The sequence below is a fragment of the Blautia massiliensis (ex Durand et al. 2017) genome (assembly GCF_051861785.1).
Lineage (GTDB): Bacteria > Bacillota > Clostridia > Lachnospirales > Lachnospiraceae > Blautia_A > Blautia_A luti_A.
In genome coordinates, this window is record NZ_CP146725.1 from 2,845,068 (window position 1) to 2,902,738 (window position 57,671).

A 57,671-nucleotide genomic window follows, 5' to 3' on the forward strand; every position below is an offset into this window, starting at 1 on the left:
GGAAGCGGTGTCAATATCGATGTGGACGATCTGTGCATGTGGGGCAAATTCATGGAGCTTGCCTGTGATACGGTCGTTAAAACGGGTTCCGATGGAAAACAGAAGATCGCATTCATTCACGGCCATATTTGCGGCATAAGCGCCGTGCATACCGAGATTTCCGATAAACAGAGGGTTCTTTGTGGAAATGGCGCCACGTCCCATGACGGTTGTGACAACCGGGATCTGAGTTTTCTCAACAACCTGGGTAAAAATCTCCTGTGCGCGGGAAATGATCACACCGCCGCCAGCAAGAAACAGAGGTTTTTTGGCCTTCTGCAGCATTTTGAGGGCACGCTTCAGCTGTCCGATATGCACGCTGGTGTTAGGCTTGTAGCCACGGATATTGACGGTCTTCGGATACTCAGCACTTCCCAGCTCGGCCATTACATCCTTTGGAAGGTCGATGAGAACCGGGCCTGGGCGTCCGGTGCGTGCAATATAGAAGGCTTCCTTGATGATACGTCCAAGATCCTCACGGTTGCGGACGGTAACACCGTATTTTGTGATGCTTCTGGTGATTCCGACAATATCAACCTCCTGGAACGCATCGTTTCCGATGAGGTGACGGGCAACCTGTCCGGTAAAGCATACAAGCGGAACGCTGTCATAGTTGGCAGTTGCAAGACCTGTAACAAGGTTGGTAGCTCCGGGACCGCTGGTAACGAGACATACGCCAACCTTTCCGGTAGTTCTGGCATAGGCATCTGCTTCGTGTACAAGGGCCTGCTCGTGACGTGGCAGGATGATGTCAATGCCGCTCTGTTTATATAATTCATCGCTGATATCGATGGTGCAGGCACCAGGATAGCCGAACAGAACATCAACGCCTTCTTCTTTTAAGGCTTTTACAAGCAATTTGTTTCCGGAAATCTGTTTCATGAATTGGTTCCCTCCTTTGATGATGTGAAAAGTTAAGCAGATAAGGGCTGCCGCGAGAAATTTTTCCAATAAAAAAGTCCCGGCATATCGGATAAAATATGCTCAGGACGGATGATTCCGCGGTACCACCTGTTTTCAGAGGTAAAACTCTGCTCTCTGCCAGTACAAAATTATACTGCCTCCCTGTAACGTGGGAATGACGATGAAGCCTATTGCATGAAGATCCATGGTTCAGTCCACTGCTCGAGGGCTACTTCCACAGTTCAGTCACGAAGATTCTCACCGGCCATCTTCTCTCTGTGCATCCGGAGACTGTGTACTACTCCCTGTCATTGCATTTAGTAAATATGGGTAAAAATTTTCTATCATTATAATATAAAATATCGGAACTGTCAATCAAAAATCCTGATGACTCAACGGGGGAGCCGGGATTCCGATAACAGTTCCGATATGAATGATATTAAGTATTAAATATTTTTTCGGTACATCAGCTGTTTCTTGTTACGGAGCTGGAGCCTGCTTACTCAGGATTCGGTATTTTCCGGTGTTTCAGGATCTTTTTCCGGAAGGTAGACATGCACTTTCTCGATACGGTTTTTATCCAGCTTTTCTACGATCAGACGGATTCCGTCCTCTGTGATCACTTCGTCACCGGCAACAGGCAGACGATCCAGATGTTCGATGATAAATCCACCCAGGGAATCATAATCCTCGGAATCCAGTTCCGTATCCAGATGATCATTTACGTCATCCAGATGCATGGAACCTTCGATGATATATTCCCGGTCGGAAATCTTCTGGACAAGCTCGTCCTCCTTCTCATCGTATTCGTCATGGATCTCACCCACGATCTCCTCCAGGATATCCTCCAGTGTGATCAGTCCGGCCATATCACCGTATTCATCCAGTACAATGGCAATGTTGAAGGTGGAGTCCTTCATTTCCACAAGAAGATCGGAAATGCTTTTTGTTTCGTAAGTGAAATGCGGCTTCCGGAGGAAATGATCGATAACAAATTCCTCATTTTTGTCGTAAAGAAGAAGATCCTTCATGTTGATGATTCCCACAATGTTGTTCTGGCTGTCCTTATAAACCGGCAGACGCGTGAACTTATCCTCGCGGAAAATATCGATCAGTTCATCATAGGTGGATTCCACATCCGCAAAGGTAACATGTACTCTTGGAACCATGATATCCTTGGCTGTGGCATCTCCAAGATCAAACACATTGTAGATCATTTCTTTTTCGTCGGATTCAATGACACCGTCTTCATGGCTGACGTCCACGATAGTACGAAGCTCCTCCTCGGTCATGGCCTTGCTGGCTGCATCCGGATCCACACGCATCAGGCGCATCACACCTCTTGAAAAGAGATTGATGATGAAGATCACCGGTGTCATGATGGTCATAAGAAATTTAAAGACCGGGATATAGCGGAGGGTGATCTTTTCAGAGTTAATGGTTGCGTAGTTCTTGGGGGTGATCTCACCGAAGATCAGGATCAGAACCGTCAGGATCACCGTCACGATGCTGACCATATAGCCGCCAAAGCTGTATGCAAGTGTGGTTGCAAGGGAAGAAGCCGAAATGTTCACAATGTTGTTTCCGATGAGAATCGCACTGAGAAGCTTGGGTGTCTGGTTCTCCAGGATATCGAGAGCCATGGAGGCACGCTTGTTTCCTTCGTCTGCAAGAGAGCGGAGACGGATCTTGTTTACCGACATCAGCGCGGTTTCGTTAGATGAGAAAAAGGCTGACAATGCCAGCAGAATAAGTAATATGATTATCTGGTAAGTGTCGCTGGGGTCCACTTTCAATATTCACTCCTTTAAAAATAAGATTATTTGGTTAAAAATATACAGATACTCCCACATTATATACGTTTTGACGGCTTTTGGCAAGAGCCGGACCGGTACAGCGCATATAGATATATGGAAAAAATACGAAAATAAGTCTGCTTCTTGACAAAAGAGTAAGTCCAGACTAACATATATGTGTATTCATATATAAAGAAGAAATGTATAGGAATGGAAGGAGAGGTTTATGTTTCTGGAGATAAAAGGAATCAAAAAATCCTTCGGGGCAGGAGAGAGCCATGTAGATGTTCTGAAGGGGATCGATCTTGAGATTGAAAAGGGAGAATTTTGTGTGCTTCTGGGGCCGTCCGGTTCCGGGAAATCCACGCTGCTAAACATTATTGGCGGCATTGACGGAGCAGATGCAGGAAGCATTACCATTCAGGGAGAACAGCTGGAGGATATGAATGAAAAGAAGCTTTCCCTCTACCGCAGAAAACATCTGGGATATATTTTTCAGATGTATAATCTGATCCCCAATCTGACTGTGAGGGAGAATATTGAAGTTGGTGCTTATTTAAGTGACAGACCGATGGATGTGGATGAACTGCTGGAGACACTGGGACTTTATGAACATCAGCGGAAGCTTCCGAACCAGCTTTCGGGAGGTCAGCAGCAGAGAACTGCTATTGGACGTGCCATTGTAAAAAATCCGGATATCCTGCTTTGTGATGAGCCTACCGGCGCTCTGGACTACAACACCTCCAAGGAAATCCTGAAGCTGATCGAAACAGTCAATCACAAATACGGAAATACTATAGTCATGGTTACTCATAACGATGCCATCAAGGATATGGCAGACCGTGTGGTAAAGCTTCGTGACGGGATGATCCGCAGAAACTATCAGAATGAGCAGAAGATTCCGGCTGCTGACTTGGAATGGTAAGGGGGCATGATGAAGAATCCTTTACGTAAACGTATCCCCAGGGAACTGAAGGGGGAATTTGGAAAATATCTGGTGGTTTTCCTGCTGATGGTACTGACCATCGGGTTTGTGTCCGGCTTTCTGGTAGCCGATGGAAGTATGCTGAAGGCTTATAATGGGAGCTTTGATAAATATAACATCGAAAACGGAAATTTCCGTACTGCGGAAAAGATTTACAGTTCTCAGTGGAAGGATATTGAAGCTGCCGGTGTTAAGCTTTATGAGAACTACTATATAGAAGAAGATCTGGATAACGGAAGCACCATGCGTTTTTTTAAAAACCGTGAGAAGGTGAATAAGGTCTGCCTGATGAAGGGAGAAATGCCGTCAGGGCAGGGTGAGATCGCCATTGACCGTATGTATGCGGATAACAACAGTCTTAAGGTAGGAGATACCCTGATCAGAGGTGAAAAATCCTGGAAGATCACAGGTCTGGTGGCACTTTCGGATTACAGTGCCCTGTTTCAGAATAATAATGATTCCATGTTTGATTCTGTAAAGTTTGGTGTGGCGATCGTAACTCCGGAGGAATTTGAAAACCTGGATCAGGAAAAGCTCCGGTACAATTATGCATGGATATATGATCATCAGCCAAAGAACGAAAAAGAGGAGAAGAAGGTTTCCGAAAATCTCATGGAAGACATTGGCAAAGTGGCAGCTCTGGAAACCTTTGTCCCACGTTATCTTAACCAGGCGATCATTTTCACCGGTGATGATATGGGCGGAGACAGGGCAATGGTCATCACGCTTCTTTATATTGTGATCGTGATCATGGCTTTTGTGTTTGGAATTACCATCAGCAATACGATCCGGAAGGAAGCCGGTGTTATCGGTACGTTACGTGCATCCGGTTATACCAGACGGGAGCTGATCCTTCATTATATGACGCTTCCGGTTCTGGTCACGCTGGCCGGTGCCCTGATCGGAAATATTCTTGGATATACCGTATTTAAGGGTGTATGTGCAGACATGTATTACGGGAGCTATAGTCTGCCGACTTATGTGACCGTATGGAATGCAGATGCCTTTCTTCTGACAACCGTAGTTCCGGTCATTATTATGATACTGATCGATCATGCGGTGCTCAGGTACCGCCTGCAGCTTTCGCCTCTGAAGCTCCTGCGAAGGGATTTTTCCGGTAAAAAACAGAAACGTGCAGTGTATTTAAGCCCGAAGATAGGAATTTTTTCCAGGTTTCGCCTCCGGGTGATCTTTCAGAATGTCAGCAGTTATCTGGTGCTGTTTGTGGGAGTTGTTTTCGCAAATCTGCTGCTGTTTTTCGGAATGCTTCTTCCGTCTGCGCTGGATCATTATCAGCTTGAGATCCAGGAAAATATGCTGGCGAAATATCAGTACATGCTTTCGGTTCCGGCAAGTGCCTATTCAGGAAATAAAGCGGATGCCATGAGTTCTCTTATGGAATATTATATGGATACCAGAACAGATAATAAGGATGCGGAAAAATTTTCTACATATTCCCTGAATACCATGCCTGGTAAATATAAAAGTGAGGAGATCACTCTCTATGGTGTGGAGCCGGATAGCAAGTATATCCGTGCAGATCTTTCGGGAGAGGGTGTTTATATTTCCAGTGCTTATGCAGATAAATTCCGGATCAAGGAGGGCGATACCATAACTTTGAAGGAAAAATACGAGAAGGATGAGTATTCCTTTAAAGTAGATGGAATCTATGATTATGCGGCAAGCCTTTGTGTATTTATGGAAAGAGATAAACTGAATGAGGCGTTTGATCTTGGAGATGATTATTTTGGAGGATATTTCTCTGATACAGAGATCAGGGATATCCCTTCAAAATATATCGGCTCTGTCATTGATCTGGAAGCTCTTACAAAAATATCCAGGCAGCTGGATGTCTCCATGGGAGATATGATGGGAATGATGTATGGATTTTCTGTGATCATTTTCCTGGTGGTGATCTATCTGCTTTCCAAGGTCATCATCGAAAAAAATGCCCAGTCGATTTCCATGACCAAGATCCTGGGCTATACAAATGGTGAGATCAGCCGTTTGTATATACTTTCCACATCACTTGTGGTGGTGTTCTGCCTGCTGTTAAGCCTTCCGGTTGAACGGCAGATCATGGAAGTGCTGTTCCGCGAGATGATGCTTTCCAGTATTTCGGGATGGATCACCATGTGGGTGGATCCCATGATCTATGTGAAAATGACAGCGATCGGAATCGCGGCCTATGCAGTGGTAGCAGTGCTGGAATTCCGGAGAATCCGTCATGTGCCCATGGATGAAGCACTGAAAAATGTGGAATAATATGTGACATCTGTATATATATCCGGAAAAATAATTCAGGATATCCGGAAATTTTACAGAATATGCAACAGGATCAGGAGTATGTGTGGTTTAACTGAATGCGGATGCTTTTATCCGCTTGAACAGTTGTCCGTGAATAACCACATATACTCCTTAAATATTCATAAATTTTCCGGAATACTGGAAATATTACTACAAACTTGTTATAATAATCCCATACTTCCCGTTGGCGGGAATAATTCAAACAGGAAATCAGGTGAGGAACATGGCAGGCAGAAAGAAGGATCCGCTGTATAAAAGCTTCGGATATGCGTTTCAGGGGATTTTTACCTGCATCCACAAGGAAAGAAATATGAAGATCCACTGTATGGTGGCAGCGCTTGTGGTGATCGCAGGACTGATCCTTGGGATTTCCGTGACAGAGTGGTGCATCTGCCTGGGGCTGTTCGGAATGGTGATGGCGCTGGAGCTGGTGAATACGGCAGTGGAAGCTGTTGTGGATCTGGTCACAGAGGAACGTCACCCACTGGCAAAGATCGCCAAGGACACAGCGGCCGGAGCAGTACTGATCGCAGCAATCATGGCAGCGATCGTCGGACTGATCATTTTTGTTCCCAAGGGACTTGCTTTTCTGGGAATATGACAGGAACAGGAAGCTTTTGTTTCAGGATAGGGTCTGGTGTCGGACTGTGGTGTGATGGTCCGGCAGCTGCCGGTTTCAGGAAAGGAGAAAATATTATGGAATTAGGTGAAGGACTGAAGAAAATTTTACTTGTAGGTATTGGTACAGCAGCAGTGACAGCAGAGAAATCCAAAGAAATCCTGGATGAACTGGTAAAAAAGGGTGAGCTTACGGTTGAACAGGGTAAGGTTCTTAATCAGGAGCTGAAGCATAACATCAAATCAACGGTTAAGACAGCTGCTGATTCTGTAAAGGAATCTGCAGCCAGAAAGAATGATCAGGAAGAACTGAAGGCAACGATTTCCAGGCTGACACCGGAGCAACTGGCTGCTGTGAAGGCGCAGATCGAGCGCATGCAGGCCGAGGCTGCTGAGGAGAAAGCCGAGACAGCAGAAGAACCGGCAGAGGAAGCTGTACAGGAAGCTTCTGCGGAAACAGAAAATGCAGAAGATACCGGGAGCGAAGAACAGGCAGCAGAGTAACCGACTGCGGATCGCAAATATCCGTCTGACTAAACGACAACGCAGACGAAGCAGTAAATGGAGAAGTTTATGGGCAGAGAAGAAAAGGAGAAAAAAGAGAAAGGCGGATATGGAGAGCGGCTGAGAGAGATTACAGTCGTTTTGAAAAAGCATGCCATTACCCGTGGTGTTTCTCCTGAGAAGCTCCGGCTCATACTGGAAGATCTGGGCCCAACTTATATTAAGTTGGGCCAGATCATGTCTTTGCGTTCCGATATTCTGCCGAAACGATACTGCGATGAGCTGATGAAACTCTGCTCGGATGTGCCGCCAATGCCGTTTTCCCAGGTGATCGAGGTTCTTGAGGAATCCATGGGATGTCCATGGCAGGAGGAATTTCAGCATATTGAGCAGAAACCTCTGGGAGCAGCATCGATTGCCCAGGTGCATCGGGCCACGCTGAAAACAGGTGAAGAGGTTGTGATCAAGGTTCAGCGAAAGGGAATCTATGAGACCATGGCCAGGGATATCGGCCTGATGCATAAAGCAGTGCGCCTGATGCCGCCGGTGAGCATTAAGGGCATGGTGGATCTGAACATGGTTTTAAGTGAACTGTGGACTGTGACCCAGGAGGAGATGAATTTCCTGACGGAAGCTGCAAATATGGCGAAATTTGCAAAAAAGAACAAAGATGTGGCTTTCGTTAAAGTACCGATCCTCTACCGTGAGTATATTTCGCCGCATGTTCTTGTGATGGAATATATTGACGGTTTTGCGGTCAATGACAAGGCGGATCTTCTGGCCAATGGTTATGATCTTAATGAGGTCGGAACGAAATATGTGGATAATTTCATCAAACAGGTGATGGAGGATGGCTTTTTCCATGCGGATCCCCATCCGGGAAACGTGCGGATCCAGGATGGAAAGATTGTCTGGATCGATATGGGAATGATGGGGCGGCTTACAGAGCACGATCGTCAGCTGATTGCAGAAGCTATTGAAGGGGTTGCCATGAACAACATCGGCAAGATCCAGGATGCAGTTCTGGCTCTTGGGGAGTTTAAAGGCAAACCGGATTCCAGCAAGCTTTATGAGGATATCCGCGGACTTATGGAGAAATATGGTACTGCGGATATGGGGAACATTGATGTGGCAGAAGTTATGGTGGATCTGATGGAAGTCATGAAGGAGAATAAGATCATGATGCCTCACGGACTGACTATGCTTGCAAGAGGACTGACCCATGTGGAGGGGGTTCTGGCTGAGATCTGTCCGGACATCAATATGACACAGATTGCTGCGGCAAGGCTCAAGGAGCAGCTGTTCAGCAATGGGAACTGGAAGCGTGAGATCAAAAAAGAAGGAAAAAATCTTGCCTGGTCCCTGAAACGTGCAGTGGATATTCCTTCTCTGGCGGCGGATTTCCTTCAGGGCTGTATGAAGGGGCAGACAAAGATCAATCTGGATCTTCATGCCTCGGATGATCTGGCGTGGCTTTTACGGCGGCTGGTGCGGAATATTGTGATGGGGCTGTGGGTGATGGCGCTTCTGATCAGTTCCAGTATTATCTGTACTACAGATATGAAGCCGAAGCTGTGGGGGATTCCGGCTCTGGGGGCTTTTGGCTATGTGTTTGCTTTTATTATTGTTTTGTATGTGTTTATCAAGCATTTCTTTTCAGGAAAAAAATAAAAGACGGAGATCGTTTGCAAAGTCTGCGGGATGGTTTCCGTCTTTTTTGGCTGTTATGGAATTGTTTCGGTCTGCTGTTATAACTGCGATTAGGAGCTATCATCTTCCGACCGGCTGGTAAAGGACGGAGTGCGGGTGTCTGGTCAGGGGTAGATGGTTCCGCTGTAGGCTTTGCGGAATTCCTTTGGGGTGTAGCCGGTTCCCTGGCGGAAGTAGTTGCAGAAGGAGGGAGCGTCCCGGAAGCCGCAGGAGAGAGCTGCTTCTGTGATGGTGCAGGAGGAGGAGCAGAGAAGCTGGGTTGCCATCTGGAGGCGGTGTTTCAGGAGATATTGTTTTGGGGAGGTGTTTTCATGTTCCATGAAGATTCGGTAAAGATAGGAACGGTCGATTCCTACGTAGTGTGCCACGTCTGAGATCTGGATGGGGTAGGCATAGTTGTTTCTGATGTATTCGGAGGCTTTCTGAAAGTACAGGTTTGAGATGTCGGTCCTGCTTTCGGAGGGCTTTTTTTGCATGTCGGATAGTATCAGGAGGAGGTTTCCTGTGGAGGCAAGGTCGTTTCCGTTGTTTTCGGAAAAGGTGTCAAGTAGGCTTTGCATGTGGGTGAGGAGGCTGTTTTGCCGGGAGGGTGTTTCCGGGGTGAAGATGGGGGTGTCGGAAAATACGGTTTGTTTCAGGATTTCTTTGCAGGCGGAGCCGTCAAAGCCCGCCCAGGCATAGCTCCAGGGGTAGGATGTGTCGGCGCGGTAGTAGATGGAGTCCATGGGGCGGATGAGAAAGGCATCGCCTGCTTTCAGATGGTAGGTGTGGCCGCTGCACTGGTAGATGCCTTTGCCGTGGAAGATCACGTGGAGAAGGTAGTGTGGGCGCATGGCCGGGCCGAAGGAGTGGTTCGGGCCGCAGTCTTCCTGGCCGCAGAAGTAGACGGAGAGGGTGTGTTGGGTTTTGGGTTCCTGGTGTGTGTTTTTCATTTAGGTGGGCCTCCTGGTTTCTTGGGTTATGCAACAAAAACGCAATTTTGGGTCACAAAATGGGGTGGGATGTTGTATGAGGTGATTATACAATATGGGGGTGGGAAGGGCAAGGGCTGAAGTGGAAGGGATTCGGAGAGGGTGGGGTGGATATGCGGACGCTGGCAAGGCGTGTGCTGTCTGACGCCGAGGCTTCGTCGGGGGCTGGCTTCTAAGCCGCTGAAAATCTGCTAAAAGCGTTTTCCAAAAGTCCGAACTCGCTGCGCTCAAACAGCGAACTTTTGAAAAACAACGCAGATTTCCACCAGCCAAGAATCAGCACCCCTCCTGCAGAGCCGTCGTCAGACAGCACACGCCTTGCCAGCTGTTACTTCCAGCCGGAAGGAGTAAGCAATTGACCGGAAGGAAGTTACAGGTAATAAGAACAAATCGTCTCAACGTTACATCACCAACACCGTAGAATCCATCGCCCCACCAGTACACAAACACATTCCCACAACGTACAACAACTGCGTGCCCGGAAAGGGGGAGCGCGAGGGGGAAAAACGGGCTTCGCTAACTCCGAGTGCTTTCCCCCTCGCAATTTCCTTAGCTTCGAAAAGCTAATAAATTTACATCAATACAAAAAAAATAACCTTAACATTTAAACAAAAAAACATAAATTCATATATAGCAGAAAGGAGTTTTGATATGAAAACAACTATATTAAAAAACGAATTCTGGTATGGCGGCGCAGTCTACGAAGGCTACCGCCAGCCCGTAGGCGCAGACGACATTGTGGACTGGGATTTCCGCGAAAACCCAACCCACAATCAGATCATGCCATTATTCCTTTCCTCGAAAGGCCGTTACATCTGGAGCAACGCAGGTTTTCATATCTCTTTTCAAAAAGGTGAGATCCTGGCGGAAGGTCCGGAATCTATCGTTCTGGAAAACGGCTTCAATGATCTGAGAGGTGCATACCTGGCAGCCATGAAAGCGCATTTTCCATTTCATGAGATCAAACTTTCAGACAGATTTTTCAAAGCATCGGTATATAATTCCTGGATTGAACTTACCTATTATCAGACCCAGGAGAATATCCTGAAATATGCAAAAGGTATTCTGGAAAATGGTTTTCCATCAGGTGTTCTGATGATCGATGATGGCTGGTCTCCTTATTATGGAAGGTGGCAGTTCAGGGGAGATAATTTCAAGGATGCGAAGGCGATGATCAAAGAATTGCATGAGATGGGCTTTTCTGTGATGTTGTGGATCTGTCCGTTTGTTACTCCGGATACGCTGGAGTTTCGGAAGGCCAGGGATAAGCATTTTCTGATTGAGACTCCGGAGGGGAAACCTCGTATCCTGGAGTGGTGGAACGGGTATTCTGCGGCTCTGGATCTGACGAATCCGGATGCTTTGAAGTGGCTGAAGGATCAGCTGGATGTTCTGATGGATATGGGGGTGGATGGTTTTAAACTGGATACTGGGGATCCGTGTTATTATCATGCCGGGGATAAGCTGTTCCGGGATGCTTCTACGGATGAGCTGTCCAGGCTTTGGGCTGAGTTTGGGGAACAGTTTGTGTTTAATGAGCTGAGGGTATGTTTCAGGGCCGGTGGTTATTCTCTGATGCAGAGGCTTTGTGATAAGCAGACGAAGTGGGATGAGAGTGGTATTGCGGGATTGATTCCGGATACGTTGATACAGGGGCTTACGGGGCATCCTTTTGGCAGCCCGGATATGATCGGTGGTGGTGAGTATACCTGTTTTTTGAATGGAAATGAGAATGCGTGTACGCCGGAGATGTTTGTGCGGTATGCGCAGATTGCGGCTTTGATGCCGGTGATGCAGTTTTCGGCTTCTCCTTGGAGAGTGCTGCCTGAGGCGGATTTTCAGAAGGTTAAGGATGCACTGGCTCTCAGAGAGAAGTGTCTGCCGGAGATTTTGAAGGCTGTAGAGTGTGCGAAAGTTACTGGTGAGCCGATCGTTCGTTCCATGGAGTTTGTTTTCCCTGGACAGGGGATGGAGAGGGTGATGGATCAGTTTATGGTTGGCGAGGATTTGCTGGTGGCGCCTGTTTGGAAGCAGGGGGAGGTTGCCAGAAGTGTGCGTTTGCCTGAGGGGCAGTGGAGGTGTGTTGGCCTTGGTGAGACTGAGGGTGATGTGCTGAATGGTGGCCGGGATGTGATTCTTGGTGAGAATGAGGGATTGGTTGTTTTGAAAAGAGTGTAGATGAAATGGACGCCCGCAAGGTGTATGCTGTCTGTCGCCGGGGCTTCGTCGGGGGCTGGTAGGAAGGGGAATCAGATGGGGAGAAGTGGTGGGGTGTGAATTCGGTTCAGAGTGAGAAGCAGAGTGGTTTCCCGGGAGTTGGATGGGTCATCAGCGCTGCGCTGGATGACTGGGACGAAAGGCTGAGTTTCCCTGTGGCCTGCAGGGAAAGAATGGGTCGAGGCGCTTCGCCGTCGACTTGGAGGTGAGTTGTTGTGGCGAGATATAGATACAGAGGAATGCATCAGAGCAGGGTTGAGATATCAATACATTGACAATACATCGGCATAGCGCAGCATTATCAATACCGTAGAATACATCGCCGTGCCAATACACTAACACATTCCCACAGCGTACGACAATATAGCGTGCCCGGAAAGGGGGAGCGCGAGGGGGAAAAACGGGCTTCGCTAACTCCGAGTGCTTTCCTCCTCGCAGATTTCCTCCGCTTTGAAAAGCGAAAATACTATATCTAAAAATACTATATCTAAATAAATAACAATTTTCCCAAGCTTTTCATCACAAAAGCGAAATATCCTCCTCCGGAGGAAGCAGCTTCTTAAAAAATCGATACAACAGCATCGAATTTATAAAAGCTACAAGTCCAAATCCAAAGAAAAACCAGCAGCATGCGTAAAGTGGCTGCAGCTTTGCATCGAGATATGTCATATACAATGGAAAGATCGTGATCACCGCAATGGCGATCGTTGTGGGGAAATGCATAAATGCCAGCAGAAATGCATTTCTGCAAAGTGCCCCCAGTGTATTGGCGAAGGTTGCGATCACCGGGAATATGTATAAAGTAAAAATTATCAGCAGAGTCAGAATCCCCACAGAAAGATAAAACAGCATATGTGCAGCGCTTCCTTCTGCATGGAGCAGAAAGCGGATATTCAGGATGATCATGGTTCCGGCAGCAAGGATCAGCAGCCATATGATCAGTGACTGTTTGAAGTTTTCCTTGAAAGCTCTGAAAAATGTTTTCGTTGTGCCGTTGTTATTCCCTTTTACTGTACGCATCATGCAGTGATAAATGGCAGTCAGTGATGGCCCGATGGTGATCACGGGGATGCAGCAGAGAATAAAAAGAAGATTGGCGATCACGATGTCACCCAGTTTGTTGAGGAATACATGAACGACATTATCTTCATTTAAAAGATTCATAAAGAAATACCTCCTTATATAGAAATATAGAAATGAAAAACGGACCATATGGGAAAAGTCCGATACAGCTAATCTTAGCACAGTTTTTGATTGTGTGTAAAGAGAGGGAACGCAGATAAGTATCAGCACGGTTTATGGGACTGTATAAAAAAACATGGAATTTTGCGTGCACATGTAAAAATGATGGCACGCATGGAATTATGTTAGGGGAGGGAAAGTGTATTTTTCGGAAAATGACATTTATACATGTGCTAAGTTAGTAAAAACATACAAAAACAGATATGTAAAAATGTTGGTTTTGCTATAAGGAAATAAATGAGTGCCAAAATATGCTCATAAATAGTGAAAAATATGAAAAAATATGTAAGAAATACAAGAAAACATGTAAAAATGACGAATAATTAACGAAGTATAAATAAAAAATGGATAAAATGAATAAAAAACAACATTTTTCCATGTTAAAATTACAATAATCCATTTATCATTTTTCCATGTGCAATTATAATAATATCAACGGTCAGGGACGTGAAAAAATATAAAAACTGACCAAAGAAAGAGGGAAAATAAGAAAGCTTTAAAAGGAGGAAGAAGTTATGAATTTTAAAAGAGTAGCAGCTTTATTATTAACAGGTGCCATGGTAATGACAGCAGTTCCGGTATATGCAAAAGGTGACGATGTTACACTTTCCGTATCCATCTGGGACACCAACCAGGAGCCGGGAATCAAAGAAATTCTCGCAGACTTCACAGAGAAGACAGGAATCAAGACAGAGATCTCCGTTGTTAAATGGGATGAGTACTGGACAATGCTTGAGGCCGGTGCACAGGGTGGTTCCCTTCCGGACGTATTCTGGATGCACTCCAATGAGAGTGAGAGATACATGTCCAACGATATGCTTCTTGATCTGACCGACAAGATCAAAGACAGCGATCTGATCGATCCGGAGAACTATCCGGAGGATATCTGGGGCCTGTATACATACGATGACAAATATTATGCAGTACCGAAGGACGTAGATACCATCGCTCTCTGGTACAACAAGACATTATTTGATGAGGCAGGACTTGATTATCCGACAGCTGACTGGACATGGGATGATGTTACAGAGGCAGCTAAGAAGCTTACTAAGGATGACGGTTCCCAGTATGGTCTCGGAATGAGAAATGATAACAACCAGGCTGGATACTACAACCTGATCTATGATAACGGCGGACACATCATCAGTGATGACAAGACAAAATCCGGCTGGGATGATGAGAAAACGATCGCAGCTATGCAGACACTGGAAGGATGGATCAAGGATGGCGTGATCCCGTCTCTTGAGACAATGTCCGAGAACAACGAGGACGTACTTTTCGAGGCTGGTAAGATCGCTATGACATGCCAGGGCTCTTGGATGATTTCAGCATTTAAAGAGAATGAGTACACAGCAGCGAACTGTGATTGTGTAGAGCTTCCTAAGAACGCTGAGACAGGCAGAAGAGCTTCCGTATACAACGGACTTGGATGGGCAGCATCTGCTTCCGGTGAGCACACAGACGAAGCTTGGCAGCTGATCGAGTACCTCGGATCCAAAGAGGCTCAGGAGAAACAGGCTGAGCTTGGTGTTACAATGAGTGCATACAAAGATACATCTGATGCATGGGCTAAATCCGCAGACTTCAACCTTCAGGCTTATCTGAACATGATGGATGACATGGAGATCCGTCCATACTCCAAATCTACTGTAACATGGGAGAACGAGGACAACGAGATCCTTAAGGGCGTATACACAGGCGACATCACAATGGAAGAGGCTTGCAAGCAGATGGCTGATCAGATGAACGAGAAGCTGGCTGAGGAGTAAGCATTAAGAAACACCGATAATTAAGTGCAGTAATGAGAGGGGCCGCCGCACTCAGGTGCAGCGGCCTCATACATAGAAGGAATAGAAGGAGTGATTCTTATGGCTAAAACTACCAAGTCACAGGCACGGACAAAGAGAGAGCGCAGTGAGTTCCTCTGGGGCTGGCTGTTTATTCTCCCAACAACCATCGGATTGATCGTATTGAACATCATTCCGATCTTCCAGACTATTTACCAGAGCTTTTTCAAAACAGGAGATTTTGGTAAAGGAAATATCTTTATCGGCTTACAGAACTATCAGAAGGTTTTTGCAGATAAAGAGATCTGGCAGGCACTGATCAACACATTCAAATATGCGATCGTGGAGGTTCCTTTTTCCATTGCTATCGCACTTGTTCTTGCAGTACTTCTTAATAGAAAGATGAAGGGCCGTTCTGTTTACAGAACCATCATCTTCCTCCCGATGGTAGCAGCTCCGGCAGCGGTAGCCATGGTATGGAGATGGCTGTTCAACTCTGATTATGGTCTTATCAATAACGTTTTCCATGTTCATGTAAACTGGGTTTCTGATCCGAAAATTGCAGTATTTTCCGTTGCGATCATCGGTGTATGGTCTATCATCGGTTACAATATGGTTCTTTTTCTGGCAGGACTTCAGGAAATTCCGAGAGATTATTATGAAGCGGCAGAGATTGACGGAGCTACAGGTGTGAATGCATTCTTCAGCATTACGATTCCGCTTCTGTCGCCAACTATTTTCTTTGTACTTGTTACACGTGTAATTGGATCCCTGCAGGTATTCGACCTGATCTATATGGTTATTGACAAGTCAAACCCGGCACTTACCAAGACTCAGTCACTGGTTTATCTGTTCTATAAATATGCATTTATCAATAAGAACATGGGATACGGCGCTACGATCGTAGTAGTACTTCTTATTATCACCATGATCCTGACAGTATTCCAGATGATCGGTCAGAAGAAATGGGTATTCTACAACTAAAAAGGGGGATTAACCATGGATAGTATGGAAACAAAAAAGAAATTAACCACTATTTTAATACATGTCATACTGATCATTGTGTCCATAACGATGCTTGTGCCATTTATCTGGATGATCCTGACAGCTTTTAAAACTGTAACGGAAGCAACATCTGTAGATCCTTTCACCATTTTCCCGAAAATATGGAGAAAAGACGCATTTATTTCTGTTATCAATAACATGAACTTCCTGCTTCTGTACAAGAATACACTGCTTCTGATCTTCTTCCGAGTAGTGTGTGCGGTTCTTACAGCAACTATGGCAGGCTATGCATTTGGACGACTGAACTTCAAGGGCCGTGATCTCTGCTTCAGTCTTGTACTGTTCCAGATGATGGTTCCGGTACAGATCTTCATCATCCCGCAGTACCTGATGGTCAGCAAGATGGGTATGCTGAATACGATCTTTGCCCTTGTATTCCCAGGTATTGTCACTGCGTTCGGTACTTTCCTTCTGAGACAGGGATACATGGGACTGCCGAAGGATCTGGAGGAGGCTGCCAGACTTGACGGATGTAACATCGGGCAGACCTTCCTTTACATCATGGCACCACTTACAAGATCCAGTATGGTCGCACTTGGAATTTTCACAGCTGTATTCGCATTCAAAGACCTGATGTGGCCGATGATCGTTAATACGGATAAGAATATGCTGGTACTTTCTTCCGCACTTGCAAAGATGCAGGGCCAGTATGTATCCAAATTCCCGGAACTGATGGCTGCATCTCTGATCGCCTGCATTCCGATGATCGTGATCTACATGATCTTCCAGAAACAGTTTATCGAAGGTATTGCTACCAGCGGTGGAAAACTGTAATCAGAAATATTACATAAGGTAATACAAGACCGCTGACAATGTATATAACTGAGGATTTGGTTATTGAGGTTGTCAGCGGTATTTTTATCGAAGCAAATGCCAAAATGCACAGTTATTTGATGATTCTTAAGGAAAGAGGCGGATATTTTTATCCGCAGTAAACGAAAAAAGGAGAAAATTATGCCGATCAAATTTCACGAGGGATCAAAGACATTCCATATTTACAACAAACATTTAAGCTATATCATCTGCATCATGGAAAATGGCCAGATGGAGAATCTGTACTATGGAAAAGCTATCCGCGATAAAGAGGATTTCAGTTATCTTCACGAGGAGATCATGCGTTCCCTGATGGCTGTATGTGTTCCGGAACCGGGACTTCTTTCCATGCAGTATACCAAACAGGAGTATCCTGTTTACGGAACCGGTGATTTCAGAAGTCCTGCCCTTACTGTTCGCCAGGAGAACGGAAGCGAGATCGTAGATTTCAAATATGTTTCTCATGAGATCTATGGCGGCAAGAAGAAGCTTGCCGGTCTTCCGGCAACCTACACAGAGAACGAGGAAGAGGCAACATCTCTGGACATTACACTTCATGATCCTGTGATGGACACAGACCTTGTTCTTACCTATTCCGTATATGAGGATTACCCGGTGATCACAAGAAGTGCACGCCTTGTTCAGAAAGGGGATCAGAAGATCCGTCTTGAGAATGTCATGAGCGCGGCAGTAGAATTCCCGGACATGGATTATGAGATGATCCATCTTTCCGGTGCGTGGGCACGTGAGCGTTATGTAAAAACACGCAAACTTGAGATGGGGACACAGGCTGTACAGAGCCTTGCAGGAACCGGTTCCAGCTCTGAGCAGAATCCGTTTATCGCACTGAAGCGTCCTCATACAACCGAAGACACAGGCGAGGTTTTCGGCTTCAGCTTTGTGTACAGCGGCAACTTCCTTGCACAGGTCGAGGTTTCCACCTACGAGATGACACGAGTTATGATGGGAATCAATCCACAGGGATTTTCCTGGGAGCTTTCCAGAGATGAGGAATTCCAGACTCCGGAGGTCGTTATGGTATACAGCGATAAGGGCTTAAATGGAATGAGCCAGGCTTACCACAGACTGTACCGTGACCGTCTGATGCGTGGAAAATGGAGAAATCATGCACGCCCGATCCTCCTCAATAACTGGGAGGCAACCTATTTTGATTTTAATGAGGAAAAAATCCTCAATATTGCAAAAAAAGCCAAAGAGGTTGGGGTAGAGCTGTTCGTTCTGGATGACGGATGGTTCGGAACCAGAAACGATGATTACCAGGGCCTTGGCGACTGGTTTGTAAATAAGAACAAGCTTCCGAACGGAATTTCCGGACTTTCCCGTAAGATCGAGGAGATGGGACTGAAATTCGGTCTCTGGGTAGAGCTTGAGATGGTAAACAAGAACAGTGACTGCTACAGAGCACATCCGGACTGGCTCATCGGAGCACCGGACCGTTTTGAGTCCCATTCAAGACATCAGCATGTTCTTGATTTTTCCAGACCTGAGGTTGTGGATTTCATTTATGATTCCATCTCCAAGGTTATTGAGGAATCTTCCATTTCCTACATTAAATGGGATATGAACCGTTACATGTCCGAGCCTTTCAGCCGTGGCGCATCTGCAGCAGATCAGGGCAAGACCATGCATAAATATATCCTTGGCGTTTATGAGCTGTATACAAGACTGACAGAGAGATTCCCTGACATTCTCTTTGAATCCTGCGCAAGCGGCGGAGCAAGATTTGATCCGGGAATGCTGTATTTTGCACCGCAGACATGGACCAGTGATGACACCGATGCAGCTGAGAGAGAAAAGATCCAGTACGGTACCTCTTTTGTTTATCCGATCGTCAGCATGGGATCTCATGTATCAGCAGTACCAAACCATCAGCTGCACCGTACCACACCGCTTTCCACAAGAGCAAACGTGGCATATTTCGGAACCTTTGGCTATGAGCTGGATCTGAACCTTTTAAGTGCCAAAGAGATCGAAGAGGTAAAGGCACAGGTGGAATTCATGAAGGAACATCGTGACCTGATCCAGGTGGAGGGTGATTTCTACCGTATCTTAAGCCCGTTCGAAGGAAATGATACTGCATGGATGGTTGTTTCCAGAGACAAAAAACAGGCAGTTGCCGGATACTATGAGAGACTGAACAAGGTCAATACTTCCTGGATGCGTCTGCGCTTCAAGGGTCTTGACGAGGATCAGCTTTACAGAGTAAAATGGGAAGATAAGTGCCTGAAAGCTTACGGAAATGAGCTGATGTATGCAGGAATCCCGGTTGATCGTGACTACTGCAATAAGACAAACGGTGATTTCCATTCTGTATTGTATACAATTGAAGCAGAGGACTGATTTCTGTAAATGATGGAATAAAAGCTGTCAGCGAAAAAACATCCGCCTGACCAGAAAAAATAACAGGCCGCCGGATATGGCGGCCTGTTATTGGGTGGCGAAGTAGCTCACGGGCGGAAACATAATATATGACATCAGGGAGGTGACAAGTTGCTTCATACAGTTGGTTTTACAAACTCAGACAGCTATAAATGTCTGGAGAATTTAAAGAAAGGTGCGGTGGATCTCTGTCTTACTTACTGTGGGTGGGAAAGCTGTGATCCGGGACATCGATTTGGACCAAATAAAAGGATCTCTCATGTGCTTCATATCGTGGAATCCGGGACCGGGGTTTTTGAGATGGATGGACACCAGTATCATCTGACCGGTGGAGAAGCATTTCTGATCCCATCCAGTGTGGAGGCCTGGTATGAGGCAGACATGGATAATCCCTGGACGTACCGCTGGGTAGGATTTGAGGGAATGACTGCAGAGGAAGTGATCCATGTAAGTGGCTTCAGCCGGGAAAATCCGGTCCGAAGGATCCACTGCATGGAAAATGCTGCGAAGTATATTGATGCAATGGTACGGACCAACAAGCTTGTTTTTGAAAATGAGCTGAAACGGAACGGACTTCTGATGCTTCTTTTTTCTGACCTGATCACGGATAACCGGGATGCATGTCTGAGAGAAGGCAAGCTTCTCCCATCCCACAGATATCCAAATTCCGTTTATGTGGAGCATGCAGTGGATTACATTGCAGCCAATTTTGACAAGCGGCTTAAGATCAATGAACTGGCAGACCGCATTGGAGTAAACCGGAGCTATCTTACCAGCTCGTTTAAAAAAAGCCTCGGATGCTCGCCACAGGAATATCTTATGAATCTTCGCATCGAGAAGGCAAAGACTCTTCTGAAAAACGGAGATATTCAGGTCAGTGAAGTTGCTGCAAGAGTAGGGTATGGAGATCCCCTGGCTTTTTCCAAGGTATTCAAGGCAAGAACAGGAAGAAGTCCGAGAGAATACAAGGAAGAAAAGAGAAGACTTGTAGTGAATGGAAAGAAGGGCGATTATACGGAATCTGAGGCCTGATCCTGTGATATATTTCACGAAGAAAAAGAACTCTCTGTCTGGTCCGGAATATATAAAATTCTGGTATCGGGCAGAGAGCTTTTTATGTCATAAGAAATGTTATAGAAAATTACTTCTAGGTATCTCATGCAACAAAACAACAATTATTAACATCAAAGTACATATTTTAAACAAGTTTCCGGTAGTATGATAAGCTCACAAGGAAAACGAAGCGGGACTGCACCGCAAAAATAGCAGAAAATCAGGAATTTCAAAGAAAAATACAAGAATTCCGGATAAGAGATCCAACAAAGAGAACAGGAGGAAACGAACATGATCAAAATTACATTTATGGGAGCTGGAAGCACGGTTTTCGCAAGAAATGTACTTGGAGACTGTATGTGCACACCGGCACTTCGCGAGAGCGAGATCGCACTTTATGATATTGACGAGAAGAGACTGGAGGATTCCAGAATTATCTTAAGTGCCATCAATCACAACGTAAACGAGGACCGCGCAGTGATCAAAACCTATCTTGGCGCCGAGAACCGTAAAGATGCGCTTCGCGATGCGGATTTCGTAGTTAATGCCATTCAGGTAGGCGGTTATGAGCCATGTACAGTAACAGATTTTGAGATCCCGAAGAAATACGGCATCAAACAGACAATCGCAGATACTCTGGGAATCGGTGGAATCATGCGTGCACTTCGTACCATTCCGGTTCTGGAAGAGTTTGCCCGGGACATGGAAGAGGTCTGCCCGAACACTCTGTTCCTGAACTATTCCAATCCGATGGCAATGCTTACCGGTTATATGCAGCGTTTCACAAAGATCCGTACCGTAGGCCTCTGCCACAGCGTTCAGGTCTGCTCCCAGAAGCTTCTTGAGGGAATGGGAATGGAAGACAAGATTGAGGGACGTACTGAGCTGATTGCGGGTATCAACCACATGGCATGGCTCCTTGAAATCCACGACAAAGACGGAAATGATCTGTATCCGGAGATCCGCAGAATTGCTGAGGAGAAGAATACCTCCGGTGAGAAGCATGAGGACATGGTGCGTTATGAGTATATCCGTCATCTTGGATACTATTGTACAGAGTCCAGTGAGCACAATGCAGAGTATAATCCGTTCTTCATTAAATCCAAATATCCGGAGATGATCGAGGAGTTCAATATTCCGCTTGACGAATATCCGAGAAGATGTATCAAACAGATCGAGGGCTGGGAAAAAGAGCGCGAGGATATCCTCAAGGATGGCAAGATCGGCCATGAGAGAAGTAAAGAGTATGCTTCTTATATCATGGAGGCTGTTGTTACAAACACACCGTACAAGATCGGTGGAAATGTTCTTAACAACGGTTACATCGATAACCTTCCGTCGGATGCCTGCGTAGAGGTTCCATGCTATATCGACGGAACCGGTGTACATCCGGTAAAGGTGGGCAAGCTTCCTACACAGCTGGCAGCTATGAACTCATCCAATGTCAGCCCGCAGCTCCTTGCTATTGAGGCAGCAGTGACCAAAGACCGCCAGAAAATCTATCAGGCAGCCATGATGGATCCTCACACAGGTGCAGAGCTGAATATCAAAGATATCCAGGCAATGTGTGATGAGCTGATCGAGGCACATGGAGATTATATGAAGATGTACCGCTAAATGAAAGGTATGTCAGGGGACTCCCGAGCAGTTTTCTGAATAGACAGGCCGGATCATTAAAATGGATGTTCCGGCCTTTTTATGATGTAAAATGTTGATGTTTTTTCACAGGAATATTATAATTGGGATATGTATTTCAGCAAATAATACGGGAGGATTTTTACAATGGGAGCAAATGAGGCAAAAACAGCAATTCTTGAGAATCGCACGGCTCTTGGTATTGAGTTTGGTTCCACAAGGATCAAGGCAGTTCTGGTGGACGATAAGAACCAGCCCATCGCATCCGGAGCCTATGAATGGGAGAACCAGTATGTGGATGGTATCTGGACATACAGCCTGGAGGAGATCTGGAAAGGTCTCCAGGGCAGTTACCAGGATATGGCAGAAGATGTTCAGGAAAAATATGGAGTGGAGCTTACAAGCGTAGGTGCGTTTGGTGTCAGTGCCATGATGCATGGCTATATGCCGTTTAATAAAGAGGGAGAGCTGATGGTCCCGTTCCGTACCTGGAGAAACAACATCACAGGAGAAGCCTCTGAGAAGCTGGCAGAGCTTTTCCATTACAATATCCCTCAGAGATGGAGCATCGCACACCTGTATCAGGCGATCCTTAACGGTGAGGAGCATGTAAAAGATATCGATTATATCACCACTCTGGAAGCCTATGTGCACTGGAAACTCACCGGAAAAAGAGTTCTTGGTATCGGTGATGCGGCAGGTATGTTCCCGATCGACAGTGAAACGAAGGACTATAACGAGGAGATGGTTCAGAAGTTCGATGAACTGGTTGCGCCTTATGGTTTCCCATGGAAGCTTCGCGATATTATGCCGAAAGCTCTGGTGGCAGGTCAGGATGCAGGAGTTCTTACTGAGGAAGGCGCAAAGCTTCTGGATGTAAGTGGAAAGCTGAAAGCTGGAATCCCGATGTGTCCGCCTGAGGGAGACGCAGGAACCGGTATGGTTGCCACAAACAGTGTCCGCCGGCGTACCGGAAATGTTTCTGCGGGAACCTCTGTATTTGCCATGATCGTCCTGGAGAAGGCACTTTCCAAACCGTATAAAGAAATCGACATGGTTACCACTCCGGCAGGAGATCCGGTTGCCATGGCACATTCCAACAACTGTACTTCGGATCTGAACGCATGGGTAAACGTGTTTAAGGAATTTGCAGAAGCTATGGGCATGGAAGTAGATATGAACAAACTGTTCGGAACTCTTTATAACAAAGCCATGGAAGGCGACCCGGACTGTGGCGGACTTCTTTCCTACTGCTATTTCTCCGGCGAGCATATGACCGGTTTTGAAGAGGGACGTCCATTGTTTGTACGTTCTCCTGAGAGCAAATTTACACTGGCAAACTTTATGCGAAATAATCTTTACACCTGCCTCGGCGCCATGCGTGTAGGTCTGGATATCCTTCTGAATCAGGAGCATGTAAAGATCGATAAGCTTCTGGGTCACGGCGGCCTCTTTAAGACAAAGGGTGTCGGCCAGCAGATTCTTGCAGATGCGGTAGATGCACCGGTATCTGTAATGTCCACAGCAGGAGAAGGCGGAGCCTGGGGAATCGCACTTCTGGCTTCCTATCTGCTCAACAGGAGAGAAGGCGAAGCCCTTGCGGATTTCCTGGATGAAGATGTCTTCAAAGGAAACGAAGGCAGCACACTGGCGCCGGAAGCAGAAGGTGTGAAGGGCTTCAATGCTTTTATGGACCGGTATATGAAAGGCATTGGCATTGAGCGTGCAGCTGTAGAGTCGGAGGTCTGGTAGGCTTACAGGCTGGCTGCCAGCTTCCTGATATCTTCAAGCTTTGGACAGGCTTTCATGCTGCCTTTATCCAGCATATTCGGGACGGTGATGATTCCTTTATCCTCCCACTTGAGATAAGCGGTCATTCCCTTGTACTGTGCAATGGCCGCGTCAAAAACATGATCAGCGCCTGCGTCAAGAAGAAGTGCAGTTTTGTTAAAATGGAATCCTGTGCTTCCGCAGGCGTACAGACGGTCAATAACGGTCTTAAGCTGTGCGGTCATATCGAACCAGTAGACCGGTGATGCAAAAACAACCATATCGGTGTCGGAAAGCTCTGCGAGAACGTTTTCCATATCGTCATCCTGGACGCACTTTCCGCCGTGGGAGTAGCAGTATTTGCATCCGAGACATCCGCGGATGTTCATATTTGCGATATTAAGGATATTTACGGTGTGACCGTTTTCTCTGGCAGTTTCTGAAAAAGTATCTGCCATGATCTGTGTGTTACCGTTGTGGCGTGGACTGCCGTTTAAGATTGTGATTTTCATTTTGAATTCCTCCGTTTATTATGTATAGCCGAAGCAAATGCAGAAAAAAATCTGCATTTGCTTCGGCTATATTGTAACACAAAAATATAAAAGGAATAAAAAAATTTGGGTATAAGCTGGTTATTATATAATAAATAACCGTATATTGACACTTGCATCAGTGTGGTAATATAATCATTTTATAGATGACTAAAAATGTCAGAAATGGTCAAAAAAAGGAGGAAGCAGATATGAAAAAGTATTTGACAAAGATCAGTGCGGCATTACTGATCATGGCTATGTGCATTATAGGATTTGGTGTAGTTTCGGTACAGGCCTCTATGAACAGTGAATCTATAGACTACAGACTGGGAGAAACCTGTAAGGGAAAACATCATTCAAATGCATATTACAAATTTGTACTTAAACAGAAATCGCATGTCTCATTAAAAGCGACGACATTAGATGGGGAAGTATTGTTTTCAATATATAATTCTTCAGGTAAAGCAGTTATGGTGCCTGGTAATGTAACATTCAAGCAGAATAATGCGACTGGAAAAGGTAGTGCGAGGGTATCCAAAACTTTAAATGCAGGTACGTATTATCTGGAGGTATATGCCTGGGATGATGTTTATAGTGACCGGGAATACTATTTCAAAATCCAGGCAGAACCGTTGATCACTCTTTCACGTGGAAGTATTACATCGCTTAAAAGTAAAAAAGCCGGACAGGCAACGGTTGTCTGCAAAGCAGCATCCAATGCGATTGGATATAGAATTCAGTATTCTACGGATTACCGCTTCCGCAAAAGCGTAAAAACAATATATTCTCCCACAAGAACCAAAACCCTTACCAAACTGGCAAAAGGAAAAAGATATTATGTAAAAGTTTGCCCGTTTACCGTATATGATGATGGTGAATATGTTTTTGGGATGAATTCTTATGTGAAAGCAATATACGTAAGAAAAAAATAAATTTTATTGAAAATAATTCTCCGTAATGATATCATGAGACACGAAAAACACAGAAAAAATAAGAGAAACCGTACATATACAGGAGGAGAAAAAACAATGAAATTAACCATGCTTGGAACCGGAAATGCTCTGGTAACTGAGTGTTACAATACCTGCTTTGTGCTCAGCGATGAGTATGGACATTTTCTGGTTGACGGAGGCGGCGGAAATACCGTGCTTTCCCAGCTGAAAAAAGCAGGCATTGATCTGATGGATGTTCATGAGATCTTTGTTACACATAAGCATGTGGATCATATCATGGGAATCGTGTGGGTGATCCGTATCATCTGTCAGAACATGAAGAAAGGTACTTACCAGGGTGAGGCGAATATTTACGCTCATGACGAAGTGATCGGACTTCTGAAGGACATGGCATTCAAGCTTCTTAATAAAAAAGAGACTCAGTACATCGGTGACAGACTCCACCTCATTGAGGTAAAAGACGGCGAGGAGAGAACCATCCTTAATAAAAAAGTGACATTCTTTGATATCGGTTCCACAAAGGCGAAACAGTTCGGCTTCCAGATGATCTATGGAGACAACAAGGTGCTGACCTGCTGTGGAGATGAGCCGTACAACGAATGTGAGGAGAAATATGCTAAAGGCAGCGACTGGATGTTCCACGAAGCATTCTGTCTGTATGGACAGCGTGATATCTTCAATCCATATGAGAAACATCACTCCACAGTTAAGGATGCCAGTGAGCTGGCTGAGAACCTTGGAGTTAAGAATCTTGTCCTGTATCACACAGAGGATAAAAACATTAAGAAACGTAAAGAGCTTTACGGAGCAGAGGGCAGAGAGTATTATCACGGAAATCTGTTTGTTCCGGATGATCTTGATGTGATCGAGATGTAATAACAGAGCCTACAAGAGGCTGGAAGTACCCTTTTGCAGGTATTTCCGGCCTCTTTTATATACTTCTGTTACTCTAAGAGGAGTGTCAGATCCAATGATCCATTAAAAGAAACTCCCGGATGTTTTTATGCTTAATACCATTCTGGCTCATATCAATTTCATCCATGGAAACAACATATTTGGGAAAATTATCGCGTATGGAATCATAAACACCAAATTCCCGTTGTATCGTTGCTTCAGAAGCAAGCAGGTAAGTGACCTGGATGTAAAGCTTCTGATTCTGTATCTGACATACAAAGTCTATTTCTTTTGTCCCGGATTTTCCAACTGTAACAGAATATCCACGGCGGAGCAATTCCATAAAAACGATATTTTCCAGAATAAGATTGATATCTTTCATATTTCCACCGAATACAGCCTCGCGTAAGCCGTGATCTGCCATATAATATTTTTCATTGGTAGCCAGAATCTGTTTTCCCTGCAGATTCTGACGTTTTACCTGGTAAAAAAGGTAGGCGTTTGTGCAGTAATTGATATAGTTCAGAACTGTTTCCGGTGAGACCTTACGCTGTTCATTTTTCATAAATTTTACAATGGAAGAAGAGGAAAATGTAGAGCCAATGTTTCCAATCACATAAGAGACAATACGGGAAAGCATATCTACATCTCGTATTTTGTTACGTTTTACAACATCTGTAAGGACTACAGAATGGTAAATATCAATCAGATACTGTCTTGCGGGTTCTTCCATAAATCTGAGATTAGCCAGATAGGGCATACCACCTAAGAGCAGATATTTTTGAAAAATGGCGGGGGCAGAAGAATCAGGAAAAACAGAAAGATACAGTTCACGAAATTCAGAAAAGGAGAATGGATATATCGTGAATTCCACATAACGGCCACCTAATACAGTTGCAAGTTCTCCGGAGAGAAGTTTGGCATTGGAACCGGTGATATAGATATCACAATCCAGTTCCAGACGGAATGAGTTGATACATTTTTCCCAGTGTTCCACTTCTTGGATTTCGTCAAAAAAAAGATATATTTTTTCGGAAAAATTCTGTGTACGATGTATTACCTCATCATGGAGAGCCTGGGCCGTACATAAATGAGAATTTCTCATATCTTCAAAATTGAAGGATAAAAACTGCGAAGCGTTGATACCGATACTTTTCAGTTCTTCTTTGATAAGCTCAAGCATAACAGATTTTCCGCAACGGCGGATACCGGTCATAACTTTTACAAGATCCGTGTTGATAAAAGGACGAATACGTTGCATGTACATTTCGCGTTTGATCATGATAAGCACCTCCTTACATATAGTATATCAAAGATACAATGAAAAATTCAAATAAAAATAAAAAGTTTTTCAGTTATAATTGAAAAAAAGAAAAACAATAATTTTATAAGATACAATAAAAAATAATGATTATAAATTCATTAGAAGTGGCGATATGGAAGAAAACACTTGTGCGTGTCAAATTCATAGTTTACAATGTACACGTAACAACGCAGAAATTTCTATAGCGATAAAATAATTTTCAGGAGTACTATAGATTACAAGTATAAAAATATGAGGTGACAGGACATATGACAGGAACAGACAAGATCACTCTTGAGAAAAAATATGAAAAACTTCAGGAGATCCTCCGCTCATTCGGAAGTGTGGCGGTAGCGTTTTCAGGTGGGGTGGATTCCACATTTCTTCTGAAAGTGGCACAGGAGACACTTGGCGATAAGGCCATAGCCATCACTGCATGCCCCTGCTCCTTTACAGAAAGAGAGCGGAAAGAAACCGAGGATTTCTGCAGGGAAAATCACATTCATCAGGAGATATGCAAGCTTAATGAATTTGAGATTCCGGGATTTCGCCAGAATCCTCCGGATCGCTGCTACATCTGCAAAAAAGGCATTTTTACCAGATTATGGGAAGTAGCGAAAGAGAACAACATCAATGTGCTTACGGAAGGTTCCAACATGGATGATCTGGGCGACTACCGTCCGGGAAAAAGGGCTATCCAGGAGCTTGGGGTCCGCAGTCCGCTCCAGGAAGCAGGCCTCTATAAAGAAGAGATCCGGAAGCTGTCAAAAGACATGAATCTTCCAACCTGGAACAAGCCATCCTTTGCCTGTCTTGCTTCCAGATTTGTATACGGCGAGACCATTACCGAGGAGAAGCTTCACATGGTAGATCAGGCCGAGCAGTTTCTGATGGATCTGGGATTCCATCAGTTCCGTGTTCGCATCCACGGTACCATGGCAAGGATCGAGGTTCCGGAAGAAGAGATCCTGAAAATTGCAGATAATGAAACAAGAACAAAGATCACAGAGAAATTTCGCACATTGGGATTTTCTTACGTGACTCTGGATCTTCAGGGCTTCCGTTCCGGAAGTATGAATGAAACACTGGGAAAATAAGTATCAGAAAATAAAATAATCCCCCGGAAATACCGCGCGAGAAGTATTTCCGGGGGATTGCTGCACGAATAGAACCGGAGGCTCTGTTACTGTGTTCAAATCTTAATTTTCGGATTGAGAATATCTGCCTGGCAGGCTGTATATCTTACATATAGTCCTTCAGAACATTATGATCCCGCAGTACTTTCTCAACCACAGTTCCCTTCACAACATTCAGAAGAGGCTTCTTCAGTGCATTCAGAGGTCCAGGGAGCTGGATCTCAAGAGGAGATTTTCCATCCATCAGTTTCACGGAGCTATCAAGAAGCTCACGGATATCGTAAACACTTCCCCATACTTCCGGAACACCACGGTCTACACCTGTGAGGCCATATACAGCCTCCATTGCAGTACGTACGGAATATTCTGTAGTGAAAATAGTATCACGTGGAGTTTCGGCAAACTGTCCGAGGAATGCGAAGTTCACACAGCCATCCGGGATAACATCCGGGCGGTCACCCTTGGCACGCGGCATGAAGAAGGCGGTGATGTACGGCATCATGGTCGGAACGCAGACAGCGCTGTTTTCTGCCATATCGTCGATCTGATCTACCGGAACACCCAGGTGGTACAGCCACTCGGCGGTAATTTCCTTACCGGTACAATCCTTCATCGGCTTCTTGATATAATCACCGGGAACATCTGTGAAAAGTCCGTAAACCCATACGCAGACTTTATCAGGATCCTGCTCCTTGAACTGTCCCTGACGGTTGATGGTCCAGCTTAAGAGCCATTTGGAATCCTGGCAGCTTACGATACCACCGGTAACGACCTTGCCGGTACGTGGATCACGCTGGCAGATGTTGGTGATATAAGGGATGATACGGTCATCCAGTGTGGTGACGGTAGCAGATTCCCAGTTGGTCTTGGCAATGTCCGAGCAGAATTTCTCCGGATGTCCGAAAGACGGATCCTGAGCTGCGATATTTTTCCACAGGGACCATACTCCGCTGGTACGTACCTCTGCATCACCATTCGGTGCATGGTTCTGATCACCGTAGATCGTGCCCTCTGTACAACTTCCGTTTGTGACAAAAACAAGATCATTTTCTGTGAGAAGGATACCCTGCTCAACGCCTTTTACCTTGCACTCAATAGCAGAAGCGATCTTTTTGCCATCCTTGAAATCAAAGATAACATTTGTGACTTCTGTGTTGAACTGGAAGTCAACACCTGCGTCCTCCAGATATTTTTTCATAGGAAGAATCAGAGATTCGTACTGATTATATTTCGTGAATTTCAGGGCACTGAAATCCGGAAGTCCTGCGATATGATGGATAAAACGCTGGAAGTAAAGCTTCATCTCAAGTGCACTGTGCCAGTTTTCAAAAGCAAACATAGTGCGCCAGTACAGCCAGAAGGTGGAATTAAACACCTCATCGTCAAATACATCTTCAATAGTCTTATCGTAAAGATCCTCATCTTTGGTCATGAACAGCTTCATGATTTCCATACAGCCTTTCTGGCTCAGATTGAACTTGCCGTCTGTATGTGCATCCTGTCCACGGTTCACAGTTGCACGGCAGAGAGAGTAGTTCGGATCATGCTTATTCAGCCAGTAGAATTCATCCAGAACGGAAGCACCCGGTTTCTCAAGGGAAGGAATACTGTGGAAAAGATCCCACAGACATTCGAAATGGTTCTCCATCTCACGGCCGCCGCGCATAATGTAGCCTCTTGACGGATCATAGATTCCGTCGCAGGCACCGCCGGCGATATCCATGGCTTCCAGAATGTGGATGTGTTCACCAGGCATCTGTGCATCTCTTACAAGGAAGCAGGCAGCCGCAAGGGAAGCAAGACCGCTTCCTACGATATAGGCATGTTTATCATCAATGCCTTCCGGTTTCTCAGGGCGGGCAAAAGCTTCGTAGTTACCGTTGGAGTAATAAATTCCTTTACTGTTTTTGGCATATTTTCCGCGTTCTGTATTGCGGTAATTTTCGGTAGTTTCCTTTACATGTAAAGTTTCCTCTTCATTGATCTCTTTTGTTTTTTTCATCAGCATGGCTGCGCCGGCTCCGGCTGCTGCAAGTGCTGCAAGTCCCATGAATCCTTTTTTATCTGACATATGACATCCACCTTTCGTAAATGAGATACCTGTTTGTATCGGATTAACTGTTCTTTGTTGCTGTTGAGGCTATGATAGCCCATCCTGAAAAAAGATTCTATTTACAAAATACCGAAAGTGTTCAGTTTTTTATCATTATGTCTGTTTTGATAAGTTTTTATTCTGTATGCATTTCTGCTGTTTTGTTTCTGGCGGCAAAATTACGGATGGCGTTGTCGATGCTTCCGTACAGTGCGGTTGCGGTATCATCTGCGATTTTGCGATAATCTTCACGCATGCCGTTTTTGATCCAGTCCAGCATGATCCCTACAAAGCTGTATTTATACAGATCTGCGATAAAAATTTTCTGTTCATCCGTGATGGGGATGTCTTTTGATTTTTCTGCTGCCACGCCCATAAGAAGATCGCAGGTAAGCTGGAACAGATAATTCTCAATCTGTTCCCGCCCCACGCAGCGGTATACATTTAAGATAAACGGCTTGTTTTCCATCACGGCATCAAAGATCTGCAGAAGCCCTTCGTGCCAGGTGGAAGAGGTTTTTTTGCCCTGAAGAGCAATTCTGGCATCTTCCAGACAGCACCACTCCACAAGATCATAGATATCCTTGAAATGATAGTAAAAAGTCATGCGGCTGATCCCGCAGTCCGTAGTCAGGTCGTTGATGGTGATCTTATCTAAAGGCTTCTTAAGAAGCAGATGTTTCAGGGATTCTTCCAGGGCAAGCTTGGTTGCGTTTGTCATGTCTTACGGCCTCCTTTGGCAATGTTATAGTTACTAATATAACATGAAAGTGCACAGAAAATCCATGCTAAACAGTGACTTTTCTGTGAAATTATGATAAACTGAACCTGGAATATTTTGCGAAACAGAACGGAGCGTACTATGAAGAGAAAATCAGTTTGCATCCTGCTGATCTTTGCTGCCGTGATAGTACTTACTTATGTGACAGGAGAATCCTATTACAGAGGAATCAGTGAAAAAGCAGGGTTGGATAAACAGGAAGAGAAAATATATAAATACCAGTACGACATGATCGTGGACAGCCCCGATTCCCAGTTCTGGCAGGCAGTATATGACAGTGCGAAGAAAAAAGCAGCTCCCAATAATGTACTGATTGAGATCATGGGGCCGGACAGAGAAACATCCTATGATAAACTTGATTATATGAATATGAGCATTGCGGCCAAGGCGGATGGGATTATCCTGCAGTATAATGGAGAAGCCGGTCTGGAAGAAGCAATCAATACTGCAGTAAGAAACGGAATACCGGTGGTTACAGTCATGAGTGATGCGGTGCACAGCCGCCGCCAGAGCTTTGTGGGAGTCAGCGATTATCAGCTTGGCATGGCTTACGGGGAAATTGTTGCCAAATACGTGGATGAGAACACGAAGAAGATCCTGATCCTGCAGAAACGGGACATTGATGATATGAACGAAAGTCAGATATACACTCAGATCAGCAATGCGGTGAAGGTGGCAGCTGGTTCTGAGGATATTGAGATCAAGGGAAGGAATCTTCTGTCAACAGGAACCTTTGAAACAGAGGAGGCAGTTACTGACATTTTTCAGCAGAAGCGGAATGTTCCGGATATCCTTGTGTGTATGGATGAGGAGACAACGGAGTGTGCAAGACAGGCAATTCTGGATTTCAACCTTGCAGGAAAAGTGAAGATCATTGGTTATTATACATCTGAGGATATTCTGGCGGCAGTTGAAAAAGGTGTTATTTCCGTTACCTGTGATGTGGACACGACCCAGCTGGGACAGTACAGTGTGGAGGCAGTTACCAGCTATATAGAAGATGGAAGAACCAATTCTTTCTACAACGTAGACATTAATTTTCTTGACAGAACAGCAGTGGAGAAGATGAGGAGGGAGGCAGTCACAGATGAAAAAGATCCGTTGGAGTGACTTTTCTCTTGTAAGCAAGATCATGATCGAGGTTGGCGTGCTGGCAGTTTTACTGTTCAGCATCAACATGCTGTTTTATGCGCGGATCAACAACTCCATGCAGGAGATGGATGATGTGTATGCCAGCAATGCCCAGATCACAGAGCTTGGGCAGGTTTTTGACGATGTGCATGACAGTATGTACCAGTATCTGAAGGTAAAAAGCTCCCAGGCACTGATGGATTATTATCAGAATGAGGCGAAATACAGGCAGGAGCTGGAGAAGTTAAATGAACGGAATATTGATGATTCCGTAAAACTTCTGGAGAAGAAGATACGTAAGATGTCGGAATCATATCTTTCCTGTACCGCAGGAACTGTAGCTGCCAAGAGAGGCAGGAATGTGGAGAAATATAAGCAGGAATATGATGAAAGTCTGGAGCTTTACAGTTATATCCAGAGTTCTATGGATGAGCTGAACAAGCAGCTTTTTAAAGAAAATTCCCAGACTTATGCAGCTCTCCGGGCGGTTATGAGATATCTGGAGATCAGTAATATGATGATCATGCTTCTGGTGGTGATCTGTGGAATGTTCCTTCTGATCATGGCAACAAGGGAGATGTTCCTGCCGCTGACTAATATGGCAGAAACTGCACAGCTGGTAGGTCAGGGGAATTTTAATGTAAAGATGCCCCCAGCAGATTCCAGGGATGAGCTTGGAACGGTAACAAGAGCCTTTAATACCATGGTGGATAATCTTGGTCTTTACATTGCCAGGACAAAAGCCAGCATGGAAAAAGAACAGCAGATGATAGAGAGGGAGCTTTTGATGGAAACACATCTCAAGGAGGCGCAGCTTAAGTATCACCAGTCTCAGATCAACCCGCATTTCCTTTTTAATTCCCTGAATGCAGGAGTACAGCTTGCAATGATGGAGGATGCAGAAAAAACCAGTATCTTTGTGGAAAAGATGGCAGATTTTTTTCGCTACAATGTAAAGAAGGGTGAGGAAGATGCCACACTGGAGGAAGAACTGGAGGCTGTGGACAATTACATTTATATTCTGAATGTACGGTTTGCCGGGGACATCCATTTTTCAAAAAAAGTGGAATGTGATGTGGAAAATGTACGTGTTCCCAGTATGATCCTGCAGCCGGTTGTGGAAAACGCAGTCAATCATGGAATCCGGAATATAGATTGGGAAGGCCATATTGATCTCAGTGTGGAGAAATGGAACGACCATATTGAGATCAGTGTTCGGGATAACGGACTGGGCATGACCGGAGAACAGATACAAAGAGTACTGTCAAAAAAAGTCCACAGCAGTTCAGGAGAGGGTGATTCCACGGGAATCGGAATGAATAATGTGATCAGCCGTCTGGAACTGTATTATGAGCGGGACGGATTAATGGAAATATACAGTGAAGGTGAAGGAATGGGAACAGAGGTAGTGATCAATATTCCTCTGGAGAGGAGCGAAAAAAATGTACAGAATCCTGATTGCTGATGATGAGGGGATCATGCTGGAATCCCTGAAAAATATTATAAGTTCCAACTATGGAAATGAATGTGAGATCCATACAGCCAAGACAGGCCGTGTGGTTGTGGAGGAGGCGGAGAAATATCCGCCGGATATCTGCTTTATGGACATTCAGATGCCGGGCTTAAGTGGGATCCAGGCAATCCGGGAAATTCAGAAATTTAACAGATCTGTGGTCTTTGTGATCATTACAGCCTATGATAAATTTAATTATGCCAAGGAAGCGGTAAATCTTGGCGTTATGGAATTTCTTACCAAGCCGGTAAACAAAAAGGTGATTCTGGAAATATGCTCCAAAGCTATGGAAAAGGTAGATTCCACAAGACAGAAGCGAAGCGATGATCTCCGTATCCGTGAAAAGCTGGAGACAGTTGTGCCCATGATCGAGAGCGGATATATCAATAATATTCTTCTGCAGGATGATTTTCAGACATATCAGGATAATTACAGGGAGCTTCTGGATATCCGGGAAGAATATGGATATATGATCGTGGCTGAATTCGGGGATTCCACGGAAAATGGCGTTCTTACCAATGCGGTGGGGGCCAGTGTGAAGGCAAACAAATTTTATTCCACATTCCGGGAAATCGCTCAGGGATTTTTTGAATGTCTGGTAGGACCCATTATGGGAAACCGTATTGTACTGCTTGTTCCGTACCGTAATTCCAGGGAGTCCTATGAGGAACGTGTGGAGGTTGTAACAAGAACCAGAAACATGGTACATAAGCTGGAAAGCAGGATCGACAGTAAATTTCGCTGTGGTATCGGCCGGGTGAAGGAGATGGGAAGCACCATGAAAGAATCCTTCAAGGAGGCCATGATCGCACTTCGGGAAAGCACCAGCCATGTGATACATATTGAGGATGTTCCGGCTGCACAGAAATATGACGGCGAATATCCAAGAGATCTGGAACGTCGCTATGAAAAGCGGGTGATGGATAAGGATGTGGCAGGAGCTTTAAGCTGTGCCGAGGAATTTATCAGGTGGATGGAGAAGCAGCCGGGAGTAGATCTGGAGGACATGCGCATCAAGATCCTGGAGCTTGTGATGGGAGTGGAAAAAAAGGCCTTTTTTGCAGGTACCGTGAAATATGCGATCAGCTGCCGCAGAAATTATATTCATGAGATCCAGGAATATACAGATATAGAAGGAATGAAAAAATGGTTCCTGGGCAAAACATCAGAAATCTGCAGTAACATGGAAAGTGCAAGGGAAAAAGAAGCGGTTTCTATTATCGAAAAAGCAAAGTCCTATATCCGGGACAATTACAAAAAAGATATTTCACTGGATGAGGTGTCACGGGAGGTGGATATCAGCCCTTATTATTTCAGCAAGCTTTTTAAGCAGGAGACCGGAGGAAATTTTATCGAGTATCTTACAGAAGTGCGGCTTCGGAATGCAAGAGAACTTCTCAAAGATTCAGGGCTTTCCATCAAGGAGATCTGTGCGGAATCCGGATACAGCGACCCCAATTATTTCAGCAGGATATTCAAAAAATACGAAGGCGTGACACCAAGTGAATTCAGAGAGAGGTTGAGGTAGACAATATGAGCGGGGGGAAAATGATCAGGAAGCTGTTGATCTTGCTGTGTCTGTTGACATTGATGCTGAATGGCTGCGCTTCCGAAAAAACAAAGCAGACAGCTGCACAGGAAAACGATACAGAGGAAGACAGTGGTGAAAAGAAAATTCAGATTGGTCTTACAGTGGATTCCTTTGTTATTGAGAGGTGGATTCGTGACAGGGATGTATTCGTGGCAACCGCAAGGGAATTGGGAGCGGAAGTGAATGTTCAGGATGCGGGAGCAGATACAAAAGAGCAGATCAGCCAGATCGACTATTTTATCAAAAAGCATATGGATGTGATCGTGATCATTGCCAGAGACTGCAAGGCATTATCTGAGGCTGTGGAGCGTGCCCACAATGCAGGGATCAGGGTGATCTCCTATGACCGTATGGTAAATGATGCGGATACAGACATGTATATTTCCTTTGATAACCGGAAAGTCGGAGAGGTCATGGCACAGTCCATGATGGAAGCGATCCCTGATGGCGGAAAGATTTTTATGGTCCAGGGATCTGCTTCAGATAACAATGTGGACATGGTAAAAGAGGGATTTGAAGACACTCTGAAAAACAGTGATCTGAAGGTGGTTTACGAAGCCAACTGTGAGGGCTGGATCGCGGAGCTGGCAGCAGATTATGTGGAGGAGGCACTGGAAGAGTACCCCGATGTAAAGGGAATCATGTGTGGAAATGATGATATTGCCAGCCAGGTGATACAGGTTCTTGCGGAAAACCAGCTTGCCGGACAGGTGATCGTGGTAGGCCAGGATGGCGATCTGGCTGCATGTCAGCGTATTGTAGAAGGAACCCAGTACATGACAGCATTTAAATCTATCGAAGATCTGGCATGCCAGGCAGCTGAATATGCGGTGAAGATGGCAGAAGAGGGAAAGCTTCCGTCAGATGTGACAGATACCATGAACGATGGAAGCTATGATATCCCGGCGAAGGTGCTGGAACCGGTTGCCGTTACAAGGGATAATATTGATGAGGTGATCATTGACGGCGGTTTCCACAGAAGGGATGAAGTATATCTCAATACAGATTATGATACAGAGTAATGCAGAACAGATTGCATACCGGCATATATGTGGTGGTGAAATTCTGCAAGTAATGTGGCAGTGTAGCCATATGTGCAATAATACACAATTATGACAAAAATCAATAGCAGATTTTTGGTACAAAAATGTCTTGCCTGATGCAGGGCATTTTTCTTTTGCAAAAAAATGTCTCTGTCATTGCCAACTATGTCCAGACAGTCCTGTGCTATAGTAACATCATCGAAGGAAACGTGATTCCAAAAACAAATAATGAAACGGAGGATTTTACAATGAAAAGAAAAATGGTATCTGCACTTCTTTGCGCAACAATGGTAGCTGGTATGGTGGTAGTTCCGGCAGCAACAGCACAGGCAGCAGACAAGAAACTGATCGGTGTTACCATGCCGACCAAGGATCTACAGAGATGGAACCAGGATGGCGAGAACATGAAGAAAGAGCTGGAGGCAGCAGGATATGAAGTAGACCTTCAGTATGCATCCAACGACGTAAGCACACAGGTTTCCCAGCTTGAGAACCAGGTAGCAAACGGATGCGACCTTCTGGTTGTGGCATCCATCGACGGAAGCAGCCTTGGCGAGCCACTGAAACAGGCCAAAGAAAAAGGAATTCCGGTGATCTCCTATGACCGTCTTCTTATGAATTCCGACGCAGTAACCTATTATGCAACATTCGATAACTACAAAGTAGGTCAGAAACAGGGCGAGTACCTGGTAGATGCACTGGATCTTGACAATCAGGACGGACCATTCAACATCGAGCTGTTCACAGGAGATCCTGGTGATAATAACTGTAACTTCTTCTTCGGTGGTGCAATGGATGTTCTCCAGAAATACATTGATGACGGAAAGCTGGTAGTAAAATCCGGTCAGACAGAGTTCGAGCAGGTTGCCACAGCTAACTGGGACAGCGCAAAAGCACAGGACAGAATGGATACCATTATCGCTGGTAACTACTCTGACGGAACAAATCTTGATGCAGTTCTCTGCTCCAATGATTCCACTGCACTTGGTGTTGAGAATGCACTGGCAGCTTCCTACACAGGAAAATATCCGATCATCACCGGTCAGGACTGTGACACACCAAACGTTAAGAACCTTGTAGCAGGAAAACAGGCAATGTCCGTATTCAAAGATACAAGAGCTCTTGCATCTGCAGTAGTAAAAATGGTTGACTCTGTCATGAAAGGTGAGGAGCCGGAAGTAAACGATACAAAATCCTATGACAACGGAACAGGTGTCATCCCGACATACCTTTGCGACCCGGTTGTTGTTACAACAGATAATTACAAAGAGATCCTGATCGATTCCGGATACTACACAGAGGATCAGATCAAATAAGTGGATTTTTAAGAACAGAACTTTATCATATGCAGGCGGGGATCATAACCGCCTGCATGAACAGTGGAAAGGGAGGGAAATTAAGTTGGCTAAGATACTTCTGGAAATGAAAAATATCACCAAAACTTTCCCAGGTGTAAAGGCACTGGACAACGTTAATCTCCAGGTTGAGGAAGGCGAGATCCACGCACTGGTAGGTGAGAACGGTGCCGGTAAATCTACATTAATGAATGTATTAAGTGGTATATATCCGTACGGTTCGTATGAAGGAAATATTATTTACGATGGTGAGATCTGTAAATTTAACACCATCAAAGACAGTGAACATAAAGGAATTGTGATCATTCACCAGGAACTGGCACTGATCCCGTATATGACTATCGGTGAAAACATGTACCTGGGCAATGAAAGAGGAAGGAGCTTTTCCATTAACTGGAATGAAACTTATGGGGAAGCAGATAAATATTTGAAAATAGTGGGACTGGAGGAATCCTCCAGAACTTTGATCAAGGATATCGGTGTAGGTAAACAGCAGCTGGTTGAGATCGCAAAGGCACTTGCAAAGAATGCAAAGCTGCTCATTCTGGATGAGCCTACCGCATCACTGAACGAAGATGACTCCAAAGCTCTTCTGGATCTTCTTCTGAAATTCAAGAAGCAGGGAATGACCTCTATCATCATTTCCCATAAATTAAATGAGATCTCCTATGTGGCAGATAAGATCACAGTTATCCGAGATGGATCTACCATTGAAACACTGGATAAAAAGAAAGACGATTTTTCTGAGCAGAGGATCATTCAGGGAATGGTTGGACGTGAGATGACAGACCGGTTCCCGAAACGTCCAAATGTAAAGATCGGCGATGTTTCCATGGAAGTTAAGAACTGGAATGTTTATCATCCGCTGTATACAGAACGTAAGGTGGTAAATAACGTATCCTTTAAAGTACATAAAGGTGAGGTTGTCGGTATTTCGGGACTGATGGGAGCAGGACGTACAGAACTGGCTATGAGTATTTTTGGCAAGAGCTATGGAACTAAAATTTCCGGACAGGTGTTCATGAACGGAAAAGAAGTGAAGCTGAATACAGTTCAGGAAGCCATCGACAACAAGCTTGCCTATGTTACAGAGGATCGAAAAGGAAACGGACTGATCCTTTCCAAGTCCATAAAGATGAACACTACGCTTGCAAACATGTCCGGTATCAGTAATGGAAAAGTGATCGATACGGATAAAGAATACGCAGTTGCTGAGGAATACAGGAAGAAACTGAAAACCAAGTGTCCGACAGTTGAGCAGAATGTCGGAAACCTGAGCGGTGGTAATCAGCAGAAAGTCCTTCTTGCAAAATGGATGTTTGCAGAGCCGGATATTCTGATTTTGGATGAACCTACAAGAGGTATTGACGTAGGTGCCAAATATGAAATCTACTGTATCATCAATGACCTGGTCGCAGCAGGAAAATCTGTGATCATGATCTCTTCTGAGCTTCCGGAAGTGCTTGGAATGTCAGACAGAATCTATATCATGAACGAGGGCAGATTCGTAGGTGAGGTAAGTGGTGAGGAAGCTACATCTGAGCTGATCATGTCCAGAATCGTGAAGTCAGGTAAAGGAGAGTAAGAAGATGGAGAAAAAGATTAGTTTTTCAGAAATATTAAAAAAATATACCATGGTCATTGTTCTGGTATTTGTTGTGATCATGTTTTCTGTGAACACAAAGGGCGTTATGCTTCTTCCGCAGAATGTAAATAACCTGGTAGCCCAGAATGCATATGTATTTATTCTTGCAACCGGTATGCTGTTCTGTATTTTAACAGGTGGTAACATCGATCTGTCAGTTGGTTCTGTTGTATGCTTTGTTGCTGCTGTCGGTGGTAAGATGATGGTTCTCAACAGTATGAACCCGTATCTCACTATGATCGTGATGCTTCTTGTGGGTATTGCCATTGGTGCATGGCAGGGCTTCTGGATCGCTTATGTACGAATTCCTCCATTTATTGTTACTCTGGCAGGTATGCTTGCTTTTCGTGGCCTTTCCAACGTAGTTCTGGAAGGACAGACCCTGGCCCCGATGCCGGATGCTTATCTGGCTCTGTTCAATAACTATATTCCGGACTTCCTTGGTGGAGGTGAAGGATTTAACAGAACATGTTTTGTAGTTGGCATTATTGTCTGCATCGTCTATGTTGCACTTGTTATGAAAAACCGTGCAGACCGTGCAAAAAAAGGCTACAGTGTTGAGTCTTTCGGTGGTGTTGCAGTGAAGATGGTTCTGATCTGTGTAGTTGTTCTTGCATTCATGTTCAGACTTGCTCAGTACAAAGGTATCCCGAATTCCCTTCTCTGGGTTGCAGTGATCATCGCAATCTATACATACATTGCTTCCAGGACTACAACAGGTCGTTATTTTTATGCAGTTGGCGGTAATGAGAAGGCAACAAAGCTTTCCGGTATTGACACAAACAAGGTTTATTTCCTTGCTTACCTGAACATGGGCCTTCTGGCAGCTATTGCAGGTATGGTGACAATGGCCAGACTGAACTCATCCAACCCACAGGCAGGTACAAACTTCGAGATGGATGCGATCGGTGCATGTTTCATCGGTGGTGCTTCTGCTTATGGTGGTACCGGTACAGTTCCCGGTGTTATCATCGGTGCTCTCCTTATGGGTGTTCTGAATCTTGGTATGAGTATCATGGGTATTGACCAGAATATCCAGAAGGTTGTCAAAGGTATGGTTCTTCTTGCAGCCGTTATCTTTGATGTTGTAAATAAGAGAAAATCCTTTATCGTAAAATAATAAAAATGAATGAAGTTTAGCAGCAGGCTTTCGGAATGATCTGAAGCCTGCTGCTTTTTGTATAGGAAATTATTCTGCAACAAGATTCTTCTTTTTGCTGTTGTTTTATGTGAGAGTTTTTTGTCAGATTTTGTGGTTTTATGGGGGATATGCTTGTTTTTGGGGGAGCGTTATATTATAATAAGGGAAAGTTAGTGATTTACGATTTTGTGTTGTCGGGAGGCTGTGATGGGAAATACAGTGACGATTTGTTTTGCGAATAATAAGGGCGGCAGCGGGAAGTCTACCAGCTGTTCCAATGTAGGTGCGGCACTGGCCGGTATGGGGAAGAAGGTTCTTCTTGTGGACGGCGATATGCAGCTGAATCTTTCCCTTTCATTTTTTGATGAAGAAGAAGTTCTGAAAATGGCTGCCGGGGAAAAAAATCTCTACTATGCCATTGGTCATCAGTCGGATCTCAGCGATTTTATCGTGCATACGAAGTATGAGAATCTGGATCTGGTTCCGTCGTCTACACTGATGAGCTCCGTGGAATATGAGCTTTTTACGAAATGGCAGAGAGAATTTATCCTGCGGAAATGCCTGCAGAAGATCAAGGATTCCGGGGTGTATGATTACATTCTCATCGATGCACCGCCGACTCTTGGCGGCTGGGTGATGAATATCCTGTGTGCATCGGATTACGTTCTGGTTCCAGTGGAGGCCAGCCCGTGGGGCATGTTTGGGCTTGCAAATATGTTTGATTTTCTGAATGAGGTCCGTGAGATCGCTCCGGCGCTTCAGGTTCTGGGAATCGTGGTGACCAAGGCAGATGCCAGAAAGAATTATTTCAAACAGACCATGGAGACTTTGAAAGAGATGGAAGGAATCTATCTTTTCGAATCCTTTATCCGTGTGGACAGCTCTATCGAATGGTCACAGGACAGCAGCGAGCCGGTTGTGGAATTCAAAAAAAGCAGCCGCAGCGCAAAAGAATACATAGCATTGGCAGAGGAGGTAATGGATCGTGTCAGTAGGTAAAGCAAGCATTGTAAGAGCAGTAAATGCAGAGAAAACAGCAAAGACAGAAGAGAGAGTTACAGAGGTAAAAGTGACAGAAAAGCCGACAGAAGTAAAGACAGAAACAGGAGAGAAAGCTGCTGAAAAAACAGTCGAAAAGAAAACCACAGCGAAAGCTCCGGCAAAGAAGACCACAGCAAGGAAAGCAGCCACAACAAAAACAACAGCAAAGAAAACCACCACCAGAAAGACGACAACACGAAAAACTGCAGCTAAGAAAACAGCCGCCGCAGAAACCACAACAGGAACCGTAGCTCAGAATGTGATCAGTGGAGGAAACGCCGATGAACTTCAGGCCAAGTTCCTCACCCCAAAGAAAGACGAGCCGGACAACAACCAGCCGGTAGGAATCAAGGATGAGCTTCCGGTTTATCTGCTGTAATATTTACTGAATTTTTTGGAAAATAAGTAACAAACAAAAAAGACTGCCATATATCCACATCATTCTTGATAAGATATACAGCAGTCTTTTATTTTTATCCCATAATAATCCAGTGGGACAGCGAAGCGCCTCCCACGTCCGTCTGCAATCAGTCAACATTCAACCCGTTCCGGCATGAAACACCAAGCGTGCCCAAGAGGGTGGGAGCTCGAGGGAGGGTCTTCGGGCTTCGCAACTATGAGATGACCCTCCCTCGTATCTTTTTACATATTGCAATACGCAGCATACAATCCATTCTTCTCAAGCAGCTCAGCATGTGTACCGCGTTCAGCGATACCATCCTCTGTGATCACAATGATCTCATCCGCATCACGGATCGTAGAAAGCCGGTGCGCGATCGTAATGGTAGTACGATTTTTTGAAAGCTCCTCCAGACTCTTCTGGATCCAACGTTCGCTTTCGTTATCCAGAGCGCTGGTGGCCTCATCCAGGATCAGGATCGGAGGATTCTTAAGGAATACACGTGCAATGGAGATCCGCTGCTTCTGTCCGCCGGAAAGGCGTGTGCCACGTTCTCCGACATACGTGTCGTATTTATCCGGAAGCTCCATGATAAAGTCATGGATACTCGCACATTTGGCGGCTTTGATGATCTCTTCATCGGAAGCTCCGGGCTTTCCGTAGGCAATATTATCCTTGATGGTTCCATCAAAAAGATAGACATCCTGCTGTACCATACCGATCTGGCTTCGAAGGCTCTTAAGAGTCAGCCCGCGGATATCCTTTCCGTCTACAGTAATGGAACCGCCGGTCACATCATAAAATCTGGGCAGGAGAGAGCAGATCGTGGTTTTTCCGCTTCCGGAAGGTCCCACCAGGGCAATGGATTTTCCTGCCGGGATATCAATAGAGATATCGGAAAGCACAGGAGTTTCATCATCGCTGTAATGAAAAGAAACATGGTCGTAACGCACATGTCCTTTCACATCCGTAAGCCCAACAGCGTTGTCTGCATCCCTGATCTCGGATTCTGTTTCCATCACATCCAGGAAACGGCGGAAACCGGAAAGACCCTTCTGCATCATTTCCACAAGCTCTACCAGAATCTGGATGGGGCTGATAAAGATTCCGATATACAGGGCATACATGGCAAGATCTGAAGTCTGCATTTCACCCTGAGCGATCAGATAGCCGCCGTAAACAAGAGTTACCAGGTACATCATGCCCTGGAAGAAAAGATTGGAACTCATGAAGCTTCCCATGCAGTGATAATTATCTCTTTTGGAAACAAGGAACGCTTCATTGCTTTTCTTAAATTTGGCACGTTCGATGTCCTCGTTTGCGAAGGACTGCACCACGCGGATTCCGGAAAGTGTATCCTGAAGACTGGCATTTACATCTCCGATCTTACGACGGTTTTCCATGAAGGTTTCCTGCATTTTGGCATTCTGACGAAAAGAAAAAACAAACATCACGATCACCAGGAGGATCAGCGGCAGTGCAAGCTTCCTGTTGATAAAGAACAGGAAGATAAAAGCACCGACAATCTTTACCAGAGAGATAAAAAGATTCTCAGGACCATGATGTGCAAACTCGGAAATATCAAAAAGATCACTGACCAGCTTGCTCATCATCTGACCGGAATTATTCCTGCTGTAATAGGAAAAAGACAGCTCCTGGTAATGGTCAAAAAGCTCCCGGCGCATATCACGCTCCATCTTTGCGCCCATCATATGTCCCTGACAGGTTACATAATATTTGCAGAGACTCTGCACAATGTACATAACAAAAAGAGAAGCTGCAATCACAGGGAGGGCATGAAGAATCATATCCTTATCCTGTGTAAAGAGAGTTTTTGTCATAGTACGAAGAATCTGGGGATAAGTAAGATCTACCAGACTGATAACGGCTGCACAGATCAGGTCAATAAAAAAGACCGCTTTGTACGGGCCGTAGTAGTGGATGAATTTCTTGATGGCATTCATCGGAAAAGTACCTCCGTTTTTATGAAATGTATAGTGTTGTCTGGGCAAAAAACATTGCTGCCGGACATTCTGTGTTCATCTTATCATAAGTAAGAATAAAGTCAAGATAAGTGAATTTCCAGTCTGTTTCGTTTCTGCATACTTTCTGAGAATAGAAGCTATATGACTGCTGTTTACAGGTAATATTCCGCGAGGGATTGCTGGCAACGGAGCGGATCGCAATACGAAGAGATATCTTTTTTGGAAAAAATCAATTTACTCCTTGACACAGAAGAACAAACCCCGTATAGTGTATTTCAGATTTGGTGTGTAACTGATAAGCAGGCATTAACCAGTCATAAATGTTATTATTTTTATTTGACGTTTATGGGGGTTGGTGTCTTTTTTTGTTGCCCACTTAAAAGACTCCCGCTCCAAAACGTCGAAAGAAAAGGAGAGAAACATGAAAGACAAAATTTTCGGAGTTTTGCAGCGTGTGGGACGTTCCTTTATGCTTCCCATAGCAATCCTTCCTGTGGCAGGCCTGCTTCTTGGCTTCGGCAGTTCCTTCACAAATGAAACGACCATTGCAACCTACGGACTTCAGAAGATTCTGGGAGACGGAACGATTTTACATGCACTCCTGATCATTATGAACAAAGTCGGAAGCGCGGTATTTGATAACCTGCCGCTGATCTTTGCAGTAGGCGTGGCCATCGGTATGGCAAAAAAAGAGAAAGAGGTAGCAGCTCTTTCCGCACTGATCGCTTACTTCGTTATGAATGTAGCCATCAATGGTATGCTGGTAGTAAATGACAAGATCACAGCAGACGGACAGATCGCAAAAAGCGTTCTGGAAGGTACTGTAACCTCTGTCTGCGGCATCCAGTCCTTACAGATGGGTGTGTTTGGCGGTATTATCGTTGGCCTTGGTGTTGCGGCTTTGCATAACCGTTTTCATAAGATCGTGCTTCCAAACGCACTTTCCTTCTTCGGTGGTTCCAGATTTGTGCCCATCATTTCCACCATTGTATATATGTTTGTGGGAATCCTGATGTATTTCGTATGGCCGGCAGTTCAGAACGGTATTTATGCTCTGGGCGGTCTTGTAACAGGTAGCGGCTATATCGGAACTCTGATCTTCGGTATTATCAAACGTGCGCTGATCCCCTTCGGACTTCATCACGTATTTTATATGCCATTCTGGCAGACAGCCGTTGGCGGGACTATGGAGGTTGCAGGCCAGATGGTACAGGGCGGACAGAACATCTTTTTCGCCCAGCTTGCAGATTCCGCAAATGTAGCGCATTTCAGCGCAGATGCAACAAGATATTTTTCCGGAGAGTTCATTTTCATGATCTTCGGTCTTCCGGGAGCAGCTCTTGCCATGTATCGCTGTGCAAAGCCTGAGAAGAAAAAAGCAGCAGGCGGACTTCTTCTTTCCGCAGCCCTTGCATGTATGCTCACAGGAATCACAGAGCCACTGGAGTTCTCTTTCCTGTTTGTAGCGCCTGCATTGTTTGCAGTACAGGTTGTTCTTGCAGGTGCGGCTTATATGATTGCACATATGCTGAACATTGCGGTAGGACTTACCTTTTCCGGCGGTTTTCTTGATCTGTTCCTGTTCGGAATCCTTCAGGGAAATGAAAAGACAAGCTGGCTCAGAATTATCCCGGTTGGTATTATTTACTTTATTCTCTACTATGTGATCTTTACTTTCCTGATCAAAAAGTTTGACTTCAAGACTCCGGGACGTGAGGATGACGACACAGAAACAAAGCTTTATACAAAAGCAGATGTAAACGCGAGAAAAGAAGCCGGAAAAGCCGGTGAAGCAGCAGGAAGCACATCTGCAGATCCGGTAAGTGAAGCCATCACAGCCGGTCTTGGCGGAAAGAAAAACATCAGCGATGTGGACTGCTGTGCAACAAGACTCCGTATCACCGTCCATGATGCAGCAAGAGTCAACGACGACATTCTGAAAACAACAGGCTCCAGAGGAATCGTGAAAAAAGGCCAGGGCGTGCAGATCATCTACGGTCCCCAGGTAACTGTGATCAAATCCAAGCTGGAGGATTATCTGGAGACAGCGCCGAATGAATATTTTGAAGGTGCAAATGAGAAAGAAACAGACAATGCGGAAAATCAGGCTCCGTCTGATACAGAGCGTACAGCAGAAAGTACAGGTGAGGCTGCTCAGAACACAGCTCCGACATCCGAAGCCAGCACGCAGCCGGAGAAAAAGGTTCTCAGAACAGCGATTGTCTACAGCCCGGTAACCGGTATCGCAGCAGATCTTTCTACAGCGCCGGATGAAGGCTTCGCAGAAGGAATGATGGGAGAGGGTGCTGTAGTCACACCGAAGGACCCGGTGATCTGTGCTCCGGAAGACGGCGAGGTAGAGTTTATTTTTGACACAAAGCATGCCATCGGATTCCAGACAGATACAGATCTTCCTATGCTCCTCCATATCGGCATTGACACTGTAAAGCTGGAAGGAAAAGGCTTTGAGATCCTGGTAGAGCAGGGACAGCATGTAAAAAAAGGCGAGCCGTTGATGAAGATTGACATCCCGTATCTTACAGAAAACGCTCCGTCCTTATGTTCTCCGATCCTCTGCACAGAGATCGAGGATAACCAGAGAGTACGCCTTCTTGCCAATGGAGAGATCAAGGCAGGAGAGCCGCTGTTCGCAGTGGAGACTGTGGAAGAATAGGAAATTTTTCAGCAATAATATAGATGATTGGTTTTATGAAAAGCGCGCCTGATGCCCGGGTGCGCTTTTCCTGTAGCAGGAGAAAATAACTGTCTGCCGGAAGGGCTTTACACAAAAGACAGATTCTGTTACGATAAAGAAAATCGACAGCTGCAGACAAAAATGTCGACTGAAAATCCGGGGCAGACAGTGGTGGAATGTGGAAAAGCAGCAGGATATATAAAAATGGTGGGGAAAAAAGATGTACAGAGTGAGCAAGGTATTGAACAATAATGGCATCATTGCCATAAATATGGAAGAAAACCAGGAATATGTGCTTCTGGGGAAGGGGGTTGGATTCGGAAAGAAGGTCAGCCAGCGTTTTGAGGCTCCGGCAGACTGTACCCTTTACAGGCTGGCTCAGGAGACAGAACGTGGCTCAGCAAAAGAACTGGCAAAGAGTGTAGCACCGGAATTTCTGGAGATCGCAGATGAGATATTAAGAGAAGCGGAGAAGACCTTCGGGGATACTATAGATAAAGGGATTATTTTTCCGCTGGCTGATCATATCTCTTTTGCAGTGGGACGTATCCGGAATCATGAGCAGATCAGCAATCCCCTGACGGATGACATCAAGGTGCTTTTTTACAGCGAATTCAAGGTGGCGGAGGTACTGAAGAAGATCCTGAAAGAGCAGATGGACATTGAGATCGATGATCATGAGGTGGGATATGTGGCACTTCATATTCACTCTGCACTGGGAGATGAGAAGGTGTCCGTAGCCATGCAGACAGCAAGAGCTGTCCGGGAATGTATCGCCATGATCGAGATGGCTACAGGAAAGAAGATCGATGTGATCTCCCTGTCCTACAACCGTATGATGAACCATATCAAATATATGGTAGCCCGTGTCTCCACAGGGGAGACACTGAAGCTGGATATGAATGAATATATAGAAGAAAAATATCCGGAATCCTACAGGATCGCGGAGGATGTCTGTGAGAGCCTGGGCAAAAGCCTGGGTAAAGAGCTGGATCCTATTGAAATTGGTTATCTTGCCATGCATATTGAGAGGACAGTGGAACAATAAGCATAAATGGCTGATCAGTCTCAGAGATTTACACAATAAATTCAATGGCTTTTTTGACAGCAGTACTCATGGTAGTACTGCTGTTTGTGACTAAGCAGACTTCCCTCTGGGGGAGCGGCTCTTTGAGCTGAAGGGCAAAAATTTTACCGCCATTGATCACTTCCCGGGCAAGGGGTTCCGGGTAAAAGCCGATTCCCAGATTATGGACGATCATGGGAAGGACCTGGTCTGTAGTTGCTGCCTCGATGTCAGGATGAAAAGAAACACGGTTTTCCATAAAGTAATTCATATACATTTCTCTGGTGCTGGTCCCTTCCGCAAGACCTACAAAGGGCAGGTCCTGAAGCTCATGGATGCTGATGGGGGCAGTGGTCAGATCCTTATATTTGCTTCCGCATACAAGGATCTCCCGGTAACGCAGGAGACTTTTTTTCTGTAAAGGCTTGCGGATGGAAATCGGAGTGGTGACAATAGCGAAATCCACCGCATAATTCTTCAGTGCCTGTACAGCCTGTGGAGTAGAATGGTTAAAGAGGCGCAGACGCACATGGGGATATTGCTCGCGGAACAGCTCCAGCTTTTCCAGAAGGATCAGACGCAGGGCATTTTCGCTGGCGCCGATGGAAACCAGACCATGCTCCAGCTCTCCGTTCTGGCGGATTTCCTCCTCGCCGATGGACAGCTGCTCAAAAGCCAGGGCAACGTGTTCATAAAGCTGGCGGCCTTCCGGTGTAAGTGCGATTCCTTTGTTGGAGCGGAGAAAGAGCGTACATTTCAGCTCCTGCTCCAGGTTGTTCATACAGCGGGTGATATTTGGCTGGTTGTTGTGAAGAGCTCTTGCTGCCTTGGTAAAGCTCTTATACTGGGCTACATAATAAAAGATCCGGTAGTAGTCGTAAGTGATCATGTATTGTCTCCATCCTGTGATATGATTTTAATATGTTTACGATATTAATAATACTTTTTACATTTGCTTCTGAGCAAACTATAATACACCCGAGGAAAAAAATCAATGACAGGAGTGATTTAGAGTGGTTTCAGGAGGCAGAAAGCTGCAGAGCGCAGACCGGCAGATGTCAGAAGCTTTTATCACAAGTGTATTTCTGGCAATGTCCGGCGGATTTCAGGATGCCTACACATACTTCACAAGAGATGAGGTGTTTTCCAACGCCCAGACAGGCAACGTGGTTCTGATGAGCCAAAATTTTATGACAGGACAGTGGGGAGAGGGCTTAAGGTACCTGTTCCCTGTTTTAGCCTTTGCCATTGGTGTTGTAGCGGCCGAGCGGATCCAGAATACCTTTAAATATGCAAAAAAACTTCACTGGAGGCAGATGATCCTGCTGATCGAGATCCTGATCCTTTTTGCGGTGGGATTTATGCCGGGAGAATTGGATATGCTGGCAACCGCACTGGTATCCTTTTCCTGCGCCATGCAGGTACAGACCTTCCGGAAGGTAGACGGTTATTCCTATGCAAGCACTATGTGCATCGGAAATTTACGAAGCGGCACGGCGGCGTTGTCCGTGTATTGTCGTGAAAAACGTCCGGAACAGCTGAAGCAGGCTCTTTATTATTTCGGAATAATTTTCTTTTTTGCCATTGGAGCCGGTGGCGGAGGAAATCTGTCCATGAGGCTGGGGATCCCGGCAATCTGGGTATCGGATGTTTTGCTTCTGATCAGCTTTATTCTGATGTTTTCCAGTAAACATAGAGATTAGAAAGGGTGAGGAATTGTGGAAAACAGTACATTATTCCCAAGAGAGGAAAAGGTGGAGCTTTTATTTGAAAAGATCCTGAAGGATCCGGAGGCGTGCAGACGGCTGACGGAGACCTTCTATGAATCCATGGATGCGGATACAGACATAGAATGCGGATATCTTCCTCCGGAAAAATTCGCCTATGCATTGCTGGACGCATATAAAAACCGTGATTTGACTGCTCTCCTTATGGCGATCTGCCAGAACAGTATGTTTGATCTTCTGCGAAATTCTTTTCTGGCACCGTTCAGGTTCAATGCAGATGGACAGGAGAATCCGGTATTTCTCACAGATGAAAAAGGAAATTTTCTGCGGGAAAAGGGAATCCATGTAAGTGACAGGGATTACGACCGATTTCGCAGGATATACAGGGAGAAACCTGGTGTAAAGATGTATCTGGCGTATGGCTACCGGAAACGACATGCCTATCATGAATCTACCATGGAAGTAGAAGAGTACAAAATGGGCGAACATATCGGTGTGCTGCTGGTGTATGAGCTTCCGGACAGCGTAAAGGAAAAGGAAACGGAGGCACAGGCCTATGCGGCTGTATGGGATATCATGATGGCAATTCAGAAGAAGCTTCCAAGAGCTTTTGTGTATTATGGGCAGGATTCTGTGGAGGATGGTGGCAAACGTTATGACGGACTGGGCGTTTTTCTACCCATCCATAAATTTGCGGACCGCCTGGAAAAAATGATCGGGATCGCTGATGAGATCGTAATGAAATAGAGTGTACAAAAAAGGACTGCTTTTGTATTGCTCCGGTTGTCAGAAGGATAGCTAATGACCGGAAGCTACAGAAAGCAGTCCTTTTTGTATGCCCGTCAGGTGCAGTAGCGGAACATTTTGTCTGTAAGAATCCTGGCGAAAATAAGGCCCAGAGGAAGAGCAACGATGATCAGGATCGCAGCTGCAAACCAGGAGGCGGAAACATTCAGGGACATGATACCCAGATTGTAGATCGCCCGGTAGAGATAAAGCCCGGGAACCATGATCACAATGGATGGTACGGTAATGGAAATCCTGGGATATCCCACTTTTGTTTTGATGAGGGAAGCCAGAAGTCCGGCTGACAGTGCTCCGAGAAAAGCTGCGGCGGCAGGTGGGAAACCGGCAAGATCAACAAGCTCCAGCCGGAAGGTGTTGGACAGTGCACCAATGAAAGCGGCAGCTGCGGCAAGTCGGAAAGGACTGTTGAACATGACTGAAAAACCGAATACCCCGCAGAAGCTTGCCAGAAGCCGGAACAGGATCCTCTGAGCTGCCGAAAGATTCAGAGGCAGGAAATCCACAGGCCTCAGATGAAGAAGCAGTGCCATCAGCCAGGCAGAGACAGCAGCCACCATTACAACAATAATGGCGTAGGCCAGTCGTTCCAGACCGGAACGCATATCCAGCTTGGCAAGGTCGATCCCGCTTGTGATAAACGGAAAGCCCGGAATGATAAACAGCATGGAACAGATGTATCCGGCCTCATGCTGGACGGAAATGTGGAACAGAAGCTCTGCCAGCTTCAGGAAGCCTGCATATACAAGACAGGCTGAGGAAACAGAAACTGCAATGCACATAAACAGAGTAAAATGATGCTTGCCAAGCTTGCAGCGGATGGCGTTTCCGATGCCTGCGCCTGCAAAAGCCAGGATCATTTCCAGCGGGCCACCGCCCAGAAGAAAAGTAAATGCACCACAGGCCAGTGCAGAAGCCAGTCCCAGGGCTGCAGGGGAATAAAGCCCGTGGATCCGCTCGATCTCATCTAACTGACTGTGCAGTGCTTCACCGCTCATATGGATACCCTCCGCAGGAAAATCACTGACAAAATGTTCCAGCCTGTTCAGTCTGGAAGTATTTACGCCGGTGGTAGTCAGACTAAGTGCATGGGAAAAACTGCTCTCACCGTCAAAGCAGGTGTAGCTTACAGACATCAGTCCGATATCTGCGGAACAGGTGATACCAAGTGCTTCTGACAATGTATTCATGGAACTCCGTACCCGCCAGGCACCGGTCCCACAGGAGAGAAGCATCATGCCTGTACGGCCGATCAGGGAAGCTTTTTCGGAAAGAGAAGCCTCGGTGATGGGCTGGCTGTTCCTGGCGCTTACGTAGTTGTGCCAGGGGATTTTCATATGATTACGTTTAACCGGAATATCTGACACAGAAATCACTTCTTTCTATATATTAAAATAGTATAGTTATTATTATAAATATATATAATAACTATAATCAGATATATTGTAGCCATTATTCTGAAAAAGTCAAGCGTAGATGAAATAAAATCTGACAGTACTAAAACGCCACTGTTAAAGATTTATCATTTTTTTGCGGAAAATGAATTTTTTTGGTTGCTTTTACGTACAATTTATGTATAATTGTGGGTAAGGAAATAGGAATGTCCAATAATTCCATTCCTGTGGCAGGATGACGAAAACCTGCAATAGTAGGTGGCTATCATAATTACTATTAAAGAAGAGAGGTAAATGTTAAGATGGCAAAAATCGATTTAACAAAGTATGGTATTACCGGAACAACTGAGATCGTGTACAATCCTTCCTACGAGACATTATTTGAGGAAGAGACCAAACCGGAGCTTGAAGGATTTGAGAAGGGTAAGGTCAGTGAGCTTGGTGCTGTCAATGTAATGACAGGTATCTACACAGGACGTTCCCCTAAAGACAAATATATCGTTATGGATGAGAACTCCAAAGACACAGTTTGGTGGACATCCGATGAGTACAAGAACGATAACCATCCGGCAACTCAGGAAGCATGGAATGCAGTTAAAGATCTTGCCAAGAAGGAGCTTTCCAACAAGAAACTTTTCGTAGTAGATGCATTCTGCGGAGCTAACAAAGACACACGTATGGCTATCCGTTTCATCGTTGAGGTTGCATGGCAGGCACACTTCGTAACAAACATGTTCATTCAGCCGACAGCTGAGGAGCTTGAGAACTTTGAACCGGATTTCGTTGTTTACAACGCATCCAAGGCTAAAGTTGAGAACTACAAAGAATTAGGACTGAACTCTGAGACAGCTGTAATGTTCAACATTACAAGTCGTGAGCAGGTTATCGTTAATACATGGTACGGCGGAGAGATGAAGAAAGGTATGTTCTCCATGATGAACTACTATCTGCCGCTGAAGGGCATCGCTTCCATGCACTGCTCTGCAAACACAGACCTTAACGGAGAGAATACAGCAATCTTCTTCGGTCTTTCCGGAACAGGTAAGACAACACTTTCCACAGATCCTAAGCGTCTTCTGATCGGTGATGACGAGCATGGCTGGGATGACAACGGAGTATTCAACTTCGAGGGTGGATGCTACGCCAAGGTTATCAACCTTGACAAAGAGTCTGAGCCGGACATCTACAATGCGATCAAGAGAAACGCTCTTCTTGAGAACGTAACACTTGATGCTGAGGGCAAGATCGACTTCGCTGACAAGAGCGTAACAGAGAACACACGTGTTTCTTACCCGATCAACCACATCAAGAACATTGTTCGCCCTGTATCTTCTGCACCGGCAGCGAAAGAGGTTATCTTCCTGTCTGCAGATGCATTCGGCGTACTTCCTCCAGTATCTGTCCTGACACCGGAGCAGACACAGTACTACTTCCTTTCCGGATTCACAGCTAAACTTGCTGGTACAGAGCGTGGAATCACAGAGCCTACTCCTACATTCTCCGCATGCTTTGGACAGGCATTCCTTGAGCTTCATCCGACAAAATATGCTGAGGAGCTCGTTAAGAGAATGGAGAAGAGCGGTGCGAAAGCATACCTCGTTAACACAGGATGGAATGGAACTGGAAAACGTATCTCCATCAAAGATACTCGTGGTATCATCGATGCTATCCTTGACGGATCTATCCTTAAAGCTCCGACAAAGAAGATCCCATTCTTCAACTTCGAGGTTCCGACAGAGCTTCCGGGCGTAGATCCTGCAATCCTTGACCCACGTGACACATATGCAGATGCTGCAGAGTGGGAGACAAAGGCTAAAGATCTTGCTGCAAGATTCGTTAAGAACTTTGCTAAATATGAAGGAAATGCAGCTGGTAAAGCACTCGTTGCAGCCGGCCCGCAGGCATAATCAGTCATTCCAACTGAATACAGACCGTAGACTTAACCGGGAGCGGATTTATCCGCTCCCGGTTTTTTGACAAACAACGGAGGATCTGTTATTTGATATAGAACTGTGCAGTGCGAAGCATGTTTCCAGACATGGAATAAACAGAAAGTTGAAGATATCTACCTGTAAAATAAAAAACTTTGGCTTGACTAACATAAGGTTCATGGTGTATCCTTTCTGAGAAGTTAAGCGGGAGACCCGTAAGACTGCAAAAATTCTCTTTGCACTGCATTACATTCGAACAGGATGCGAGATCAACAGTACAAACTGAGCAGGCGATGCTTTTCGGAATCGAAAATATTTATCGAAGGCATGGGGCCGGGCCGCAGGAAGCGGCAGCGGATATGGATTTAAACGTAATTGCAAAGAACCTGCATTCACGGAATATGAGGTGAAGCAGAATGTGACTTTGCTTTCAGACATATCTGCGGGACAGTGTATGTTTCGCAGGTATGTCTTTTTACTGCAAAATATGGATGGAACAGAAGGTAGAAGCTGGGATATCCCTATACAGAAAAGAAAGAACACCGGCGAAAAATCGCACTGCAGCGAGTAGTGAAGGAACCGCCGGTTTTTTCACGGAAAATGTTGTGCCATAAGAAGAACCTGATCATATATTTAAAAGGAGGTCCTGTTTATGGAACACACAGAAAACAAAACAATTATACATGATACAGAAAAAACAGCTTCATGGGAACAGCAGACAGCAATGAAGGTATCCGGGATTAGTATTCTGGTAAACCTTTTATTATCTGTATTTAAACTGATCGCAGGTATTGTGGCACATTCAGGTGCGATGATCTCGGATGCCATTCATTCTGCATCAGATGTGGGAAGCACCTTCATCGTAATTATCGGTGTCCGCCTTTCTGCAAAGAAATCAGACAAAGAGCATCAGTACGGGCATGAAAGAATGGAGTGTGTTTCTTCCATTGTCCTTGCAGGAATGCTGCTTGTTACTGGTCTCGGGATCGGAATTACCGGTGCCCGTGATATCGTAAAAAGCACATCCGGCGGAAGCATTGCCATTCCGGGAACACTTGCACTGATTGCAGCAGTGGTATCCATTGTGGTAAAAGAGTGGATGTTCTGGTATACAAGAGGTGCTGCAAAGAAGATCAATTCAGGAGCCCTGATGGCAGATGCATGGCACCATCGTTCCGATGCACTTTCCTCTATCGGAGCGTTTGTCGGTATTTTAGGAGCAAGACTGGGATACCCGATCCTGGACCCGATCGCCAGTATCGTGATCTGCGTTATGATCGCCAAGGCATCGATCGACATTTTCAGGGATGCCATTGACAAGATGGTAGATCATTCCTGTGATGCAAAAACTGAGGAATCCATGAAGAGAGAGATCCTCAAGGTACCGGGTGTCAGAAGAGTAGACCTTCTTAAAACCCGTCTTTTCGGATCCAAGATGTATGTGGATATCGAGATCGCAGCAGATGGAAATATTTCCCTTTTTGATGCACATGATATTGCGGAAAATGTACATCATATGATCGAGAATAAATTCAAAGATGTAAAGCACTGTATGGTGCATGTAAATCCGATCAACGGATAAAAAAACAAGCTGCCGGAGCGACTGTGATCGTCATCCGGCGGCTTGTTTTTGTATAGAGAAACACCCGGTAGGGGAGCTACCGGGTGTTTCGAGGGGAGTATAAATAATTAAATAAGGGGTTATGTAAAAAAAATTTTTGAAGGGTAAATTCTTTTTACAAGGATAATTATAATATAAACTGGAAAAAAAAGCAATATGATTTTGGCGAATAATCTCCAAACTTTTTGGGATACTATTTCCTGTAATAAAAAGCGGCAGAAAGCTTCGGAAAGCCGTAAAATCAACTTCATCAGGAGGTAATTCAAATGGCGAAAAATTACGAAACAGACAGAAATGAGTCTAATTATGCAGGAAAAAATCACGGGGAAAGTGCTTCCAGAAACTGCGGAAAAAACAGCTCTAAGAACAGTTCGGGAAATTCTTCCAGGAACAGTTCCAAAAGCAGCTACGGAAACAAAATTTCCGATGAATATGATTCTGAGAAGGACAGAGGCTCTGACAGATATTAAAGGATAAGAAAAGCGGGAAAAGTCAGAGATGGCTTTTCCCGCTTAAATACATATAAGGGAACATTCACCCGGAAGCTTCCATATAATATACCAAAAAGAGGAGATTTTTTCCATGTTTCAGATCGAAACTATTTCTGCAAAAATGCTGGATTATTATGTGGAGCGCAGCGACGCTGTTATCATAGATCTCCGGGATCCTGCCGCCTACAGAAGGGGACATGTCCGGAACGCGGTAAATATTCCATACAGAGAGCTGGAGGAATATCTTGAGAAAAAACAGGATCAGAAATATCATTTTCCCAAAGATAAGTTGCTGATATTTTACTGCGATCGCGGCGGCGCCAGCATGCAGGCTGCCCGGAGCCTGGCAAGACAGGGCTGTCGTACCAGGTCCGTGATCGGTGGATTTGCAGCCTACAGAGGGAGAAATCTTGTGCGCGGATAAAAAAGCGGACGATATCAAATCAGATTGCGAATGCATATCTGTAACAAATCTTGTATTTTAAAGGAAATCATGATAATGTAAAGAACAGAGATAAAAACCAACACAAATTACAAGGAGAAAAGCTTATGAAATATATGTTTGCGTCCGATGTACATGGTTCGGCATATTACTGTCGGAAAATGCTGGAAGCATATGACAAGGAGAAGGCGGAGAGACTGGTGCTTCTGGGAGATCTGCTTTATCACGGACCAAGAAATGACCTTCCGAAGGAATACGCACCAAAGGAAGTCATCCGCCTTTTAAATGAGAGAAAAAACCAGATCTATGCAGTACGCGGAAACTGTGAGGCAGAGGTGGATCAGATGGTCCTGGACTTCCCGGTTATGGCAGATTACTGTATCCTTGCCATCGAAGGAAAAACGATGTACGCCACACACGGTCATATCTATAATAAGGATAATCTTCCGCCGATGATGGACGGAGACATTCTGATCCACGGCCATACACATGTGCTGAAGGCGGAAAATATGGGGAATTATATCCTTCTGAACCCAGGTTCCGTATCCATTCCAAAGGAAGGTAACCCGCCGACCTATGCAATTCTTGAGAACGGAATTTTTACCATTAAAGATTTTGAAGGAAATACAGTACGGGAGATCACTTTATGAATCTGTGGGAATTAACGGCGCCCTGTCATTTTGGAACAGAGGCGGTGCTGAAGCGTGAAATCCTGGATCTTGGCTATGAAGTGACCAGGGTGGAAGACGGAAGAGTAACCTTTGAGGCTGATGCCCAGGGTGTGGCAGACGCCAATCTGTTCCTTCGTACCACAGAACGTGTGCTTCTGAAAGTAGGCGAGGTAAAGGCCGAGACTTTTGATGAGCTTTTTGAAAAGACCAAGGCTCTCCCATGGGAGAATTACATACCGAAAAACGGTAAATTCTGGGTAGCCAAGGCAAACTCCATCAAAAGTAAGCTTTTCAGTCCATCTGATATCCAGTCCATTATGAAAAAAGCCATTGTAGAGCGTCTCAAAGGCATCTACGGGATTTCCTGGTTTCCGGAAGACGGTCCGGAATTTCCTATCCGTGTGGCCTTTATGAAAGACGTAGCTCTGATCGGAATCGACACTTCAGGAGTATCCCTTCATAAGAGAGGGTATCGCC

The 57,671-nt window shown here is 45.2% G+C and carries 46 protein-coding genes, 1 riboswitch and 1 other annotated feature (2 of these 48 cut by a window edge); of the genes, 35 read left to right on the forward strand and 11 right to left on the reverse strand.

Going from position 1 to position 57,671, the window contains the following annotated elements; translation table 11 throughout:
* A protein-coding gene (gene ilvB / locus V9W66_RS13320) for a biosynthetic-type acetolactate synthase large subunit (protein WP_015526064.1) crosses the window boundary here: on the reverse strand, nucleotides 1–921 show its 5' portion. The gene continues 798 nt to the left of window position 1, outside the view; only the first 921 of its 1,719 coding nucleotides appear in the window; it begins with the start codon at nucleotides 919–921; its stop codon lies off the left edge, out of view.
* Between the two features lie 100 nt (nucleotides 922–1,021).
* Nucleotides 1,022–1,263 (reverse strand) — a binding site (T-box leader).
* Nucleotides 1,264–1,445: 182 nt separating this feature from the next.
* The gene (locus V9W66_RS13325; protein ID WP_144096240.1) at nucleotides 1,446–2,732 is read right to left on the reverse strand and encodes an HlyC/CorC family transporter; all 1,287 of its coding nucleotides are present in this window, start codon (nucleotides 2,730–2,732) and stop codon (nucleotides 1,446–1,448) included.
* A 232-nt stretch (nucleotides 2,733–2,964) separates the two neighbouring features.
* Between V9W66_RS13325 and V9W66_RS13330 the strand changes: the two genes are divergently transcribed.
* The 5 genes from V9W66_RS13330 (at nucleotide 2,965) to V9W66_RS13350 (ending at nucleotide 8,823) form a co-directional block, all read left to right on the forward strand.
* A complete protein-coding gene (locus tag V9W66_RS13330) occupies nucleotides 2,965–3,663 on the forward strand; it encodes an ABC transporter ATP-binding protein (RefSeq protein ID WP_144096215.1) in 699 nt (232 codons plus the stop codon).
* Nucleotides 3,664–3,672: 9 nt separating this feature from the next.
* Nucleotides 3,673–5,988, forward strand: a complete 2,316-nt coding sequence (locus tag V9W66_RS13335; protein ID WP_144096238.1) for an ABC transporter permease — start codon at nucleotides 3,673–3,675, stop codon at nucleotides 5,986–5,988.
* 265 nt (nucleotides 5,989–6,253) lie between these two features.
* Entirely contained in the window at nucleotides 6,254–6,631 is a 378-nt protein-coding gene (locus tag V9W66_RS13340) for a diacylglycerol kinase family protein (RefSeq protein ID WP_144096213.1), read from the forward strand.
* A 95-nt stretch (nucleotides 6,632–6,726) separates the two neighbouring features.
* Nucleotides 6,727–7,152, forward strand: a complete 426-nt coding sequence (locus V9W66_RS13345; RefSeq protein ID WP_180211336.1) for a hypothetical protein — start codon at nucleotides 6,727–6,729, stop codon at nucleotides 7,150–7,152.
* 69 nt (nucleotides 7,153–7,221) lie between these two features.
* Entirely contained in the window at nucleotides 7,222–8,823 is a 1,602-nt protein-coding gene (locus tag V9W66_RS13350) for an ABC1 kinase family protein (protein WP_144096211.1), read from the forward strand.
* A gap of 143 nt (nucleotides 8,824–8,966) precedes the next feature.
* Here the strand turns inward: V9W66_RS13350 and V9W66_RS13355 are convergent, their stop codons facing one another.
* A complete protein-coding gene (locus V9W66_RS13355) occupies nucleotides 8,967–9,794 on the reverse strand; it encodes an AraC family transcriptional regulator (RefSeq protein WP_144096209.1) in 828 nt (275 codons plus the stop codon).
* 690 nt (nucleotides 9,795–10,484) lie between these two features.
* Here V9W66_RS13355 and V9W66_RS13360 point away from each other — a divergent pair.
* Nucleotides 10,485–12,011 carry a glycoside hydrolase family 31 protein gene (locus V9W66_RS13360; RefSeq protein ID WP_144096207.1) on the forward strand — a complete coding sequence of 509 codons (1,527 nt, stop codon included), beginning with the start codon at nucleotides 10,485–10,487 and terminating at the stop codon, nucleotides 12,009–12,011.
* Nucleotides 12,012–12,569: 558 nt separating this feature from the next.
* On the opposite strand, the gene V9W66_RS13365 is transcribed toward V9W66_RS13360, so the two are convergent.
* On the reverse strand, nucleotides 12,570–13,214 hold the full coding sequence (locus tag V9W66_RS13365; RefSeq protein ID WP_144096205.1) for a YesL family protein: 645 nt from the start codon (nucleotides 13,212–13,214) through the stop codon (nucleotides 12,570–12,572).
* A 593-nt stretch (nucleotides 13,215–13,807) separates the two neighbouring features.
* Between V9W66_RS13365 and V9W66_RS13370 the strand changes: the two genes are divergently transcribed.
* The 7 genes from V9W66_RS13370 (at nucleotide 13,808) to V9W66_RS13400 (ending at nucleotide 23,797) form a co-directional block, all read left to right on the forward strand.
* Nucleotides 13,808–15,061, forward strand: a complete 1,254-nt coding sequence (locus V9W66_RS13370) for an ABC transporter substrate-binding protein (protein ID WP_144096203.1) — start codon at nucleotides 13,808–13,810, stop codon at nucleotides 15,059–15,061.
* Nucleotides 15,062–15,160: 99 nt separating this feature from the next.
* Complete coding sequence (locus V9W66_RS13375) at nucleotides 15,161–16,063, forward strand: carbohydrate ABC transporter permease (RefSeq protein WP_144096201.1); 903 nt, start codon at nucleotides 15,161–15,163, stop codon at nucleotides 16,061–16,063.
* A gap of 15 nt (nucleotides 16,064–16,078) precedes the next feature.
* Nucleotides 16,079–16,918 (forward strand): carbohydrate ABC transporter permease, encoded by an 840-nt coding sequence (locus tag V9W66_RS13380; protein ID WP_144096199.1) that lies wholly within the window; start codon nucleotides 16,079–16,081, stop codon nucleotides 16,916–16,918.
* A gap of 180 nt (nucleotides 16,919–17,098) precedes the next feature.
* Nucleotides 17,099–19,318 carry an alpha-galactosidase gene (locus tag V9W66_RS13385; RefSeq protein WP_144096197.1) on the forward strand — a complete coding sequence of 740 codons (2,220 nt, stop codon included), beginning with the start codon at nucleotides 17,099–17,101 and terminating at the stop codon, nucleotides 19,316–19,318.
* 150 nt (nucleotides 19,319–19,468) lie between these two features.
* Nucleotides 19,469–20,389 carry an AraC family transcriptional regulator gene (locus V9W66_RS13390; protein WP_144096195.1) on the forward strand — a complete coding sequence of 307 codons (921 nt, stop codon included), beginning with the start codon at nucleotides 19,469–19,471 and terminating at the stop codon, nucleotides 20,387–20,389.
* A gap of 312 nt (nucleotides 20,390–20,701) precedes the next feature.
* Complete coding sequence (locus V9W66_RS13395) at nucleotides 20,702–22,027, forward strand: alpha-glucosidase/alpha-galactosidase (RefSeq protein WP_022426688.1); 1,326 nt, start codon at nucleotides 20,702–20,704, stop codon at nucleotides 22,025–22,027.
* 165 nt (nucleotides 22,028–22,192) lie between these two features.
* Complete coding sequence (locus V9W66_RS13400) at nucleotides 22,193–23,797, forward strand: xylulokinase (RefSeq protein WP_144096193.1); 1,605 nt, start codon at nucleotides 22,193–22,195, stop codon at nucleotides 23,795–23,797.
* Between the two features lie 2 nt (nucleotides 23,798–23,799).
* On the opposite strand, the gene V9W66_RS13405 is transcribed toward V9W66_RS13400, so the two are convergent.
* Nucleotides 23,800–24,327, reverse strand: a complete 528-nt coding sequence (locus tag V9W66_RS13405; protein WP_110103299.1) for a flavodoxin family protein — start codon at nucleotides 24,325–24,327, stop codon at nucleotides 23,800–23,802.
* A gap of 230 nt (nucleotides 24,328–24,557) precedes the next feature.
* On the opposite strand from V9W66_RS13405, the gene V9W66_RS13410 reads away from it, so the two are divergent.
* Both V9W66_RS13410 and V9W66_RS13415 read left to right on the forward strand, forming a co-directional pair.
* Nucleotides 24,558–25,280 carry a fibronectin type III domain-containing protein gene (locus V9W66_RS13410; RefSeq protein ID WP_144096190.1) on the forward strand — a complete coding sequence of 241 codons (723 nt, stop codon included), beginning with the start codon at nucleotides 24,558–24,560 and terminating at the stop codon, nucleotides 25,278–25,280.
* 96 nt (nucleotides 25,281–25,376) lie between these two features.
* The gene (locus V9W66_RS13415; RefSeq protein ID WP_144096188.1) at nucleotides 25,377–26,177 is read left to right on the forward strand and encodes an MBL fold metallo-hydrolase; all 801 of its coding nucleotides are present in this window, start codon (nucleotides 25,377–25,379) and stop codon (nucleotides 26,175–26,177) included.
* Nucleotides 26,178–26,262: 85 nt separating this feature from the next.
* Here V9W66_RS13415 and V9W66_RS13420 read toward each other — a convergent pair whose 3' ends face one another.
* Nucleotides 26,263–27,477 carry an ATP-binding protein gene (locus V9W66_RS13420; RefSeq protein WP_144096186.1) on the reverse strand — a complete coding sequence of 405 codons (1,215 nt, stop codon included), beginning with the start codon at nucleotides 27,475–27,477 and terminating at the stop codon, nucleotides 26,263–26,265.
* A gap of 290 nt (nucleotides 27,478–27,767) precedes the next feature.
* On the opposite strand from V9W66_RS13420, the gene larE reads away from it, so the two are divergent.
* Entirely contained in the window at nucleotides 27,768–28,595 is an 828-nt protein-coding gene (gene larE / locus V9W66_RS13425) for an ATP-dependent sacrificial sulfur transferase LarE (RefSeq protein WP_144096185.1), read from the forward strand.
* A gap of 145 nt (nucleotides 28,596–28,740) precedes the next feature.
* Here larE and V9W66_RS13430 read toward each other — a convergent pair whose 3' ends face one another.
* Both V9W66_RS13430 and V9W66_RS13435 read right to left on the reverse strand, forming a co-directional pair.
* Nucleotides 28,741–30,705, reverse strand: a complete 1,965-nt coding sequence (locus V9W66_RS13430; protein WP_144096183.1) for an oleate hydratase — start codon at nucleotides 30,703–30,705, stop codon at nucleotides 28,741–28,743.
* Nucleotides 30,706–30,862: 157 nt separating this feature from the next.
* Nucleotides 30,863–31,447 (reverse strand): TetR/AcrR family transcriptional regulator, encoded by a 585-nt coding sequence (locus tag V9W66_RS13435; protein ID WP_144096181.1) that lies wholly within the window; start codon nucleotides 31,445–31,447, stop codon nucleotides 30,863–30,865.
* Nucleotides 31,448–31,588: 141 nt separating this feature from the next.
* On the opposite strand from V9W66_RS13435, the gene V9W66_RS13440 reads away from it, so the two are divergent.
* The 9 genes from V9W66_RS13440 (at nucleotide 31,589) to V9W66_RS13480 (ending at nucleotide 42,346) form a co-directional block, all read left to right on the forward strand.
* Entirely contained in the window at nucleotides 31,589–32,617 is a 1,029-nt protein-coding gene (locus V9W66_RS13440) for a sugar ABC transporter substrate-binding protein (RefSeq protein ID WP_144096179.1), read from the forward strand.
* Nucleotides 32,595–34,103, forward strand: a complete 1,509-nt coding sequence (locus V9W66_RS13445) for a sensor histidine kinase (protein WP_439362784.1) — start codon at nucleotides 32,595–32,597, stop codon at nucleotides 34,101–34,103. Before V9W66_RS13440 ends, V9W66_RS13445 begins: the two co-directional genes overlap by 23 nt.
* On the forward strand, nucleotides 34,081–35,679 hold the full coding sequence (locus tag V9W66_RS13450; RefSeq protein WP_144096175.1) for a response regulator transcription factor: 1,599 nt from the start codon (nucleotides 34,081–34,083) through the stop codon (nucleotides 35,677–35,679). Before V9W66_RS13445 ends, V9W66_RS13450 begins: the two co-directional genes overlap by 23 nt.
* 5 nt (nucleotides 35,680–35,684) lie before the next feature.
* The gene (locus tag V9W66_RS13455) at nucleotides 35,685–36,764 is read left to right on the forward strand and encodes a sugar ABC transporter substrate-binding protein (protein WP_243121848.1); all 1,080 of its coding nucleotides are present in this window, start codon (nucleotides 35,685–35,687) and stop codon (nucleotides 36,762–36,764) included.
* Between the two features lie 308 nt (nucleotides 36,765–37,072).
* A complete protein-coding gene (chvE, locus tag V9W66_RS13460) occupies nucleotides 37,073–38,101 on the forward strand; it encodes a multiple monosaccharide ABC transporter substrate-binding protein (RefSeq protein ID WP_243121851.1) in 1,029 nt (342 codons plus the stop codon).
* An 85-nt stretch (nucleotides 38,102–38,186) separates the two neighbouring features.
* Nucleotides 38,187–39,725, forward strand: a complete 1,539-nt coding sequence (gene mmsA, locus V9W66_RS13465) for a multiple monosaccharide ABC transporter ATP-binding protein (protein WP_022426669.1) — start codon at nucleotides 38,187–38,189, stop codon at nucleotides 39,723–39,725.
* A 4-nt stretch (nucleotides 39,726–39,729) separates the two neighbouring features.
* On the forward strand, nucleotides 39,730–40,905 hold the full coding sequence (gene mmsB, locus V9W66_RS13470; RefSeq protein WP_144096171.1) for a multiple monosaccharide ABC transporter permease: 1,176 nt from the start codon (nucleotides 39,730–39,732) through the stop codon (nucleotides 40,903–40,905).
* A 228-nt stretch (nucleotides 40,906–41,133) separates the two neighbouring features.
* Entirely contained in the window at nucleotides 41,134–41,925 is a 792-nt protein-coding gene (locus V9W66_RS13475) for a ParA family protein (RefSeq protein WP_092070221.1), read from the forward strand.
* Nucleotides 41,912–42,346, forward strand: a complete 435-nt coding sequence (locus V9W66_RS13480) for a hypothetical protein (RefSeq protein WP_144096169.1) — start codon at nucleotides 41,912–41,914, stop codon at nucleotides 42,344–42,346. Before V9W66_RS13475 ends, V9W66_RS13480 begins: the two co-directional genes overlap by 14 nt.
* Nucleotides 42,347–42,609: 263 nt before the next feature.
* Here the strand turns inward: V9W66_RS13480 and V9W66_RS13485 are convergent, their stop codons facing one another.
* Nucleotides 42,610–44,331, reverse strand: a complete 1,722-nt coding sequence (locus tag V9W66_RS13485; RefSeq protein ID WP_144096167.1) for an ABC transporter ATP-binding protein — start codon at nucleotides 44,329–44,331, stop codon at nucleotides 42,610–42,612.
* Between the two features lie 442 nt (nucleotides 44,332–44,773).
* On the opposite strand from V9W66_RS13485, the gene V9W66_RS13490 reads away from it, so the two are divergent.
* Both V9W66_RS13490 and V9W66_RS13495 read left to right on the forward strand, forming a co-directional pair.
* Nucleotides 44,774–47,026 (forward strand): PTS transporter subunit IIABC, encoded by a 2,253-nt coding sequence (locus tag V9W66_RS13490; protein ID WP_144096165.1) that lies wholly within the window; start codon nucleotides 44,774–44,776, stop codon nucleotides 47,024–47,026.
* A 241-nt stretch (nucleotides 47,027–47,267) separates the two neighbouring features.
* Nucleotides 47,268–48,095, forward strand: coding sequence for a PRD domain-containing protein (locus tag V9W66_RS13495; protein ID WP_144096163.1), 828 nt, complete (start codon nucleotides 47,268–47,270; stop codon nucleotides 48,093–48,095).
* 28 nt (nucleotides 48,096–48,123) lie between these two features.
* Here V9W66_RS13495 and V9W66_RS13500 read toward each other — a convergent pair whose 3' ends face one another.
* A complete protein-coding gene (locus tag V9W66_RS13500) occupies nucleotides 48,124–49,002 on the reverse strand; it encodes a LysR family transcriptional regulator (protein WP_144096161.1) in 879 nt (292 codons plus the stop codon).
* A 166-nt stretch (nucleotides 49,003–49,168) separates the two neighbouring features.
* Between V9W66_RS13500 and V9W66_RS13505 the strand changes: the two genes are divergently transcribed.
* Together V9W66_RS13505 and V9W66_RS13510 are read left to right on the forward strand one after the other, a co-directional pair.
* Nucleotides 49,169–49,816: a YoaK family protein gene (locus V9W66_RS13505; protein WP_144096234.1), complete on the forward strand. Its 648-nt coding sequence runs from the start codon at nucleotides 49,169–49,171 to the stop codon at nucleotides 49,814–49,816.
* A gap of 15 nt (nucleotides 49,817–49,831) precedes the next feature.
* Nucleotides 49,832–50,587 (forward strand): DUF4866 domain-containing protein, encoded by a 756-nt coding sequence (locus tag V9W66_RS13510; RefSeq protein ID WP_186290130.1) that lies wholly within the window; start codon nucleotides 49,832–49,834, stop codon nucleotides 50,585–50,587.
* A 95-nt stretch (nucleotides 50,588–50,682) separates the two neighbouring features.
* Here the strand turns inward: V9W66_RS13510 and V9W66_RS13515 are convergent, their stop codons facing one another.
* The gene (locus V9W66_RS13515) at nucleotides 50,683–51,981 is read right to left on the reverse strand and encodes a threonine/serine ThrE exporter family protein (protein WP_186290131.1); all 1,299 of its coding nucleotides are present in this window, start codon (nucleotides 51,979–51,981) and stop codon (nucleotides 50,683–50,685) included.
* 359 nt (nucleotides 51,982–52,340) lie between these two features.
* On the opposite strand from V9W66_RS13515, the gene pckA reads away from it, so the two are divergent.
* From pckA to V9W66_RS13545, 6 genes are all read left to right on the forward strand, one after another.
* A complete protein-coding gene (gene pckA / locus V9W66_RS13520; protein ID WP_144096156.1) occupies nucleotides 52,341–53,945 on the forward strand; it encodes a phosphoenolpyruvate carboxykinase (ATP) in 1,605 nt (534 codons plus the stop codon).
* 296 nt (nucleotides 53,946–54,241) lie between these two features.
* Nucleotides 54,242–54,422: riboswitch (NiCo riboswitch) on the forward strand.
* 199 nt (nucleotides 54,423–54,621) lie between these two features.
* The gene (locus V9W66_RS13525; protein ID WP_144096154.1) at nucleotides 54,622–55,551 is read left to right on the forward strand and encodes a cation diffusion facilitator family transporter; all 930 of its coding nucleotides are present in this window, start codon (nucleotides 54,622–54,624) and stop codon (nucleotides 55,549–55,551) included.
* Nucleotides 55,552–55,856: 305 nt separating this feature from the next.
* Nucleotides 55,857–56,060: a hypothetical protein gene (locus V9W66_RS13530; RefSeq protein ID WP_022426534.1), complete on the forward strand. Its 204-nt coding sequence runs from the start codon at nucleotides 55,857–55,859 to the stop codon at nucleotides 56,058–56,060.
* A gap of 112 nt (nucleotides 56,061–56,172) precedes the next feature.
* Complete coding sequence (locus tag V9W66_RS13535) at nucleotides 56,173–56,505, forward strand: rhodanese-like domain-containing protein (RefSeq protein ID WP_144096152.1); 333 nt, start codon at nucleotides 56,173–56,175, stop codon at nucleotides 56,503–56,505.
* Between the two features lie 125 nt (nucleotides 56,506–56,630).
* Nucleotides 56,631–57,173 carry a phosphodiesterase gene (yfcE, locus tag V9W66_RS13540; protein ID WP_022426532.1) on the forward strand — a complete coding sequence of 181 codons (543 nt, stop codon included), beginning with the start codon at nucleotides 56,631–56,633 and terminating at the stop codon, nucleotides 57,171–57,173.
* Nucleotides 57,170–57,671, forward strand: the start of a protein-coding gene (locus V9W66_RS13545; RefSeq protein ID WP_144096150.1) for a THUMP domain-containing class I SAM-dependent RNA methyltransferase. 656 nt of this gene lie beyond the right edge of the window; the window shows 502 of its 1,158 coding nt (coding positions 1–502); its start codon is at nucleotides 57,170–57,172; its stop codon lies off the right edge, out of view. Before yfcE ends, V9W66_RS13545 begins: the two co-directional genes overlap by 4 nt.

Bases quoted from the DNA above. Each gene is read 5' to 3' on its own strand.
- V9W66_RS13330 (WP_144096215.1), top strand. From the start codon at position 2,965: ATGTTTCTGGAGATAAAAGGAATCAAAAAATCCTTCGGGGCAGGAGAG.
- V9W66_RS13335 (WP_144096238.1), top strand. From the start codon at position 3,673: ATGAAGAATCCTTTACGTAAACGTATCCCCAGGGAACTGAAGGGGGAA.
- V9W66_RS13340 (WP_144096213.1), top strand. From the start codon at position 6,254: ATGGCAGGCAGAAAGAAGGATCCGCTGTATAAAAGCTTCGGATATGCG.
- V9W66_RS13345 (WP_180211336.1), top strand. From the start codon at position 6,727: ATGGAATTAGGTGAAGGACTGAAGAAAATTTTACTTGTAGGTATTGGT.
- V9W66_RS13350 (WP_144096211.1), top strand. From the start codon at position 7,222: ATGGGCAGAGAAGAAAAGGAGAAAAAAGAGAAAGGCGGATATGGAGAG.
- V9W66_RS13355 (WP_144096209.1), bottom strand. From the start codon at position 9,794: ATGAAAAACACACACCAGGAACCCAAAACCCAACACACCCTCTCCGTC.
- V9W66_RS13360 (WP_144096207.1), top strand. From the start codon at position 10,485: ATGAAAACAACTATATTAAAAAACGAATTCTGGTATGGCGGCGCAGTC.
- V9W66_RS13365 (WP_144096205.1), bottom strand. From the start codon at position 13,214: ATGAATCTTTTAAATGAAGATAATGTCGTTCATGTATTCCTCAACAAA.
- V9W66_RS13370 (WP_144096203.1), top strand. From the start codon at position 13,808: ATGAATTTTAAAAGAGTAGCAGCTTTATTATTAACAGGTGCCATGGTA.
- V9W66_RS13375 (WP_144096201.1), top strand. From the start codon at position 15,161: ATGGCTAAAACTACCAAGTCACAGGCACGGACAAAGAGAGAGCGCAGT.
- V9W66_RS13380 (WP_144096199.1), top strand. From the start codon at position 16,079: ATGGATAGTATGGAAACAAAAAAGAAATTAACCACTATTTTAATACAT.
- V9W66_RS13385 (WP_144096197.1), top strand. From the start codon at position 17,099: ATGCCGATCAAATTTCACGAGGGATCAAAGACATTCCATATTTACAAC.
- V9W66_RS13395 (WP_022426688.1), top strand. From the start codon at position 20,702: ATGATCAAAATTACATTTATGGGAGCTGGAAGCACGGTTTTCGCAAGA.
- V9W66_RS13400 (WP_144096193.1), top strand. From the start codon at position 22,193: ATGGGAGCAAATGAGGCAAAAACAGCAATTCTTGAGAATCGCACGGCT.
- V9W66_RS13405 (WP_110103299.1), bottom strand. From the start codon at position 24,327: ATGAAAATCACAATCTTAAACGGCAGTCCACGCCACAACGGTAACACA.
- V9W66_RS13410 (WP_144096190.1), top strand. From the start codon at position 24,558: ATGAAAAAGTATTTGACAAAGATCAGTGCGGCATTACTGATCATGGCT.
- V9W66_RS13415 (WP_144096188.1), top strand. From the start codon at position 25,377: ATGAAATTAACCATGCTTGGAACCGGAAATGCTCTGGTAACTGAGTGT.
- V9W66_RS13420 (WP_144096186.1), bottom strand. From the start codon at position 27,477: ATGATCAAACGCGAAATGTACATGCAACGTATTCGTCCTTTTATCAAC.
- larE (WP_144096185.1), top strand. From the start codon at position 27,768: ATGACAGGAACAGACAAGATCACTCTTGAGAAAAAATATGAAAAACTT.
- V9W66_RS13430 (WP_144096183.1), bottom strand. From the start codon at position 30,705: ATGTCAGATAAAAAAGGATTCATGGGACTTGCAGCACTTGCAGCAGCC.
- V9W66_RS13435 (WP_144096181.1), bottom strand. From the start codon at position 31,447: ATGACAAACGCAACCAAGCTTGCCCTGGAAGAATCCCTGAAACATCTG.
- V9W66_RS13440 (WP_144096179.1), top strand. From the start codon at position 31,589: ATGAAGAGAAAATCAGTTTGCATCCTGCTGATCTTTGCTGCCGTGATA.
- V9W66_RS13445 (WP_439362784.1), top strand. From the start codon at position 32,595: ATGAAAAAGATCCGTTGGAGTGACTTTTCTCTTGTAAGCAAGATCATG.
- V9W66_RS13450 (WP_144096175.1), top strand. From the start codon at position 34,081: ATGTACAGAATCCTGATTGCTGATGATGAGGGGATCATGCTGGAATCC.
- V9W66_RS13455 (WP_243121848.1), top strand. From the start codon at position 35,685: ATGAGCGGGGGGAAAATGATCAGGAAGCTGTTGATCTTGCTGTGTCTG.
- chvE (WP_243121851.1), top strand. From the start codon at position 37,073: ATGGTAGCTGGTATGGTGGTAGTTCCGGCAGCAACAGCACAGGCAGCA.
- mmsB (WP_144096171.1), top strand. From the start codon at position 39,730: ATGGAGAAAAAGATTAGTTTTTCAGAAATATTAAAAAAATATACCATG.
- V9W66_RS13475 (WP_092070221.1), top strand. From the start codon at position 41,134: ATGGGAAATACAGTGACGATTTGTTTTGCGAATAATAAGGGCGGCAGC.
- V9W66_RS13485 (WP_144096167.1), bottom strand. From the start codon at position 44,331: ATGAATGCCATCAAGAAATTCATCCACTACTACGGCCCGTACAAAGCG.
- V9W66_RS13490 (WP_144096165.1), top strand. From the start codon at position 44,774: ATGAAAGACAAAATTTTCGGAGTTTTGCAGCGTGTGGGACGTTCCTTT.
- V9W66_RS13495 (WP_144096163.1), top strand. From the start codon at position 47,268: ATGTACAGAGTGAGCAAGGTATTGAACAATAATGGCATCATTGCCATA.
- V9W66_RS13500 (WP_144096161.1), bottom strand. From the start codon at position 49,002: ATGATCACTTACGACTACTACCGGATCTTTTATTATGTAGCCCAGTAT.
- V9W66_RS13505 (WP_144096234.1), top strand. From the start codon at position 49,169: ATGTCAGAAGCTTTTATCACAAGTGTATTTCTGGCAATGTCCGGCGGA.
- V9W66_RS13515 (WP_186290131.1), bottom strand. From the start codon at position 51,981: ATGAAAATCCCCTGGCACAACTACGTAAGCGCCAGGAACAGCCAGCCC.
- pckA (WP_144096156.1), top strand. From the start codon at position 52,341: ATGGCAAAAATCGATTTAACAAAGTATGGTATTACCGGAACAACTGAG.
- V9W66_RS13525 (WP_144096154.1), top strand. From the start codon at position 54,622: ATGGAACACACAGAAAACAAAACAATTATACATGATACAGAAAAAACA.
- V9W66_RS13530 (WP_022426534.1), top strand. From the start codon at position 55,857: ATGGCGAAAAATTACGAAACAGACAGAAATGAGTCTAATTATGCAGGA.
- V9W66_RS13535 (WP_144096152.1), top strand. From the start codon at position 56,173: ATGTTTCAGATCGAAACTATTTCTGCAAAAATGCTGGATTATTATGTG.
- yfcE (WP_022426532.1), top strand. From the start codon at position 56,631: ATGAAATATATGTTTGCGTCCGATGTACATGGTTCGGCATATTACTGT.